This window comes from Paraburkholderia phymatum (genome assembly GCF_038900715.1).
Classification (GTDB): Bacteria; Pseudomonadota; Gammaproteobacteria; order Burkholderiales; family Burkholderiaceae; genus Paraburkholderia; species Paraburkholderia phymatum_A.
The window spans coordinates 56774-114444 of record NZ_JAYMRZ010000029.1 but is presented as its reverse complement, the minus strand read 5'-3'; the positions used below and the strand labels follow the sequence as shown (position 1 = coordinate 114444).

Sequence of the window (57671 nt, the reverse complement as noted above, 5' to 3'; positions counted from 1 at the left end):
TATGGCCAGTGGTCTGGGTCTGGAGCCCGTTACTTACTCTGCGCCAGGAGGCACGACGGCGCAGAAACATCGCGGCGGCCGTTGAAGAGTTCCAGCTGTTACGCGCGCGGCTCACTGGAGCAAGGACACGGTTACGCGGCGCCGCCGAGATCGATCTGCAGATCAAGGGGATTCTGGAGAAGCACCACGTCGCGCGCTACCTGAAGGTCCGTCGTACCGTGCGGGAGGAGCACGCGTACAAGCAGACGAAGCGGGGGCGTCCCGGGCCCGATACCGCTTTACCGCAAGATTACCAGGCGGCGCTTTGACATCGAGTGGACCATCGACGATGAGGCGATCGCTTACGACCACAAAAGCGATGGGATGTACCCACTCATTACCAACGATCGCAGTCTGTCGCCAGCCCAGGTGCTTCAGGCACACAAGGGGCAGCCGATGATCGAAAAGCGCTTCGAGCAGGTCAAGACCGTGCACGAGATCGCGCCCGTGTTCCTGAAGGACGAGGGCAGAATCGAGGCGCTCTTCACCCTGTACTTCCTCGCCCTGCTTGTTCAGGCGCTCATCGAGCGCGAGCTGCGTCTTGCGATGAAGCGTGAGCGTATCGATGAACTTCCGTTATATCCCGAGCAGCGCCAGTGCAAACGTCCGACCACCGAGCAGATCCTACGTCTGTTCAGCCTCGCTGAGCGCCACAAGTTGATCGAGGGCGCACACACTGTACAGGTCTTCGATGTCCCGCTCACGGATTTGCAGCGTCAGGTCCTCTCTCTACTCGGCGTCCCGGAACGCGAATTTCGCTCGCTAGGCTAGCAACGAAATTCGCGCCAAATTGTGTCCTCGACGTGCGGAAAGTAAGGTCTGAGCAAACTCTCTGAACCGATTCAATAACCGGTCGGTGGCTCCGCCGGATACACTGCCATACCGTGCTGAAAGTCATGCTGTCTGCTTGGAGCAGACAAAGGAAAATGCTTCCTCGCCTAGGAAAAACGGATTGACTATTTTTTAATAGTTATGGAGTGCTGATTTTAACGTACCAGCGTCGAAGACTTGGTTATAGCGCCAAGACATTCAATATCCACATACGAAGTGTTTTATAAAACTCGTCAGGGTCGAGGTACGCTATGAAGGCAGGACCGTTATCACTGACCGCGTCGTGCTGAACGGCGAGTCAGCAGAGATAACCCTGCCGCCGCGCTTGTGTTCTCTACTGGAAATCCTCGATGAATTCGATCAACGGAAGTCGTTCACGGCGCAATGTACAGGCATTGATTTTCTGGTGGAACGTGATCGGGAACATGGCTATCTGATCAATTTCAATGTTCGTTCCCGTTCGAAGCACTTTCTGGGGCTTCGGTCAGTCCTCTGTCCGACCGTCGGTCAACGCAAGCTCAATGGGCGTTTTGCTCACGTGCTTAGCGCCTAGGCGTTGATTGGTGCGTGCTTCGAGGCAGGAACATCTGGACCATTGAGCGGGACATCGCTTGTCGAGCCAGCAGTACACTGTGTGGCCTGGCAATCGTGTTGCTTATTCTCGGGCACTGGTGCTTTTCGACCAGGGACATATCGAGGTGCTAGTCGTTTGTGCGCGAACAGATGATTGTGCTCGCAGCCCGTCACGAATCACATGTGTCGTTGCTGAGAAGCAGATGAGTATCCACGGCCGCACCTTCCGGTGCGGCCTTTTTATTGAGCTTGTGCCTGACAATGACGATCAGGAAAATCGGTAGAGCAAAAGGTGACCATTGGTAGATGTCGGGAAACCATCGCGCGAGTAAAGCCTGGAACGGGAGAAACCAGGCGATAATGGCGATAAGGGTAAGCGCCTTGTTCTTCCCGTTGCGAGATATGTCTGCGGCAATAAATGCTATGGCAATTGCAAGCCATGCGAGATCGTAAAAGATGATATAGGGCGAGACCATCAGTGTTGCTGAGGCCAGGGCTGCACACTTTATCTGGTGCGAATAATTTCCCCTCCAGATAATGACGATGCCCCCGAGCGCGAGAGTACCGTATACACATTGAATGAGGTAAGCTTGAGTTGCACTGACTCCTGTAACCCTGAGTACACCGTAAATGCTGGTCATTGCGAACCAGATATCGTTGCTGTTTTGGGTGATCCATGAACTGCCAAATGTTCCCAGTGCATGGTAGAAAGCGGTAAAGGAATTTACCCCGAAGGTCAGCAAGCAGGCCCCAGCGTAAAGTCCGGTAAAAAAAATCGCCGAGAAAAATGCTTTCCACCGCTGCCCGCAAATCAGGGCCACGGGAAAGAGAACGCCCAATTGCGGCTTGATGCTGAGCAGCGCTATTGCCGCTCCCGCGATGATGGGCCGCGTTGGCAGCAGCGAAAGGGCGATGGCTGCGATGGCAGCTGTCAGCAGGGAGTTTTGCCCGAAGCTGATTACGATGAAGATTGCCGGAAATCCAAGCGAATATCGCCAAGTCTGGATGCCGATGGGGCGTGCGATGAGATGCATCGCATAAACATAGAGCAGGATGCTTGCAGTGAGGAAAGTGACCAGGGCGGCATTGAAACTGAGCCAGCCGAGCGGGAGCACGAACGGCAAAAAAGTCGGGGGATAGGGCCACGGAGTGTAGTCCATGTATGGACGCACAGCCAGTTCCAGAGGGCGCATGAATTCTGGAGAATAGATCGCCGCCGCGCCGTGTTCGATCGCGACACGTGCAGCGGACCAGTACACCGCGAAGTCCATGCCTAGTGCGGGGGATTGCGGCTGTTGCAGTACATAGTGGCGAGCAATCAGGATGATCAGGAAGGTAAACTGCAGTCCAAAGCAGAACCAGCTGTACGTCGCATAACGGGTGCCGGTATCAGGCGATTTTTCTTTCAATTTCGACCTCTCCGCCAATATATTATGTGCGCTTCGTTCATGGCATACAGTGTGTCTGTTCATATCCCTGAGCCGGCTTGATGAGGCAGGTTCATCGGCATGATTTCGCCGAAAAGGATCGCGTTGCTACTGCCGCATGTAACGCCGAGAAGACTCCGCGGCGATCGTTTTGAAGAAATTCCCGCAGATCTGGTGGATGACATCATCCGGGTCGATGGCGCGACTTGCAATGGCACAGCTGCCTGCCCCGTTGGCCGTCCGCTGGGATTACACATTCTGTTGATCTGGCTCGCCTGCTCGTCATATCGTTGGAAACGTCATCCTGTGCTGGGCCGAATTCGACTCGAGCGTAACAACCTGAGCCGCGTTCGAAAGTGAAGGATTCCTTCGCAGGCCGAATGCGCGACAGGCGGGCCTGGCGATAAAACCCAGGTCGTCAAGGCGCGTGCTCTCGGTCACAGCGGGCATCAATTGTCGGTTCTGCCAGTCGGCAACCGTGTGTCTCCTCCCTTTCGAACATAGACTACCGCATGGTCGTCTGCATAAATCCGACGCCAGTCGGGTAGCGCATCAATCATATCCGCAACCGCGGTACCGGCATGGAGGATTGCCCATCGTATCTGGTATTTCGTCACTAGCCGCTCAAATGCGGTGCGGTCAGGCGCCGTCGCGGTCAGGTAATCGGAGACGAAATCGTCGCCATACAGGTCGGCGCGCCCATCGATGAAAGGTTTAATCTTCCTGAATATCAGATAGCCCCCGAATCCGTAGCTATTGAAGACGGGTTCACTCAAAATCTGTGCTGGTACATGCGCCAGTGCCGAGATCGGTGACACAGGGTCATCGGTTCGTGCGATCGGGTGCACAACCCGGATTCCGGTCGCGATCACTCCGCAGGCGAATCCGCCAAGAATCCATCGCACCATAGGGCGGCGCTCCGGGGCCGGGTTATCTCCCACGCGGAAAGCACGCCCGAGGGGCTCCGCGAGGAGCACGGCGCCTAACACACCAGTGACCATCTGGTGTCGGCTATGCTGAAGGGCCATGTGAATAAGCCCGAGTAAGATGAAAAGACGAGGTAATGGCAACCGCACACCCCGCGCAAAGCTGACGTACAGCAGCGCAGCCAACACCAGCTCAATTGGCTGAAGATGCTGAAAGTCTGGTGACTTCCACTCCGTAATGGATGCGACACTCATCATGCTCATGAGTTGGACAGGATGCACCAGACCATGCCAGCCGTTCGGATTCAGGAGCGAAACCGCGGTTGCCGAGACGAGAAACAGGCCCCATTGACGGGCGACGCTAACCCGGTCAGCGGTAGTGTCAACTAGGGCTTCAACGCCGATCAACGCCGCAAGGACAAGGCCGAAAATGAAACTTCCATGCAGATTCGCCCAAAGCGTCATGACAGGAAGCAGGAGGAGCGAAGGCGCTGTCCCTCTTCTTTTCGCCTTAACCAAAGTGATTGACCAGAGTACCAGCAGCGGTAGTGCGAGCAGGTGCGGTCGCGTCAAAAGGCTGGGGGCAACACACGCCGCAGCACAGACAACCACGACCAGCACGCCCAATGGATCCAGCCAGCGTGCCAGGTGTCGGGCCAGCAGCGCAAATGTCAAGGCGCTTGCAGCACCATAAAGCGCGACTATCGCGTTCCAGCCACCCGCCTTATACGCGAGGGCCATGAGTACCTCGGACAGCCATTCGTGCGCCACCCACGGCGCACCCGCAAATGTGTAGGAGAATGGATCCGTGTGCGGAATCGCGCGGTGCTGCAGGATCCACGTTCCCGCGCCGATGTGCCAGTATGTGTCTCCGTCTCCCAGGACCGGGCCGAATACGACGATTACGTAGCCGATCAACGCAGCAACCAGCCAGAATGGCGGCCAGGACCAGGAAGCGGCAGCCCTGGCGTGCCGGGCAATGACTTGTTCCAATGTACCTCCCTTCGTTCTATTGACCATGTTGATGCCGGTCGGACAGTACCAACGGGATACTGGCCAGACGTCACGTCATGCGACATCCCTGGTGAGCACCGCAAATAGCGAAACACCAAACGGAAAGAAGCGGCGTGACCGCCAGCGGCATTCTGCCTTGAAGATCCGGTAAAGAGCCGAGTTCATGAGCTGTATGGGGGTCGCATCTTCACTGGATGCGCGCCTTCGGAACACTTTGTCAAAGCATCGTGCGATGACCGCAAGCGGGAAAAGCAGAGTATCGAAGTGGGAAATCACCTCGACTTTATAGCCCGCCGCGCGTGCGCATGCGATCAGAGACGGCTTGCTGTATCGTCGGTGGTGATGCAGAAACACGTCGTGCGCGCTCCATAACCATCGGCAGGCCGGAACGGTCACGAGGACCATTCCGTCCGTTGAAAGGAGCTTCTGCATGCGCTCAGGTGAACCCACATCGTCGGCGATATGTTCGAGACAATCGAAAAAGAAGACCACGTCGAAACGTTGACCATGAAATGGCAGTTCGTCCGGGCATCGTCCTGCGCGAATATCGAAGCGCCGGCCAGTCTTCTGGACGGCCAGATGCCGTGCCGTTTCGTCCATCTCAAGTCCGCAGACGGTGCCAAATTCGGCCAGCATATTGAGATTGCCACCTGTCCCGGAGCCGATTTCGAGTATCCTGGCGTCGGAGCGAAGATTAAGCTTTAACAGCACTGTGCGTAGCACGTCGCGTCGTCCCCGGAACCACCAGTGTTCCTCCTCAGTCGCGGCCATCTGCAGATAAGCGTCGGGAGACATGGTCTGCTCCGTGAAAGTTAACGGCTAACGGCCCGTACGCGCGCTACGACATGCCGGCGGGAAAAATCCGCCCGCTTTTCGTTGAACCTGTCTGGATGACGGCGGCCGACTGGCAAGACACTAATCTTGGTTTTGGCCTGATAGCGACGTCGGACCAGATAGACAGGTCGGCTTTTCGACTCGTAATAGATACGCCCGATGTACTCGCCGATTACGCCGATCCCGATCAGTTCGATGCCGCCCATGAAAAGAACCACAGTGAGAAGCGACGGATAGCCATGGACGCGATTGCCGAAAAGGAGCGTGCTGCCGATGATGTAGGCACCATACGCGAACGCGAGTGTGGCAATCAGCAGACCGATATAGCTCCAGCTTCGCAGCGGCACGGTACTGAAACTCGTGATGCCTTCGAGCGCAAAGTTCCAAAGCTTCCAGCCGGAGAACTTTGAACGGCCGGCAATGCGTGTGTCGCGCCGGTATTCGACGATTACAGTTTGAAACCCGACCCAGGCGAACAGCCCTTTCATGAAGCGCCGTCTTTCAGGGAGTTTCCGCAGCGCATGGATGACCCGGCGGTCCATCAGGCGGAAGTCTCCAACGTTCTCGATCAGTTTCACATCTGAGAGCGCGTTGTGGACGCGATAGTAGGTCGCGGCGGCTGCACGTTTCAGGAACGTGTCGCATGCGCGGTTCGCCCGTTTGGCCGCGACCACTTCCGCACCATTGCGCCAATGCTCGACCATGATTGGAATCAGATCGGGCGGATCTTGCAGATCGGCGTCGATTGGGATCACTGCATCCCCTATTGCTTCATCGATGCCCGCACTCAATGCAGCTTCCTTGCCGAAGTTCCGTGTGAGATCGATCACGCGAATCCGGCTATCCCGGACGTGATGGCTGATCAGTTGACTAAGGGTGCTGTCGCTGCTGCCGTCGTTGACGCAAACGATTTCGAAGCGAATGTTATCGATCGCTTCGAGTACCGGAGTGACGGCGGCAAAAAAGCGCGGAATGGCATCGCTTTCGTTGTAGAACGGTACAACGAGCGAAATGAGCTGCTTGCCGGTCCTGGCAGACATAATGTGATCCCCGTTATAGCTTGTGTTGGTCTTGTGATTTTCTAAACCGGTAATAACACGCCGTGCACCGTGCTATTTTGTTGCTCCCGGTTAGAGCATTACAGCGAGTCATTCTGATACTGATGCAGAGCCTCGCTCGCGGCTCTGAAAAGCCAGATCCGTGCCACCGAAGGCTGAAGTCCCATTTCTGACGGCTCATCTGAAGAAGCAAGGCAAGCCGTTCAAAGCGGATCGAAAAATTGTTTCAACTATGAGAAGGGCTTCGTGTCCTGTCAGACTCTGTTACACGGTTAGCGCGGTGCTATGCGTTACTTTTAGGCGCTGCTCGCCGTCTCAAGAAAGATGCACCTGCGGCGACGGTCAAATCAATGCGGCGCGCCAGTCCGGTCACTCATTTGAAAGTCCAGCAGATGAGGTGAAACATCGTTTTGTTTCACAAATGAAAAATGAATCAGCCGGTTGTGATGTAGTTGTGCTATCTGCGGAAAACACCTGAGCACTTCGATACCCAGGTGCCTGATAGTTAGCCAGTTTAGACGTTTGCGGGGTTGCTCATTCAAGCAAAGCCAATGGCGTCGCGCAAACGTTTTTGCGTTGCTGTCCAATGCGATGTGCTCCGCTCGGAGATGATCGTCTTCTGTCCGAAAATGCCGCTTGTGCGAATACGTCAAACCCGGCGCGAGCGTTGCGGGGCAACCAGACAGACAGCTGCGATCGATACTTAGAAAAGGTATTCCGAGCCCGGGTGGACCGGTGTTCTCACGGATGACCCACGCTGCTCAAATTCGTTTCGCTTTTGAAACGGCGCATCCCGACGTTTCTCCATTCGGTTGGCCTATGCGTGATGCTGTGCTTTGTCGCTTTATCGGTTTATCGCCTTTCGATTCTAGCCTTCCCGTACATGCGATTGATGAGTGTGTTCGTCGAACGAGGGGTTCGGGGAGGCGTTCCGCTGTTCCTTGAACACCCACAGTTTTGCGCTGACGAAGTTGACAGTCATCCCGGCGATTCCACCGATGCCGACGGCAATGAGCGGCAGCAGCGCGTTCTTCGGCAGCAAGAGGATGGCAGCGGTATAGGCCGTGTAATTGATGACGCCGCCGGCTAGCATCACGAAGAAATAATGCCACCACTCGGTCCAGGCCGATTTGTTGCTGTCTTTGACAAACGTGAAGCGCCGGTTCATCTGCCACGTCGCCCACACGGCCGTGAGAAACGAGACTGCGCGGCCGCCGAGATAGCCCGCGCCGATTGCGAGCATGCCGTACAGCAGTCCCGAATCGACGGCAAAGCCAATCGCGCCCGCAATCGCGAATCGCAGCAGCTCACGTTTCATTCGACACTCATTGAATTTGCAAAGGCCAGATGAGGAAGTTTGACAGCAAGCCGTGTCACGAGATGTTTTCAATCAGGCAGGTTTGAACAGGTGCATCGACACCGTAGTGGTAGTAGCCTCACCGACGCAATGACTATGTCAGGTGCCACGCTGATCATAAAGGTTCTGCGGAAGAAGAGCCTGAGCAAAGGAGAACCAGGCGCGCCGGGCAGCCACGCATACTGGTGATGCTCGCCTCGACGAACAGAAATCCCGGTATCTCACGGCCCTCAGATGCTGATATCGACGCCATATGCTCCCCCGCGATATTGTTTTCGCGGTAGTGTATAGCACGTGGATATTGCGGAAAATAGTGATATCGGTTCTTTAGTGCGGTAACTACCGTTATCCGTGGTCGTAGAAAACACCACGGCGATCGTAGCAATAGCGTTCAGGCGTCGCCGACAAACTGGCCGCCCCCTGGTGCGCTATTACCTCGATCAGACACGCCCGCTCCTGAATTCGCACAGAGGGCAGCCCATTCGGAGTATTGGGACGTGGTTCGGGTGGACGGGTGTTGACGCATCTGCGCATGCGTATGTTGCCGGCGGAGCATCAACTGCAGGTTGGGGACGCAACGGGGAACCTGATATTTGGTGACGGTCGCACGGTTGTAATTGTCGCGATGCATGGTGTGAAGCTCGTGGGAACACCCGTGGCGATGCTTGTCATGAAGCTGCCACAGTTTGCGCTATCGATGCTCGCTGCCATGACGGACCGGCTCGTCGCGCGCCATGTGAGGCGTGCGCGCGGTGTCCATAAGTCCCAGCCCGTTTTCGCCACGCAAGGCGTCTGCTGCTGTTCGGCCTGATCCCGCTCGTGGCAACTGTAGGGATCGTTGTGCCCGCACCGTTACTGATTGAAGGACTATTCAGGCCGGTGTCACGTTGCACTTCGGAGCATGGCAAAGTTCTACAAGCAGTACGTGTAAGGGGAGATCCCCGCGTGTGGCCCGTTTTCCAGACGGAAGGTTGCGAATCGCGACAGGTTCGCGCGTCGCGATTCGTTCCTGTTGATGGGGGCTGTGGAGGGTCAATCTGGGGGCGCGTTCGTGCTGCCCGATTCTTCCGTTCCCGGCACCGTATATCAAGACTCCGGACATCGTAGCCTGTTGCAATGGCCTGCTGTCTGCCCTGCCACCACGCAGGCCTCACGTTCGCGACAGCGGCCGTCACCGTCACTATTGTCATCGAGCGAAACCACACAAGGGTGCCCGATGCATCCTGACGACATCCGGGACCCGACAGTCCATGTAAGCCGCGCGTATCGACGGCGCGAAGCGCCGGGATTCGGAAACAGCCGCGAAATCGTGATCTTTCGAACGTTCGCGGTTCAACCGAATTTGCGCACGTGCCGCCCGTTGCGCATTGTCGGCCGAGCCATCGGTTTCTTCCGAATTATCCGTAAGGCGAATCGGCGGACGGTCGAGCGCTGCTGTAACCTCGGGGCGCTCCGGCGTGAGCTCCGACCCAGAGAAGCAATGATTACCTCTCATGTATCGGCCATGTAACAAAATGTGACGGCGATGGCCGAATTGCCCGGCGAGTTTAAAAATTAGGGTATTCATCAGTCTAGATCTAGCCGAATCCGCCATATGGAGGCGCTCCCACGGACCCGGCCGAGCAGTTTATACCGCTCGTTTTAACGGACGCGTATTTTCAGCGGGTTTTTTTGCCCGCAAGTTGATGTTTCGAAGCTGTAACAAATTGTGAACGTTCGGGAGCATAGATTCGTCACAACAAAATCCGCGTATGGGCACAAGCGGCCCCACGACCGTCACGTCGGGGATGTCTTGTGGTGCCTTGAATTACCGTGAAATGCTCCCCATCACGCCCGATTCGACCTGACGGCTTCCTCATACTTTTTCTGTTCGCCTCCTCACATTCGTGTCTGCGTGGACCACGATTGCCCAGCCCTGCAAGTTTTCACTTATGAAACATTTGCCGTCACAGACGCATCAGGCAATTGTTCTTTTAACTAAATGAACTAATCGCGGTAAGGCTTTCGGCACACATGGCACCGTTCTGGCTATATGCCCGCAACGGTGGCGCGACGTAGCTTCAACAAAACGGGCGTCACAGTTTCAGGCACTGCAGAACAACTGACGGGGGGTCCAGTTCTGCGGCGTCGGAAACTTCGGCACGGTCGGGCTTCGGCCATCGATCGTGACGAAGATCAGGGAACTTCGATTACGGGTTTGGCCGTCGTTGAGGTTCCCGAAGCAAGTGGCGTTGGGGAGGGTGAGGGCTGGAGCGCGGTGAATCACGATAATGCGCTCCAGCACCGATCCGGTAGTCCAGGCCAACTCCGGCTGTGAAGTCTGCAGCTTTTTCCAATGCTCGGTCCCGCAGCGGGCATGTTTAGCGTACCTGAGTAAACCAACTTAATTTTTTGAGGAGCTTCAAAATGCAAAAAACTCTCGACCTGATCCGTGCATTTGCCCGCGAAGAAGATGGTGTGACGGCGATCGAATATGGTCTGCTGGCTGCGTTGATCGCGGTGGCGATCATCGCCGGTGCTGGCCTCGTTGGTACGAACCTTAACGGGATGTTCAACGCCATTGCGGGCAAGCTGCCGCAAACGGCCTGAGCAGACGACGCACCGGCGTGAAGGGAGCTGCCTGGCTTCGCACCGGGCAGCTCCATGATCGTCACCGCGAAGGAAGGCGGAAAAAGCAGACGTCTTTTAGGGGGATGGAGATGAAAGCAGAACTCGACCTGGCCCGTGCCTTCGCGCTTGAAGAAGATGGTGTGACGGCGATCGAATATGGCCTGCTCGCGGGCCTGATCGCGATCAGCATCATCGCCGGCGCGACGGCTATCGGCGGAGGACTCAATCAGTTCTTCACCGGCGTCGGCAACTGGTTCAGCGGCATCACGGTGCCCTAAAAAATCAACGCGGCGCGACCCGTCATTGATCGCGGGTCGGTTCAGCTTTGCCACAGAAGAAATGGGGGACCGCTATGAACGCTTTTGAATTTCCGGTCGGCATCTGTCTGCTGCTTTTGCTGGCGGTGGCAGCCGGTTCGGATCTGCATTCGCGTCGCATTCCTAACGTGCTGGTGGTAACGGGACTGACGCTGGCGCTCACGGTGCAGTGTTGGCTGCATGGTGCAGCTCAGGGGTACTCGTCGTGGGGACTCGGTGTACTGACGGGTGGATGCCTGTTTTTTCCACTCTATCTGCTGCGCGGCATGGGGGCGGGCGACGTGAAGCTGATGGCGATGGTGGGCGCGTTCGTCGGGCCGGAGCTGGCGTTCGAGATCGTGCTGGTGACCTGCACTTTGGGTGGCATCTGGGCGCTCGCAGTCGTCGTGTTCAGGGGCGCGTTGAAGTCGGCAGGCGCCAACATGCTGGCCATCCTGCTTTCGAAGGGCGGTCAAGGCGGCGGGCTGTTTGAAAAAGCAAAAGGCACCGCAATGCCTTCCGTCGGGTCGCTGCCTTATGGCGTGGCCATTGCGCTGGGCACGCTGGGCATCATGATTCTGCGCGCCGGAACTGGCATCGTTTGACGAGAAGCGATTCACACAAGAACAGAGCCCACGTCGAAGGGCAAAAGAAGCAGCAAAAAGACACTTCGCGCGATGCGCGGTACCAATCGGGGGTACAACGTGAAAGACCAACAGCACACGGTGCCGCAGGCATCGGCCGACGTGACGCGCCTGCATGACGCAAGCCGTGCACGTACCGACGGGGACGGGACGGGCATGTTGGCTCGCGCGCCGCGCACCATCGCGGAAACGGGCCTCGACCAGAACTTCCTTCTCGAACTCGTCGCGAAGTCGGCATTCGTGATGGGCAAAGTAACGCTGTCGCAACTCGTGCAGCGGCTCAAGCTCGGCGCCATTGTGCTCGACAGCGTCGTGGCGTTCGGCGTGCGGGAGCGGATTCTCGAAATCGTCCGGCGCGGCGCCAGCGACCTTGATGTCGAACTTCAATTGACGGAAGGCGGCCGTCAGCGCGCCGCGGACTTCATGAACCGCTGCCGCTACGTCGGCCCGGCGCCTGTGTCGCTCGCGAGTTACGAAGCCGTCCTCGCGCGGCAATCCGTGCGGCACACGCACGTGACATACGCGCAGGTGCGCGCCGCCTTCGCCGGGCTGACGGTCAGGACATCGTTGCTCGACGACATCGGCGGCGCGGTCAACAGCGGCAAGCCGGTGATCTTCTTCGGCCCGCCGGGAAGCGGAAAAACTTCGCTTGCCGAACGATTGGGCAAGCTGCTGCCGGGGCGCATCGCCGTGCCCTATGCGATCGCCGTCGAAAACGAAGTGATCCAGATTTTCGATCCTCTGATTCACGAAACCGTCAACGTCGCTTCGTCCGACGGGGCGCAGGGGGCGCCCACCGACGCGCGCTGGCAAATCTGCCGGCGGCCCACGGTGGTGTCGGGCGGCGAACTCACGCTCGACATGCTCGAGCTGCGCTACGACGCCGCGAGCGGTTTCTATCAGGCGCCGCCGCACGTGAAGGCCAACGGCGGTCTTTACGTGGTCGACGACCTGGGACGTCAGCGTGTCGAGCCGGCCGAATTGCTCAACCGCTGGATCGTGCCGTTCGACCGTGGCCGCGACATGCTCACCTTGCATACCGGCTTGCGCTTCTCGTTGCCGTTCGATGTCTGGGTTGCGTTCTCGAGCAACTTCTCGCCGGCGGATCTGGGCGATGAGGCATTCTTCCGGCGCCTCGGCTGCAAGCTGTATGTCGGCGCGCTCGACGTCGCCGAATACCGGGCCGTGTACGAACGCCGCTGCGAAGAGCTGCGAGTCGCGTCGGAGGACGACGCCTTCGAATACCTCGTTCATCACCTGCACATGACGTCGGGGCGTCCGTTGCTCGCGTGTTATCCGGGCGATCTTCTGCGCATCGTGCTGGCCAACGCCAGGTATCTGGACCAGCCGCCCATCGCCGACGCGCTGAACCTGCTGCGCGCGTGGAACAGCTATTTCGCGGTCGTCGGCGAGCACGAGACGCCGCCGCAACAGCAGGGCCCTTCGGAGAGGGCCGCAAAAAAATCAGCGGCCGGTTAATGGACCGGTTAAACGGCCGGAAACCCTAGTCAGGAAACAGGTCAGGAATCAGGAGAGTCATCATGAAGAACGTACGTGCCGTAGTGATGTTGCTGGTTGCTGCGATAGCCGGGCTTGGCGCCGTGGCGATGGCATCGCGCTGGCTGGTCGACCGATCGTCCGGCATGACCGCCAAGGTTGCCGTCGCGGCCATGGACATCAATCTCGGACAGCGGCTGAGCCCGGAATTCATCAAGATGGTCGATTGGCCATCGGGCAGCGTGCCGCCCGGCACGTTCAACGATGTCCAGAAGCTCGACGGCCGCGTGATGAAAAACAGTGTGCTACGCGGCGAGCCGATTCTCGACGGTAAGCTCACGCCCGTCGGTACGGTGGGCGGTCTGTCGGCCGTGATCGCTGAGGGGCGCCGCGCGATCACCGTGCGCGTCAACGATGTGATCGGCGTGGCGGGTTTCGCGTTGCCTGGCAACTACGTCGACATCATCGTGAGTACGCAGCAGGACAAGGGCAGCGGCAAGGGATCGGGTAACGATGAAAGCATTTCGAAGATCGTGCTCGAGAAAATCCTGGTGCTGGCCGTCGCTCAGGAAGTCGGGCGCGACGAAACCAAGCCCAAGGTCGTCAATGCCGTCACGCTCGAAGTCACGCCCGATCAGGCAGAGAAGCTCGATCTGGCGCGCAGTGTCGGGACGTTGTCGCTCGTGCTGCGCAACCAGGTCGACACCGCGGAGCTTCCGACACGCGGCGCGACGAAATTCACGCTGCTCGGCACGCCGGCACCAGTGGCTGCCTCGGCACCCGCCGCGCGCCCTGTGGTACGCACGCACTATGCGGCGCGCCCGGCGGCGCCGCGCGATTGCGTAGGCGTCCTCTCGGGCGTGTTGGGCAGCATGGAGTGTTTCTAGGCGCAAGCCGACAGCACGTGGGCGGGGCGCCCGACATCAGGCGCCGGGGACGACTGCACGTTGCGATCGAAAGACATCGGGTAACGGGGGCATCAAAAATGAAGACGAAACAGGGATTCTCGAGCGGCCGCCAGACGCGCCACCGCTCACTGGGCAGCACGGCGCTCGTTGCGGCGCTTTGCTTTGGCCTCGTCGCCGCGCAGACCAGCGAGGCGCAAGAGGCGATCGAAAACCCGATTCTCGCGGCGAAGCGCAGCCCGAATCCGCCGTTGCCCGCCATGCGCGGCGCGGCGCCGATGATGGTCGCGATGGCGCCCGGCGCGGGCGGCGCGGCGGCGGTAAGCGGGCCGATCCCGTTGCGCGGCCCGAGCTGCACAGGGGAGATCCGCGATGAAACCAACGTCACCGTGCCCGTCGGCAAATCGGTTCTCGTGCCGCTTTCCGAGCCCGCGCGCAATCGCACGCTGGGCAACCCGGTCGTCGCGCAGGCGGCGCTGGTGTCGCCTCGCACGCTTTACGTCGTCGGCATGACGGTCGGCACCACTAACATGATCGTGCAGGGCAAGAGCGGGGCCTGCGCGATGATCAACGTGATCGTCAATGTCGACGCCGAGGGTCTGCAGCAGGCGCTTCGGCAGCTGATGCCGGAAGAGCGCGGCATCCGCGTATCGACAGCAGCCGGCAATCTGGTGATGGCCGGGCGCGTGTCGAGCGGCCCCGCTGCGCAACAGGCGATGCAGATCGCCCAGGCCTTCGCGGACTCGCAACCCACGCAGCAACAGCAGGCGGCCTCGGCGAATTCGGGCAACGGCACGGCGAGCGTGAGCCAGCAGAGTGCGAGCACCAGCAAGTCGGCCACGGTGATCAACATGATGGTCGTCGATACGCCGCAGCAGGTGATGCTCGAAGTCAAGGTGGCGGAGGTATCGAAGTCGCTGATCAACCAGTTGGGCGCGGCCGTGAACATTCAGGGCGGCTTCGGCTCGTGGACGGGTGCGCTGGTGAGCAACCTGCTCGCGGGCGTGACGAGTGCGTTTGCCGTCAGCAAGGCCAACAACCGTCCGTTCAATCTCGCCGTCGATGCGCAGAAGACCGACAACCTGGTCAAGATTCTTGCCGAACCGAATCTCGTGACGATCAGCGGCCAGGAAGCGACGTTCCTGTCTGGCGGCAAGATCTTCATTCCGATTCCGCAGAGCAGCGGCAACGGCGTGTCGAGCATCACGCTGCAGGAGGAAGAGTTCGGCGTGGGGCTGCGGTTCACGCCGACGGTGCTGGCGAATGGGCGGATCAGCCTGAAGGTGGCGCCCGAAGTGTCCGAGCTGTCGCCAACGGGTGTGACGGTCTCGTCTTCCGGCACGAGCGGAGTTTCCATCCTGCCGCTCATCAACACGCGCCGCGCATCGACGGTCGTGCAGATGAACGATGGCGAGTCGTTTGCGATCGGCGGCCTGTTGAGCAACAACATCACGGGCGCGCTGAAAGCCGTTCCCGGTCTTGGCGAAGTGCCTGTTCTCGGCGCGTTGCTGCGTAGCACATCGTTCCAGCAGGACATGACGGAACTCGTGTTCATCGTCACGCCGCACCTCGTGAAGCCGATGCAGACCGCGAACTATCCGCTGCCGACGGACAGCTTCTCGCAGACGAACGAAGCCGACGTGTATGCGACGGGCAACATGGAAGGCCGTCACGGCAGGACGACCGTGGCACCCGTAGGCACGCCGCCCAACGCACAGCCGACGCAGCTTCCCGCACCGGCACCCGCACCTCAGGCGCCCGCTGCGCCCGAGGTGATGGCAGTGCCGCCGCACGACGCACAGGTCACTTCCGTGTTGCCTGCGCAACCCGGCACGCGGGGCACGGCAGGGCCGTCGCCGTCGCCGGAAAAGCCGACGTCCGCGCCGCCGTCGGCACAGACGACCGACAACGAAGCCGCTCGCATTGCGCGCATCGAAGCCACCGCGAGCAGGCTCGCCGCAGGCGGCGGCCAGCAGGACGTCGCGAGCGCAGGTGCGTCAAGCCGTGCGCTGGACCATTGATGTGATGCAAAGGGGAATCTCATGAAACTCGAACTCGTCAATCTCGCGCGCCGTGCAGCCCTTGTCTTGCCCGTGTGCGCCGCGCTGAACGGATGCATGTCCAGCACGCCGATCTGGGATGCGCACTTTGGCCAGGCGCTCAAGGCCGTCACCCAGGCGCAGATCATCGACCCGGACGCCGGCCACCATGCGAACGCCAAGCAGGACATGGACGGCAAGTCCGCCGTGACGGCCATGGACAGCTACGACAAGGCCTTCCGAGCTTCCACGACGCCGGCGAATGCATTCGTTATCGGCGTAGGCAGCGGCAACGCCGGCGGTGGTCAGTAACGGAAACAGGCACGAGAGGGCGTCATGCATGGCGTCAATCAAACGGGTGGATACGGTGCCGCGCGCGTACCGCGCATCAGGTACGCGCGCGGCGCTGTGAGCAAGGCAGGAAGTAGCATGAAAATCGTAGAACTAATCAATACCACGCCAGACACGTCGACTGTGGCCATTTCGAGGGTTGCGGTGAACACCTTGATGTCTTTTATGCTGCTTCCGTTGCCTATGCCACCGACCATACTGCGCGAAAGCCTCAACATGGGCGGTACCAATCCAACCCGTGGCTAGACCATCGCTCATGACAGGAAGAATGAAATGATCGACATTCTCACGATTTCATCCGATCCGGCGCACGCGAACGCGATCGCACGGGTCATCGAGGCGGGCGATTCCCACCATCGCGTCAGGACCTCGACGGCGGGCTTGCTCGATCTCGGCACGAACAAGGAAGCTTTCGATGGCGTCGACCTGCTGATATTCGACAGTGCGCAACCGACACAACAGGACTTCGATGCGCTGCTGGCCATTGCGACGAATCATGCCGAGCTGACATGCATGCTGCTGACGCCGTCACCGTCCGCGGACCTGCTCATTCGCGCGATGCGCGCGGGCGTGCGGGATGTCCAGCCGTGGCCGGCCGATCCTAACGACCTGCGGCATGCCGTCGACCGCATCGCCCGCAAGACGAACCGCACGCGACGCGAGGGGCGGATCATTTCATTCGTGTCCTGCAAGGGTGGAAGCGGCACGTCCTTTCTGGCGGCGAACCTTGCGTTCGCAGCATCGACGGCGGGTAAGCGCTCGCTGTTGATCGATCTGAACCCGCAGTTCGGCGAATCGGCGTTCCTCGTGTCCGAAATCACGCCGCCCGCTACGCTCGCCGATGTCAGCACGCAAATCGAGCGGCTCGATCCCGCCTTCCTCGAAGCATGCCTGACGCGAGTCAGCGACGCGTTCGATGTCCTCGCCGGCGCTCCCGACCCGGCGCGCGCGAAGGAGATCAAGCCCGAGCATCTGCAGCGCATTCTGAATCTCGCGCGCCCTCAATACGATCTGGTCATTTTCGATGTCGGACAGAGCATCAGCAATGTGTCGATCGTCGCGCTGGATCAGAGCGAATGCATCTTCCCCGTGCTGCAACTGAGCCTGCCGTATCTGAGGGCCGGCCGCACGCTGCTGGAGATCTTCCGCTCGCTTGGCTATCGCGGCGACAAGCTCCGCGTATTGGTCAACCGCTATGAAAAGAAGGGCCCGGTGGGGCTGCCGGAACTGGAGAAAGCGCTGGGCTTGCGCGTGGCGAGCGTGATTCCCGAAGACAAGGCGTCCGTGTCCGCGTCGATCAACCAGGGTGTGCCGATTCTGCGGCTTGCCAAATCGAGTGGCGTTTCGAAAGGACTGAGGGAACTGGTGTGCAGCCTCTCGTCTCCGCCAGCGAGTGCGCGGAGCAGCAGCGGCATGCTGCAGAAGTTCTTTAGCCGGCCGGCGCTGAGCAGAGCCTGAGCGATGCGCGGCGCGATACGAGGCGCGATACAAGGAGAACCAGAATGGACAACGTGAAAACATTGCGTGAGCAGTTTTCCCAGCACGCTGACGCACCGGCACATGACTACGCTTCGCAGCGCACAAAAATGGCGCAAAAAGCCTATCAGGAGCTCAAGAGGAACGTCCATCAGGCGATCATTGATCGCGTCGAACTGGAAAAGCTGCAGCGTCTGTCAAACGAGCAGATCCAGAATGAGCTCGCGCAACTTGTCGAACGCATCGTCGAAGAAGACAACGTTCCCATCAACGAGGTTGAGCGGCGGCATCTCATACGCGACGTGCGCGACGAAATGCTCGGCTTCGGGCCGCTTGAACCGCTGCTGGCCGATCCAACCGTTTCGGACATTCTCGTCAACACGTACAGTCAGATTTACGTCGAACGGCGCGGAAAGCTCGAACTGACCGACGTGACGTTCTACGACGACGCGCATCTGATGAAAGTGATCGAGAAGATCGTGTCGCGTGTTGGCCGCCGCGTCGATGAATCGAACCCGATGGTCGATGCACGTCTGCCGGACGGCTCCCGCATGAACGCAATCATTCCGCCATCCGCCGTTGACGGCCCCTTGATGTCCATTCGCCGGTTCGCCGTCAATCCGCTGAGCGTGAAAGACCTGATCGAGTATCAAAGCGTCACGCCACCCATGATGCAGGTGCTCGAAGCGCTGTCCGCCGCGAAGGTGAACGTGCTAATTTCTGGCGGCACCGGCAGCGGCAAGACGACCATGCTCAACCTGTTGTCGGGTTTCATTCCATCCGACGAGCGGATCGTCACGATCGAAGATGCGGCCGAGCTTCAACTGCGCCAGGAGCACGTGCTGCGGCTCGAAACGCGTCCGCCCAACATTGAAGGCAAAGGCGAGATTACCCAGCGCTCCCTGGTGCGCAATGCACTGCGGATGCGGCCCGACCGGATCATCCTCGGCGAAGTGCGCGGCGCGGAGGCGCTCGACATGCTGCAGGCGATGAACACCGGTCACGAAGGTTCGCTCGCGACCATCCACGCCAATACGCCTCGCGATGCGCTGACGCGACTCGAAAACATGATCGGCATGGCTGGACTGAATCTGCCGCAGAAGTCCGCACGCCACCAGATCAGCTCGGCAATCGGTGTCATCGTCCAGGCCGCGCGTCTGACGGATGGGCGCCGCAAGATCACGAGCATCTCGGAGATTACCGGGATGGAAGGTGACATCATCAACATGCAGGAGATCTTCACGTTCAGGCGCTCCGGAGTCGACAAGAACGGGAAGGTGTGCGGGCATTTCTGCGCAACGGGCGTGCGGCCGAAATTCTCCGATCGCCTGCAGGCATTTGGCGTGGCTGTGCCCGATTCGCTGTACGACCCGTCGAGGCAATACCCGGTATAGGCGCCGTTCAATGGAAGCACGAAACAACAACGAACGGAAGGCGGCTACGGCTGCGTTACTGCGAGGCGTCCGGACATGAACTTTCAGTTTTATGGATTCGTCATCCTGGTGTTCTTCTCGATCGTTCTGCTGATCGAAGCGGGCTATCTGTGGTGGCGCAGCCGCCACAGCAGCGAGGCCAAGCGCGTCGAAAGCCGGATCCGCATGATGTCTGCCGGCGGACACGGCAATGACCAGACGATGTCCATTCTCAAGCAGCGTGAGTTGAGCGCATCGCCGCTGTTGACACGAATGCTGCTGTGGGTGCCGCGCATCCAGGTGGTGGACCGCTGGCTGGTTCAGTCCGGTCTGAACTGGTCGATCGGAAAACTCTTTGCGTACACCGTGGTTCCGCCATTCGTGGTGTGTGTCATGGGCTTTTTGTTCTATGTTCCGCCGCTGGCGCTCATAGCCGTAATGCTGGTCGCCGGTATGTACGCCCCGTTCAAGGTCAGTCGCGCCAAGAGCAAGCGGATGAAGGCGATCGAGGAGCAGTTGCCCGAGGCGGCCGACATGATCGGCCGGTCGCTGCGGGCCGGGCATTCGTTCTCGACGGCGCTCGGCATGGTGGGCGATGAAATGCCCGAGCCGATCGGCAGCGAGTTTCGCACGACGTTCGATCAGATCAATTTCGGCGTGTCGCTCAATGATGCACTGGGCGGGCTCGCCAACCGCATACCGATCAACGACCTGCGCTATTTCGTGATCGCCATCCTGATTCAGCGGGAGAGCGGCGGCAACCTGGCCGAAATTCTCGGCAACATCAGCCAGATCATTCGCGCCCGGCTGGCGCTGCTCGGCAAGGTCAGGGTGCTCTCGGCCGAAGGGCGGCTGTCCGCGTGGGTGCTGGGTCTCCTGCCGTTTGTGGTGGCGTTCCTGATCTCCTTAATGAATCCTGGCTTCCTTCGGGTGCTGTGGACGGACCCGATCGGCAACAAGCTGGTCGGCGGGGCGCTCGTCATGATGATGTTCGGCGTGGTCTGGATGCGCAAGATCATCCGTATCCACGTCTAAGGTAGCGTGTCATTTTCATTCTTTGAGGATGGGTCGATCCCATGCCCGCCATGAAAACAGAACAACTCTTGTTGCTGACCGCCGTGTTTGCGATCGTCGCCCTTGTCTCATTCGGCGTGATGACACTGCTGATGCCGAACTCGATCAATCGCCGCCTCGGCAGCCTTACCAGCAACGAGCGCCCTTCGACCGAAGGTGTGGATGGCGAAGAGGCTCAATGGGTAAAGAAGCTTGCGGAAGCGTCGAAGCCGATTGCGAAACTCGCGATTCCGAAAGATGGTTGGGAGGGATCGGCGCTGCGCATGAAATTCATGCACGCCGGGTGGCGCAACGAGTCGGCTCCTGGGGTCTACTTTGCCGCCAAGACCCTCCTCGTGTTCGGGCTGCCCCTTGTCTGTGTCGTGACGGCCGGCCCGTATCTGTCGAACGAAAAGAGCGAGCTGCTTCTGGTGCTGCTGCTCGTGCTTGCAGGCATCGGCTACTACCTCCCAAATTTCGCGCTCGCCCGCCGGGTGCGTCAGCGCCAGCAGACCATCTTCGAGGACTTTCCTGATGCATTGGATCTGCTCACGGTGTGCGTGGAGGCTGGCCTCGGGCTGGACGCGGCGCTAATGAAAGTGGCCGATGAAATGCACGTCAAGAGCCGGACACTGAGCGACGAGTTGCAGCTTCTTGTGCTGGAGCTCAGAGCGGGCATGGGCAAGGAGTCGGCGCTCAAGAACCTGGCACTACGCACGGGTGTCCAGGAAATAGACGTGCTGGTCGCAATGCTGATTCAGGCCGAGCGCTTCGGCACCAGCCTGGGCGACTCGTTACGTGTGCATTCTGACAATCTCCGGCTCAAGCGACGGCTCAAGGCGGAAGAGGCCGCCGGAAAGATTGCCGTGAAGCTGCTGTTTCCACTTATGTTCTGCATATTTCCGACGCTGATGCTGGTATTGCTTGGTCCGGCGTTCATTCAGATCGTTCGCGTGCTGCTGCCGACGATGGTTATCGACACAGGCGGTGCAATGCCGCTGCAGTGATTGGCTGGAGGAACCATGCAACGTATCCCTGAAGAACGCGTTGATGTTGTCAGGCTCCGGTTCATACTGGGCGTCAAGCTGGCGGCCTTCAACCAGTTTGTGGCGACGCAACTCGGACTGAGCGTCACCGACCTGGAATGCCTTGAAGTCGCCTATTACGACGAGGTGCAACCCGTTACGCCCGGCCGGCTGTCAAAACGGATGGGGCTGTCGCCTGGCAGTATCACGATTTCCCTGAAGAACCTCGAAAAGGCCGGGATGATCAAGCGTGAGACAGATCCGACGGACGGGCGGCGCATACTGTTGCGCTTTATCGCAGGTCGGCGGTCGTCGATCGATGGATATTTCGAAGCCGTCAATCGCGAAATCACCCATCTTGATGAAACACTGGATAGTGTGGAGTTGGAAAGTGTAAGGAAATACGTCACCCGCTTGATGAAGATCCTTGATGATTTCATGGCTGAAAATCGGATCCAGTGAGCAGGCGCTGCGAGACACTGGGGCGTCAGTGGTGGAAGGTATGTGGACTCACAGAAGTACGGAAATATGGTTGCACGTGGTCCATCAGCAAGCTCCATGGAGCGGCTGGCGGGGTGAAACGAATCGGGAATGAATCGCGGGGAAGCCATGATAACAACTATCAATGAGAAGACACTGCCTGCGGCGATTGCCGTTGAAGGGCAGGCGAATATAGCGCGTGACGCGTCGCCACATCTGCGTAAAGCATTGTTGGAAATCTCAGCGCGAACCTGTTCCGCAACATTGTTAGGCCTGTTTGCATTCAGCGCGATCATGCATTGGCGCACCGACCCAGGACGTATCACGCTGCTGTTGCTGGTCGTGGCGGAGTGTCTCACAGTCGGCCTCTCGCTCTTTGCCAGGATTCCTTTCCGACGCGACTGGACGCCATTCGCGTTTATATGTTCGGTAGGTGGCAGCTATTACTTTCTCGCTGTCCAGCTTGAGCCGGGTGTGAAGCTTGTGCCGGAGACCGTTGGTGCAGCGCTCCAGGCCGTGGGAATCTGCTGGCAGATATTTGCGAAGGCCTCTTTGCGAGGTTCGTTCGGCATTCTGCCGGCGAACCGCGGTGTTGTTTCGAACGGTGCCTACCGGTTTATGCGCCATCCAATGTACTTTGGATATTTTACTACTGATATCGGATTTCTAGTCGTAAATTTCGGAATGCAAAATATTATAGTTTTCGCGATGCAGTTCGCGTTGCAGGCCGGAAGAATTGTACGTGAAGAACGGCTGCTTTCGGCCGACGCACTGTATCGCGCCTATAAGAAGAAGGTGCGTTTCCGGGTGGTTCCGGGTCTTTTCTAAATTGAGTGGAGCTCTTGCGCGGGTTGCCGCTGGTCAGATCTGTAACGGTGATATTGAATTAATCTGCTTGCATCGGTTTTAACGGGGAGAATTACAATGGCAACGCTTCAAGAACATCGGTATTACCCTCCTATCTACCCCCAAAAAAAAGAGAGTGGAGTGGCAGCGGTGGAATTTGCCATTGTGCTGCCGGTCCTGCTACTGATTATCTTCGGTATCGTAGAGTTGGGGGTTGCCCTTTACGACAAGGCGGTGATTACCAATGCCAGTCGTGAAGGTGCTCGGGCAGGGGTCGTGTTGAAGAATCCGAAGCTTACCGCGACAGACATTCAGACAGTCGTGTTGAACTATACATCGAGCTATCTGCTCACATTTGCCAAGACGAACAACACGCCGGTGGTGACATCCACGGGCGCGGGTGGAACCTTCGGTCAGCCGCTGTCAGTGTCAGTCTCCTACACGTACAACGGACTGGGTCTCGGTTATATGCTCTCCGCCATCACCGGTCCGATCACGCTGTCTGCCAACACAGTGATGAACAACGAGTAAGGAGGCATCATGCGAATGGGGCTCAGAAAGAAGCAGAAAGGTGCAGTGGCCATTATGGTTGCACTGTGCATGGTTTTCCTGCTTGGAATCGCGGCATTGGCGATCGACATTGGCAACCTGCTGGTCGCGCGCAACGAACTTCAAAATGCTGCAGATGCAGCGGCCATGGCGGGTGCGGGTTGCCTTTATCGGCGCACCGAGTGCAACAACACCACGGTTACCGAACCGGATTGGACGGATTCGGAGACGACGGCGTCGAATTTTGCGACGACCAATTCGAGTATTGTCACGTCCAGTAAACCAACACCCACGAACCTCGTTCAAGGCGCGGTCGTGAATGTGGTGTCTACAGCATCCGGGTATTGGAATGTCACGGGTTCACCAAGCGGTCTGCAAAACCCGGGTATCACGCCGGGTGTCAACGACATGCCGGCTGTTCAGGTGACCGTCGTCAAAGATCCGTCCAATGCCAATGGCGGGATACCGACGTATTTGGCGGGGGTCATTGGGGTCAACGTCATGAAGGCGGCGGCGACAGCGACCGCTGTTGTATCGAGGCCGGGCTACGTTGGTCCACACGGGTTGTTTCCGATGGCGATGCCCTTGTGCATGTATCAGCAATTCTGGAGCACCGTCAACAATGCTCCAATCTTGTACCCGAACGGGCCGACACTCGATAGCACACAAAAAGAAACGCAGACCAATGGTCAGCCGTATGTTTTTGATATGGGCTCGACCTACCATGTGACATCGACCTGTGATGCCGGCCAGTGGACCTCCTTTAATCTGGCGACTAACGGATGCAGCTCGTCGCAAAGCGACAGTTGTATCGACGGCATGATTACCACTGGTAATGCCGCACCTCTGAGTATTGGGGATTCCACGTGGATCAAAAGCGGCACGGCGAACAACCTGTTCAACGATACGAACGCCTGTAGCGCAGCTGGTAATCATGGTTGCGAATGGGAGATCGTGCCGGTCGTCGACTCAGTAGCAACGAGTGGCACAGGTGCCTACCACACGATTCTAGCGTTCGCGTGTTTGCACATCCTGAAAGCTGGCAACGGTAGCACTCCATACGTGACTGTGCAGATGAGTGCTGACCAGAGCAAATGTACCACGGCCAATTCGGGCGGGACCGGGCCGAATTACGGGGCGATCACGCCGCCTCGGCTGGTGCAGTAAAGGATCTCGAGTGTATAACGTGAGACGCTCAGGTTCGTGGAATTCTTGCCGTTATCACATACGTGCTATTCGAGCTTGACGGTTGGAGTGTCGCGGGCTGTTTCCCGTGCGGTAGCCGCATGAATTCCTTGTACCCAGCACTCGAACGTCCCGTGCGCTCCGGGAGAACGGTGAGAAAGAGGGCGAGAGTGTTCCGGGCAAGCGGCACTACCGCCTACCTGAAAAAATGACGGCATGCCCGAAAATGCAGCGGTGCTGGGGAATCGCGTGTCAACGCGCACATAAGCGGCAAGCGATAGCCGACGAGCGTTGCTTACTTTTTTCAAAATGCCGACGGCGAGGCATTCGCGAGGCTGGAAACCGGCGGCCATCGGAAATGCCATCAAATAGGCGCAAAGGGCTTTGCAGAATGGCTGTAGCACAGAGTTCTACCCCCAATATGGACGCGCGCCGAGCGAGAATGCACTGTCAAACGCCGGTCTGTTAATCGCTGGTCCATCGCTGCACGTCGAGTAATGGCCCGCACGCATTAGCGTGCCTGTGGCGCAAGTTGCCAATATGTGACGGGCTGGAAATCGAGCGCAATGCGCCGAAGTTCGTGCGGGACGCATTCGACGCATTGCAGGCACTATCGATTTTCCTGGCGGCACCGTGCGCTTCTGGCCTTAGTAGAACCTTTAACAAAATGATGCACGGGGGCTGTTAACTCGCAGCGATTGATGTTAAGGAAGGTCTGCAGAAGTCGTTTTCGTAGCGGTGATCTTCCACACGCATCGCAGTCTGAACGGCGACGACATTCCTTGTGCGGAAATCTCCCGGTACGGTCACCGGTCAGGGGCTGTGCCGGTGAGACAAGTGGCCACACCGACCTTATCTTAGACCGTGTTATGAACTTTGAAGTACTGGTACTGCATGCACGAGCATAAGCATGGCGAAGACCACGAAATGAAGCCCGGCAAGGGTTTCAGGTAATCGCTCATAGTCTCGCGCGAGGCGGCGAAAGCGGTTGAGCCAGCCAAAGCTGCGCTCGACTACCCATCGCCGGGGCAGCAGCACGAAACCTTTCTTTGCTTCCTGCAGTTTGATGACCTGCAGATCAATGCCTTCATTGCTGGCGGCCTGCGCAGCGTCTTCACCTGTGTATCCTTGATCCGCGAAGGCCACCTTGACCGTTTCTCCCGTGATTTCCTGCACCTGTCGCGCGAGCTCTGCCACCTGCGCACGCTCCTGCTCGTTAGCGGGCGTTACGTGCACTGCGAGCAAATGTCCCAGCGTGTCGACTGCAATATGGACCTTGCTGCCACGCTTGCGCTTGTAGCCGTCATAGCCCGCGCGCGGACCGCTCTCGCAGGTGGACTGCATTGTCCGGCCATCCAGAATCACGGCGCTGGGCTGGCCCTGCCGTCCTTGCGCCACACGGATGATCGAGCGCAAGTCGCAGACCATGTTCTCAAAGCAGCCCGCCTGCAGCCAGCGCTGGGTCTGCTGGTACACCAGCTCCCACGCAGGAAAGTTGTTGGGCATCATTCTCCATGGCGCACCAGCACGCACGATCCAGCGCAACGCGTTAAACATTTCTCGCAGTTCGTACTTGCGCTGCGGTGCTGCTTCATCCATCAACGTCAGATACGGCGCCGCGAAGCTCCACTCTTCGTCGGACACGTCTGTCGGGTAGGGTTTGCGTTTCTCTCTTGTCATCCCTCCAGGGTACCAGGTTCTACAAAAAATTCCTAACACGGTCTAAGCGTTTCGCAAAGCTCTGCGCGCCATCCACAAATTGCTCAAAGCGAACAACGTGGTGATCTGGGCAGTGTTTTTCATCAAACCGCGATAGCGGGTCTTCGCATAGCCGAACTGCCGCTTGATGACGCGAAACGGATGCTCAACCTTGGCACGGATACCGGCCTTGAGCCGCTCGATCTGATCGTATATCGCGTCCAGAGGATCACTCAGGTCCAGTAGTCTGCGCTTGCCCGGTCTCATCGCAACATGCCAACGAGCTGCGTCTGCTTCACAATGCTTTTCGATTCCCTGATACCCGGCGTCAGCATAGACATCCGTCTCTTTGCCGTGCAGCAACGCCTGGGCAACGGTGGTGTCGTGCACGTTGGCCGCCGTTCCAATGACTGTATGAACCAGTCCGGAGTCTGCGTCGACGCCGATGTGCGTTTTCATTCCGAAATACCAGTTGCCGCCTTTCTGCGTCGAGTGCATTTCCGGATCCCGGGTGCCGGAACCGTTCTTTGTCGAACTGGGTGCGGCAATCAGGGTGGCGTCGACTGCGGATCCAGCCTTTAGCATCAAGCCCTTCTCCGTCAGGATCTCATTGACCAGTGCGAGCATTTGCGCGGCCAGTCCATGTGTTTCAAGCAGATGTCGGAACCGGAGAATCGTGCTTTCATCCGGCAAACGCACCATGCCGCCGTCGAGACCCGCGAACTCGCGATACAGCGGCACGTCGTACAGCGCCTCTTCCATTGCAGGGTCCGAGAGACCGAGCCACTGCTGCATAAAATGAATTTGCAGCATCGTCGCGATCGGGAAAGGCGGCCGTCCGGTTTTGCCTGCCGGATAGTGCGGCTCGATCAGCGCAATCAGCTTCGACCAAGGCACGACACGCCGCATCTCATCGAGAAATTCCCGCTTGCGCGTGCGCTTGGTTGACAGATCCAGGCCAAGACCCAACTGCGACATTACTCTTCTCCTCAACTAATTCGCGATGCTTCCAGGATAGCTGAACGGGGCGTCAATGCCAGGACTTTTGCAGACCTTCCTTAACATTGCCCGCGGCGGTTTACAAGCGAATCATGCGTCGCTAACTAAATGCTGCGCATGAGATGTGGGGAAACCTTAGCCAAAGAACCTCCCGAGCGACTTTCACTGCAAACGGCTCAAGCACGGCTAAAGCACCATCAGCTGATACCGGTCTCGCCAGACTGCACAAGACCTTCGCAGATATCATTTCGTTGGTCCATCCCCCTGCTGAGACGAGGGCGCTGAACTGCAACACGGCAGTCTCTTCCAAGCTTCCCTACATCGAACCTCAAATATGAGCCTGCGACAGCCGAACCACGCGGAAGTCTGCGCCCTTTCGAGCTGGGGCAAAGTTCGAACCCCTATCCGCTCTATGCAGAGCGGCATTCGCCTTTTCCGCGTTCTCTTACCCGCTTCCCCAACAGCTTCCCTCGCAGGTCGCCTGCCACGGATTCGAGGTTCTGAACCTTTGGCGGAGAATCGGGCTTACCACGTTCCCATTCTTGCCGACCCGACTTTTCCCAGGTCTATCCGTTTAGCGTCTGTCTATTCCCCGGCAGCGCTTATGACGACGTGCTCCTTCTGATCACAGAAGCAACCGGCTGCACACCTTTTGGTCAGGGCCTGTCGGCCGCTTTGGTCCTTCTGCGATAACGAGGTTTATCAACAATTCACTTACGTTGCGCATGCGGAACTTGCCTGGCACCTCACACCGCACGGCGGCTGGCAGTGTCGACCGTCCCCGTCACCGAGGTGAGCCGTCAATCGAGAGGGACGTTTCTCCAAAGCTTCATACCTAGCCGTTACCAGTTGAGCATGTCCGGATAGAAGGCAGCTGTCGGTCTTACAACAGGTTGCAATTCCGAACGCCTTGCTTCGGCGCTTGGGATGCGACAAGACAAGAACGAGCTTTGCTGCCCTCACTACTTAATGTTCGACAAGCTATGGGCAGCAACACGTGTCGCACGATCAGCATTGCCTTAGCGTCAAGCGCGTCCACCGGGGCGTCGGACAAAGGCGTAAGCAATGGCGGAGAAGTGGCCGCGCTGCGCCGCAAATGCCGGGAGGTTCAATTCGAGATTCAGGCCATGATAGGACAGCGACACACAGATTGATGCCCAGCGTGCTCGCTATGCAGCGATCGTCGAGGAATGCGTCGCGTTGACGTATCTCCATCGTCAGGACGACCGGCACTGCTGGCGCATCAGGGCAAGGCACACGCGACGAAATCAGCTTGACGTCTGCGAAACACAGCTTCTCGTAAGCGGCTGGCGTCGCTACGTTCACGGTCAGTCGCGACGAATGCGATGCAATGGTGAACCGCATTGAAGAAGATGCACGACGGTCGAAAATCGTGCGCTCGATGACTTGACGCCGATTTTCGCGACCGGGCGCCATAGCCATTCAATCGCATGGGAGGGCTCGTGCTTATTTTTCTTGAAGTGAGATGTGGACATTGCCTAAAGGAAATGTCATTCATTTAGATACTGATATGACTTTCGCGGTCAAGTACCGCAAGGTTCTGTTCTGAGCGTTTTTCGCTTTTCGTTGAATCTGCTGGGGGCGGCGCAGCCTGTAATGTCGACGGTGGATCCGGCTGATATCCGTGGGTTGGTTACCACATTACAGGGTTCCGTCTTGTGAACCTGCCGCGCTCTATGTCCGAGAGTCTGCCCTGGAGGGTGTCTCGTATCTAGGTTTTTTGAGTTGCAAACTGGCGCTTGACGGGTCGAGCGGGCTTGCCACCGTGGTCCGGGGGCTATGTTCCGGGCATCGTGCGCACATTGTCAGGAGCGAACGCGCTATGATGACGACGCCCGAAAAATAGCCCGCTTGCGGGCTTTGTCGTTTTGTTGTCAGATCGGCTATTCGTTATCGAATGCAATCGACACAAGCAGTAGCAGGACGGACGACCAGACGAACAGATCTCCGAACACATTGGACGTTCCGAATCCAGCGCCGGCCATTGCGCTCGACAGCCAGAAAGTGAGCGCGCTCATCATGCGCACACCATGATGAGGGTTGCATTGCGTCGCTTTGCTTCTCCTGCTGTTTTCTTCGCGTCGCTGTACATCATCGAGTAGGCAAAAAATAGTTGTCAGTCTCCGCCTTGCGCGTAAACGCGAATGCCCAGTTTCCCCGTCCGCGCGGGGGCGTGTCCGTGCGCTAGCTCATACACTCATACAGCGTCGTACCGAAAATGAAGTTCATGATGTTCCCCGTGTGTGAATGCTGTTATTTCGTTGCTTGTGCTGCTGTCTGTGCGGTAGCGTTGCTCCTGTCCGTAATGCCCGTGCCGAAAAAACTGCCCCGGCGTGGGCCGCAAGACTATGGGCTCAAGCGGTTGTTGGTTGGGCTCAGGAAGGGAGGTGGCTCTCGGGCCTAACCTGCACGGAGCAGAACAAGAGCGGCGCGCAGCGGTATGCCGCGGAGCACGGCATCATCGTCGTCGCGCCAGATATGAGCCCGCGCGAAGGCGTCGCCGACGATACAGCCTACGACCTCGGCCAAGGCGCTGACTTCTACGCCAACGCCACGCAGCAGCCGTAGGCCGCACATTTCCACATGTACGACTTCGGGGTGGACGAACTTCCGGAACTTGTCGAAAGTGCGTTTCCGGCCAGGGGGGCATGCGCAATTACGGGCCATTCGATGGGTGGGCGTTCAGGGGACATTTCCTCGGCGCAGCTGTCCTTCTCGGAACGGTCGCAAGGGAGTGGCGCAAAGGAACCGAGCTTGAAGCATCGGGCTGGATGGTGCTGGTCGTGTTCGCCGGGCTCGGTGCGCTTGACGGTTTTATCGGGTTAGGGCGAGCGCTGCTCGCAGCCTGATTCCGCACGGGAGTCCTCGTGGCCTTCGACCCTACGTGGTGCCCGTCCTACGAGAGAGAGGTGTCGTCTCCTCCTGGCGCGATTGCCAAAGAGACGTGGTACCGGCAGCACCGAAGGCTTGCGCTGTCCTCATCCTCAGCGCCCAGTTCCTTGCGATGGCGTTGGCGCAAATGCACCTCACCATGGCGTCCATTCCAGAAAGGAAGCTCGGTGACGAGACGCGCCCCGCGTGGTGAGCACTGCCCCGGATGGGCTTTCATGAAGCCGTTGCAGCTCACCGGAAACGAGCGAGGGCGGCAAAGACTTGCTCAACGATTTCTGATGGGCAATGAAGTCGGTTTCGTTCTTGAACAGCTTTCCTGTGCTCTCGCACTTCATCCATACGATAACTCGCACACATTTGTCCTTACCTGAGTGAGGTATTTTCACGACACGATACGTGAAGGGAAGTCGCGGATAAGAAGGCTTGCTAAACCGGGATTCCCCCCTGATTTCAACGTTTTCGCGGACCTCACCATGCCCGTACCGAGCGAATGCTTGCCAGCCTTGCTGCCGCCGCCATGTGTTTCGCATTGGACGCCGCCACGAAAGGCTTTTTCCGGAACTATCTTGTGCCAGGCGGTGATGTGCACACGCTCGTGCCGCATGTTCTGTGGGTACAGCGCAAATTCAACATTCAGGGCGCACAGGGGTTACTTGCGAATTTTCCTTTGCTTGTTAGACAGTTGCTGGAAGCGCTGGCGCTGGTTTGCCGTCCTGTTGACGGACGGGTACTTCGTCGCGCGAGCGTCTGCACCCCGCTGAAGCTGGCTCGTCTTCGGCGTTTGAGATCGCTCAGGCCAGGCAAGCGTGGGCGTCGGCCGGGAAGTGGCCGGCTGGATCACTGGCAGGCCGTGAGAATCCGCAAGCTGATCATCGAACGGATGCCGGATCAGCTGGCGTTGCCGTTCTACCTATGGACCCGCGAATCGGTGGCGCAGCTCATCGAGCGGGAGTATGGCATCAAGGTGTCTGCGTGGACGGTCGGTCGATACCTGAAGGCGTGGGGCATGAGTGCCCAGAAGCCGGTACGGCGAGCATATGAGAGAAACGATGCGAGCATCGCGCGCTGTCTGAACGAAGACTATCCGCAGATCGCGAAAGAGGCGAAGCAGGAGAAGGCGACGATCTACTGGGGCGACGGAATGGGGTTGCGTAGTGATCACATCAGCGGCACGAGCTTCGCACTCAAAGAGCAAACGTCAGTGGTGCGCGCGACGGGACAACGCTTCGGCTGCAACATGATCTCGGCCATCACCAACCGCGGGGCATTGAACTTCATGGTCTTCGAGGGCAAGTTCAGGAACGCCACGTTCATCGAATTCCTGAAGCGCATGCTCAAACAGGCCGCGCACAAGATCTATCTGATTATCGACGGCCATCCCGTGCATCGGTCCGGAGCAGTCAGGCGATTCGTCGCCGATCATGCTCAACGTCTGCGTCTGGTTCAACAGCCGGGATATTGCCCTGAGCTCAATCCTGACGAGCTGCTCAACCAGGACGTGAAGACTAATGTGCTAGGCAAGAGTCGACCCACCAGCAAGGCGGAGATGATCGACGGCGTTCGCCGTCATCTGCATCGTCGGCAAATGGAGCCTCACGTGATCCGCAACCTGTTCAAGGAAAAGCACGTCCGGTATGCCGCGTAAGCAATTACGCACTATTTGATGCACTCATCAGTATCTGGGCCTTTCATCGCGCGGACCGAGCGAGCGCTGCACTGCCTGCGCGGCCGTGAGCGGCGTCCTGCAAGGCGGGCGTTTCACATCTGCCAGGAACCCCCGTGGTCGAAGTGCGGCTGACCCATGTCTCTTTTCGATGTCGAACGGTTGCGTGGTAGTGGTTGCGTACAGCCTCTCCATGGTTTGTAGGACGACAGGCACACGATTTATGCGATGGATCTCGAGGAAGACGAGGGTTTGTTGAAGCAGGTCGTTTCTCCCCGCGGCGCCTTCCTGCCAGCCTCGCAGAGGCATCTTTGGCTACACAGGATGTTCCATTACTGGAGCTTCCAATGGCCCAAATCCCCGCTCCACAAGAACTGCAGCACTTCGTAGACGACAATACAAAGCCGTCTGCCCCGCATCATCTCATTCCTCAAACCACCGACGAGCTGAAAGAAATCTATCGCGACCCGGGCGCGGATTTTCTGGAAGCGTATAAACCATACATCCTCGATGGCAAAACCATTATCGCGTCGCCGCTCAAGGTCTACGGTCCCGAAACGAATGACCTCGCGTTGCAACTTCGGAAGAAGGGCGTGTCGCAAGTTATCCTGGCAGGCATGGCGGCGAATCTCTGTATCGAGTCACACTTGCGCGAGCTGATCGAACAAGGATTCGAAGTAGCGGTGGTGCGCGATGCTACGGCAGGCCCGCGGTTGCCGGATGGTGACGGCTATCTGGCCGCGATCATCAACTATCGCTATCTCGCGCACGCGCTCCTGACCACCGAGCAGACGGTTCGGGAACTCACGCGCTGACGTAGGGCGTCGATGAGGGCATTCATTGCATGCACCGGATCGCGTAATCAATGCGGCGGCGATGTCGCGACCGGATTCGGTGCACGGCCATCTCGCCTGCGACGACTGCACGCGCTGGCGCGGCAAACCGGGTTTGCTGCGCCGGTTCTGGTTTTTCGCGCGCGTACCGATGCAGCAATCGCGTATCACTGAACCGCTACGGCTTGCCTGGCGCCGCATCCTTCCGCTTCAATGGCTTCATCCAACCGGTATCAATCCGTTTTAGCGCTTCTCGCACGGTTAGCGGAGATAACGTCCGCATGTTGATGCGTACGAACTCGCGCACGGATGTGTCATCCCATCTGGCGTAGTCGCGCAACGCCCAGCCGATGGCCTTGCGAATGAAAAACTCCTTCTCGCCAGCCAATTGCTTCGCGTAGCAGAACAGTCGCTGACTGTCGGTGTTCAGCCGCCATCCACGCTGATGCAGCATGGCCGCGCGGCGAACCCAGAAGTTTGCGTCCTGTACCCATTCGTCCATCGACGCGTGCCCCTTGCCCGAGCCACGGTCGCTCGCGAGCAGCACGGCACCGATCACCGAGGTCAATCCGTCAACCGTTTCCCACCACGATTCCTGTTCGAGCAATTCGCGCAGTGTCGAGATATCGTCGGTCGATAGCAAACGATGGTGTCGCATGAGCAGATCGATGGCCGTGTAGCAGTACTCGCGCTCTGCCTTGTGCCATAGCAATCGGGCCGCGTCGAGCAGCGCATGCGACGACTGCCACTGTTGCGCGATCAGTGCCTTCACGGCAGCGCGCCGCACCGGCGCAGGCAGTCCGAGAAACACGTAGCGGTTCAACATGTACCGCTCCATCTTCGCGGCCTGTTCCGGATTTGCGAGCGGCCGTAATGCCGCTTCGATGGCATCCGCGAATTGCTGTGGTGCCGTGCTCACGCGCGCCTCGTTCTGCTTGCAGCATTCATACGACGGACGCTATCACCCCCGCCCGGCGCAAAGTCTCACGTCATCTGCCCATACGCGGCGCGCGCCTTGCCGCGTATCCCCCGTTCCTGTTGGGTCAACCCTACTGCAAGTGTAGGGAGGTGCCCCATCCCGCCGTCCAGTGCCCATCTGCAAAATCCAGATACGGGAAGGTGCGGCGATGCACCTGGTCCCGCGATCGCAGAGCCCGACGGCAGCGCGCCCCCGGCGCTGACCGACTCCTCAGCGGAGGTCCTATGTTCAGTACCCTCGCATATCGCAACGGCGTGGCGGCGCTGTTGCTACTGTTGTTCGCGTTGCCGTCCTTCGCGCAATCTTTCCGCGTGCAATGTCCGCTCACCACCACACTGCATCCGAATGTGCTGCCGGCCGGCGCGGGCGAACCTGCCTACACGGGCCCGTCCTTCACGGGACCGACCTCTCAGCCGACGAATGTCGTGAACGGCGCGATCAAATGCCAGCAGATCTCGGGCGGCGACGGCTATGCGACGATGGCCGACGGCACGCAGACCTATCTGTTCGCATTCGGCCCGTTGTCGGGTCTCGCCGATATCAAGAAGGGATTGCCGGGCACCGAATTCGCGTCGGTGTTCAACGTAATCGGCACGGCCGCCGATCCCAACTACAACGGCGCGATCGGCCTCGTGCCCGATCCGGACTCGACGCCGCCGGGACAGCTGACGGGCCACGTCGATCCGCGCCAGATCATGGACGTGGGCGTGATGAACGGCAACATGCCCGCGCCGACGATGGCCATCGACGAGGACGACGAGTTCTTCCTCACGCTGACCAACGTCGGGATGATCATGCGGCCCGACCTGTTCGAGCAGCATACGGTGCACTTCCACGGCTATCCGAATGCGTCGTCGTTCTACGACGGCGTGCCGGACGCGTCGGTCGCGATCAATATCGGCGCGAGCTTCACGTACTACTATCTGGCGCCCGACGCCGGCACCTACTTCTGGCACTGCCACATCACGCCGCCTGAGCATTTGCAGATGGGCATGGTCGGGCAGATCTTCGTGAGGCCGCGCCAGAACCGCGTGGCGGGCGGCGCGAAGCTCTACGACGCGCTGATGCAGCAGCAAAATGATCCGCGCACCGCGTGCGGCAACGACATTCTCTGCTCGACGCCGCTGCCGCCGCAGAACGGCTACATGCACGCGAATAACAAGAGCGGCACGCCGACGCTCTACGCGTATAACGACGGCGACGGCACGACGGCCTATGACGTCGAGTACCCGCTGCAGATTCATGGCTTCGATCCGAACTTCCACTTCGTGGGCATGACGTTCAATCCGGAGCCGTTCACCGACGAGAAGGACAAGTACTTCCTGCTCAACGGCCGCAGCTATCCCGACACCATCGCGGAAGGTCCGATCCAGACGCCCGTCGCCGACGGCTCGCAGCACTTCTCGCAGCCGCTGCCCGCGCTCATCAACATTCCTGCGGGCGGGAAGGCGCTCTTGCGAATCTCGGACCTCGACACGAGCGAATTCCAGACGCTCGCCTCGCTGGGGATTCCGATGCACGTGATCGGTGTCAACGCGCGCCTGCTGCGCGACCTCGCGGGCAACGACATGACCTATATGACCAACTCGATCACGCTCGGCGGCGGGGAGTCGATCGACGTGATTCTCGACGCGAGCGACACGACGCGCTACGCGGCGGGCTCCGTCTTCTATCTGTACACGCCGAACCTCGATCACCTGTCGAACGATGCCGAGAACTTCGGCGGATTGATGACCGAGGTCCACATCTGTCAATCGGTGGACCCGACCACGAAGTCCTGCAACTAGGAGATGAGCCGTGGGCAACATCATCGACAACCTATCGCGCGCAAGACACGCGCGCCGCGGCCCGGCGCTGCGGTTCACGCTCGCCCACGCGCTCTTCTGCGCGGCCTTCGTCATGCTGCTGTACTGTCTGAATGCGCACGCGGCCGCGCCGGGCATCACGGGCACGAGCTTCGATCTCAGCGCCGAGGCCAACCGCATCAGCCAGCCTGACGGAACGAGCGTCTACGCGTGGGGCTACGGCTGCCGCACCGCGCCGTCGGGCTTTTCTCCCGCCGGCATTCCCGGCGCGACCTGCCCTAGCATGCAGGTGCCGGGGCCGACGCTGATCGTGAAGCAGGGCGACGTCGTCACCGTCACGCTGACGAACAATCTGCCCGAAGCAGCGGGCAACACGTCGATCCTGTTTCCCGGCTTCCAGGTCTGCGCCGCCGCGCTCGCCACGGACGGCACCTGTCCGACGACGCTCACGGGCGTGCCCGGCCTGCTCACGCGCGAGGCGACGCACGGCAACAGCGTGACCTACAGCTTCGTCGCCTCGACGCCGGGCACGCACGCGTACTACAGCGGCACGCAGGGCGATCTGCAGGTGGAGATGGGCCTGTCGGGCGCGATCATCGTGCTGCCGACGTCGGCGCCCGGCGCGCTCGCCGTGCCGGCGGGCTGCCGCGCGGTGCAGGGGTCGCTGCCCGACGGCCAGCCCGACTACCGCAATGCCGCTGCCGCGTACAACCTTCCGTCGGCCTGCTACGACCGCGAGTACCTGTTCCAGTTCTCGGAGATGGACCTGCGCATCCACACGCAGGCCGAGCAGGAAGCGAGCAAGCAGTGCTCGCAGCCGACGGGCTGCATGTCCGTCGAGACCGAGCCCTATCACCCCGCGTATTTCATGATCAACGGCCGCTCGATGCCCGACGACATGGACCCGAACTACGCGCAGCAGTATCCGCATCAGCCGTACAACGGCAACCCGCACATGCATCCGGGCGAACTCGTGCTGTTGCGCGTGATCGGCTCGGGCCGCTGGCAGCATCCGTTCCACGAGCACGGCAATCACGTGCGCGTGCTCGCGCGCGACGGCAATCTGCTGCTGAGCAAGACGGATGCGACAAAGCTCGCGGGGCCGCTGCTCTTCACGACGACCACGACGCCCGGCCTCGCATTGGACGGCATCTTCTACTGGACGGGCAAGGGGCTGAACTGGGACGTCTACGGCCATACGGCGGGCGACGGCAGCGTCTGCATTCCCGATGCGAACGGCTACTACACCGTCAACAGCAATCCGCCCGCGCCGCCCAATGCGCCGAACTACTACGAGTGGTGCGCCGATCACGACAAGCCGCTCGAAGCGCATCCGTTCGGCAATGTCGGCAGCGGCGGCCCCGTGACGTTGCCCGATGCGCGCGTGCTGACGAACGGCCCGTGGTACGGCGGCAGCCCGTATCTCGGCCCCGATGCGACGATCCGCGCGACGTCGTTCACGGGCACGACGCCGCCGAGCGGCACGATCGCGAATCCGCCGACTTCCGAAGCGGGATTCGCCTACATGTGGCATTCGCACAATGAGCGCGAGATCACCACGAACAACATCTTCCCTGGCGGAATGATGATGATGATGCTCGTCGATCCGCAGGCGTTCACGATCAACGAAGGCAATTAGAGAGACGGGGAGAATCGCGATGAGATCCAGCGATTTCAACAGAACGCTTGCCGGCCTCGTGAAGTGTGCCGTGGCGGCAGCGCTGATGACGGCAAGCGCGATGGTCTGCGCGCAAAGCGTGACCCTCACTGCAAAGTCCCAGACGATTGCGCTTCCCGATGGGCAGGTCGTGCCGATGTGGGGCTATACCTGCTCGATGCCGGCCGCTTCGCCCGCAACCTGCGCGGCGACGAATCCGGGCGCGGGCGCGAACTGGTCGCCCGTCGTGATCACGACGCCGCCCGGCTCGCTCACGATCAACCTCGTGAACGCTCTGCCCGGCAAGGTGCCGACTTCGCTTGTGATCGTCGGCCAGTTGGGCGGCGGTCTCGGCGCCACGCCCACGAGGACCGCGAGCCCCGATCACCCGACGCAGACGGCGACGACCTGGCCCATTGCCGGCACCGGCAGCGGAGCGAGCTTCACGCCGCCCGCGCAAGCGCCGCGCGTGCAGTCGTTCGCGACTGAAGTGAAGCAGTCGCCTACGGCTGTCGGCAGTGCGACGGCGCTCACCTGGAACAATCTGCGCCCCGGCACCTATCTGATCGAATCGGGCACGCACCCGTCGATCCAGGGGCCGATGGGTCTCTATGGCGTGCTCGTCGTCACGACGCCGCCCACGGCGGGCTCGTCCCAGGGGACGGCCTATCCGAACATCAAATACGATGCGGACCTGCCGCTCGTGCTGAGCGAGATCGACCCCGTGCAGAACCAGGCCGTGGCGACGGCCGTCGCCACGCCGGGCTTCAGCGAGACGCGCGTGTGGTCCGGGCTGTCGGGCGGCTGCGGCAATCCCGCGTCGTCGACTTACGGCACGTGCTATCCGCCTGCCGTGAACTACGATCCGCGCTACTACCTGATCAACGGCGTCGCGTTCGACCGGTCGAATGCCAACGGCTCCGCGTTTCCCGTCACGGCGCCCGCATCGACCAGCACGACGACAGGCCAGATCCTGCTGCGCTTCGTGAACGCGGGCCTGCGCATGCACGTGCCGTCCGTCGTCGGCGCGCAAACGGGCACGCCGCCCGCGTCCGGCTTCTCGCTCATCGCGGAAGACGGCAACGTGCTGCCGGGCAACGCACGCGTGCAGAGCGCGGTGTTCATGCCCGCCGGCAAGACCTACGACATCATGATGAACTCGCCCGCGACGGGCGCGCTGGCGCTGCCTGTATTCGACCGGCAGCTGAGCCTGTCGACCAACAATCAGCGCGACGGCGGCATGCAGGGCTATATCAGCGTAAACGGCGGCGCGGTGCCGACCTCGGCGGCGGGCAATGCGAACGCGAAGGCGAACCCGGATTCGTACTATCTCGTTGCGGGCAATACGCTGACCGTCTCCGACCCCGGCAAGGGCCTGATCGCAAACGACGTGGGCGTCTACGGCGTGCAGATCAAGACGCAGCCGGCGGGCGGCACGCTGACGCTGAATCCCAACGGCACGTTCACCTATGTGCCGAACACGAACACGACATCGGACAGCTTCGTCTATCAGGCCAACGGCAACCCCGCATTGACGGCCACCGTGATGCTCAACGCGTGCTCAGGGAGCCAGAGCTGCCAGTCGGGCCCGCCCACCGCATCGGATGACGCGTTCAGCAGCAATATCGCGTCGCAGCTGCATGTCGGCGCGCCGGGCGTGCTTGGCAACGACCACGATCCGTCGGGGCTGCCGCTCACGGCGGCCATCGCCGGTGGCGTGACGGGCGGCACGGTGACGCTGAACAAGGACGGCTCGTTCAACGTCGCGCCCAATTCGCCACCCGTCGGCAATGCGACGGCGACGGTCACGTTCCACTACAACGCCGTCAATTCGCAGAAAACGGCGAGCACAAACGCGGCGACCGTCACCGTGACCTTCAGGGGCGGCAGTGGTCTCGTCGTCGCGGTCAAGGACGCGAAGGTGGGCACGCCGATCAACGACTACCGCTGGATCATCGAGGAAGACCGCACGTTCCAGATCGATCCCGCCTGCCAGGTGAACTCGTCGACGACGCGGCCCGCGTCATGCCCGCCGCTGCCCGTGCCGAGCCTCGGCACGAGCTTCCACACGAGCTATATGCCCGTCGTCGCGGCGGGATGCGTCGGCGCGGTGTCGTGCGAGTCGGGGCAGACCGTGCTCGATCCGGAGGACAACCAGCACAAGGCCGCCGTGTGCGACGTCGGCAACGGCGTGTGCCGCACGGATGCCGCCCAGCAGACGCCTGTCGATCCATCGCAGGTCGCGCTCGATCCGACGAAACACTACTACCTGTCGATCCTGCCAGGCGACGCCGGCAACACGTTCACGGCTGGCGCGGGCGCGCCGCAGCCCGTCGATCCGAAGAATACCGACGGCCCGCAGCGGCCCTTCGATATCGCGAAGGATTGTCCGTCGGGTCCGGGCGGCCCGGACTTCGCGCCCGGCACGGGCACCTGCGGACACGCAATGGGCGGCGCGCAGATCGCGCCCGCGCAGCATGCCGTCAACGTGCTGTTGCAGCAGACGCCGTTGCAGACCGCGAAGATTTCCGTGTTCGTGTTCGAAGACGATGCGCCCGTGAACGGCGAAGTCGACGTGAGCGGCGGCACCGACGCATTCGGCACCGCGCGCGAGCCAGGCCTCGGCGGCTTCGAAATCAAGCTCTTCGACGACGCGGGCGGCACGGGCGATTCGACGGGCCAGATGACCTACGACATGTTCAACATGCCGCTGTCGAATTCGCTGCAAGGCACGATCGATCCGAGCACGGGCCTCGACGCCTGCCCGATCACGAAGGCCGCGAGCGACGGTCTCGTCGGCATGATCCCGACTTGCCCGAAGTTCGAATCGGACGGCAAGACGATGTCGCCGCTCGTGGGCCAGGCGATCATCGCGAACCTGATGCCGGGACGCTATGGCGTCGTCGCGACGCCGGCTGCCGATCGCATCGCGAAAGGCGAGGAGTGGCTGCAGACCAATACGCTCGACGGCCAGAAGGCGCATGACGCGTTCATCAAGGTGGGCGGCCCCGCGTACTTCCAGGAGTTCGGACCGGCGGGCTTCCACGTGACGATCGGCTTTGCGAATCCGAAGATCATCAACGCGCGGCTGCCGGGTATCTGCAACGGCGTGGCGTGCAACAACGGCATCAAGGGCAAGATCACGAATCTGCACTACAGCCGTCCGCCCAACGAAAACCTCTACAGCAGCGGCTCGCGCGATTCGCTGGGCTTCACGCAGTGCTATGTGAGCGTCGGCGATCCCGATCTCGAAGACGTCGCGTTCACGAAGTGCAACGCGGACGGCACGTTCAGCATCAACGGCCTGCCGGACGGTCTGTTCCGCATCACCGTGTTCGACCAGTGGAACGACCAGATCGTCGACGGTCTCGCGACTGCCGTGCAACTGAAGGGCGGACAGGTGCAGAACGTCGGCGACCTGCCCGTGCTGCAATGGCATACGAACCTCTATACGCGCACCTTCATCGATACGAACGGCGATGGCGTTTCGCAGGACAGCGAGCCCGGCCTCGCGCTCGTGCCGACCAACATCCGCTTCCGCGACGGCAGCTATTCGAACTTCAACAACACGGACCTGAACGGCTACGCGTCGTTCAACGAAGTGTTCCCGCTCTTCAACTGGTACGTCGCCGAGGCCGACACGACGCGCTACAAGCAGACGGGCGTGCATGTCGTCTACGACTCGGGCGGACCGCCCGACGGCACGCCTGGCGGCGGCAGCTCGTCGATTGCGGCGAACTTCGCGAACACGCAGGAATCGTCGACGTCGCATCTGCCGTCCGACCTGCGCGTGCCTGGCGCGATCTACTGCAACGACGCGGACTGCAACGACCGCTCGGGCACGAGCCCGTCGACGGGCCGCATCGATCCGCCGTGGGTCACGACGATGGGCTGGCAGGGCTTCTCGGGCCAGAACTCGTTCATCGAGTTCGGTAAGGCGCCGTTCGGCGAGAACGAGAACGGCGGCATTCATGGCGAAGTGATCTACGCGTCGACGCGTCCGTTCGACGATCCCGCGCTGCTGCTGCATACGAGCTGGACGCCCAACGTGCCGAACGTGACCGTCAATCTGTACGCGGAGGGCACGGCGCCCGACGGCACGCAGAGCCTGACGCTGGTCGACACGACGAAGACGAGCAGCTGGGACGACTGGGCACAGGGCTTCCGTTCGGACGGCAGGCCGAACATGAACTGCCCGGGCCAGGAAACCACCGATCCGTTCTTCTTCACGCTGACGGACAGCCCGCAATGGCTCGATCCGCAAAAGCGCCCGCTGCCTGCGCATTCGCAGTTCAAGTGCTACGACGGCATGCATGCGTTCAACCAGTTGCAGCCCGCGCCGTATGACGGGATGTACCAGTTCCCGAGCGTGACGGGACGCGACGTGTCGAAAGGCACGCCGACGGGCTCGAACTGCACGATCTGCAGCAAGCAGGCCGATGGCTCGTTCATGCTGCCTCCGGGCAAGTATGTGGTCGAGATCATCGTTCCGCCGGGCTATGAGCTCGTGAAGGAGGAAGACAAGAACATCCTGATCGGCGACAACTACATCGCGCCCGTCACGCAGCAGTTCGGCGGGCTGGGCAACATCTTCATCCTGCCCGACCAGGCGGCCGTGAACTCGGCGTACAACCGCAACAACCCGCAGAACCCGACCACCGATCTCGGCTCGTCGCCGCGTCACGAAGGCGACACGGGCAGCGTCGAGACGTTCTGGCCGTGCGTCGGCGCGCTGCGCGTCGTGCCGGATTTCATCAGCCTGTTCCCCGGCTCGCAGGAAGTCGCGCCGTTCGCGGGCGCATCGCGGCACCTGTGCGACCGCAAGGAAGTCGTGCTGACGAACCAGATGTCGGTGCTCGCGAAGTTCTGGGTGTTCAGCTCGACGCACGTGGCCGCGCACTACACGGGCTTCATGCTCGACGACTTCTCGTCGGAGTTCGATCCGTACTCGCCGCAGTTCGGCGAGAAGTTCGCGGTGCCGAACGTGCCCGTGTCGCTGAAGGACTTCGCGGGCAACGAAGTGAGCCGCGTGTATTCGGACCAGTGGGGCATCTTCAACGGGATGAACTACTCGACGTGGGAAGTGAATCCGCCGAACCCGACGGGCTACGCGCCGACGATGATGGTCGCCTGCATGAACGATCCCGACATGCCGGACCCCGCGCATCCGGGGCAGACGATCCGCGATCCGCTGTTCAACCCCGCGTACAGCCAGTTCTGCTACGAGATACCGTTCATGCCGGGACAGACGCAATACATGGATACGCCCGTCGTGCCCGTGTCCGCGTTCGCGGACGGCTACAACCCGCCCGATTGCGCGTACCCGGATGCGACGCCCGCGATCTCGTCGGTGACGGGTGACACGAGCAACGGCGGCGCGGGTCCGTGGGTGAGCGCGGCCAACCATACGCTGACGATCAAGGCGCTCGGCGACCAGCAGGTGCTGAACCACGCGTATGGCGGTCCCGCTGCCACCACGGCGCCGTACAACCAGAAGTTCGTCACGCGGCACTATGGCTTCGGCGCGCAGCAGGGCTCCGGGTCGGTGACGATCGGCGGCGTGAATGCGCCGGTGGCTTCGTGGTCGGATACGCAGATCGTCGTCAGGGTGCCGTCGCTGTCGGCGAACCAGTCGAGCTGCACGATCCAGCAGCGCGGCATCAACACGCAGACGCGCTGCGGCGAACTGGTCATCACGTCGGGCAACGGCAAGAAGTCGATCGATACCGTGACGGTGACGATCGGCGGCAAGGCGCCGACCTACGTCGGCGGCGAGAACGGTACCAGCAACGCGTTGCAGATGGCCATCGACAAGGCGACGCCGGGCGATCTCATCATCGTCGGTCCAGGCAACTACAACGAGATGCTGCTGATGTGGAAGCCGGTGCGCCTGCAAGGCGTGGGCGCGCCCAGCGTGGTCGTGAACGCGAACACGCATCCGTCGGGCAAGGTCGATCCGTGGCGCAGACAGGTCGACTGCCTGTTCGGCGTCGCGCTCAACGGCAGCCCGATCACGTCGAGCAATCCGTATGATCCGTCGGGAACGTACGCGTGCTCGACTGCGATGCGACGCCAGGTCGATGCGATTCCGCTCGAGCCGACGGTCGGCTGGGACAACACGCTCAACGGCAATCTCGGCGAGCTGCTGATGGAGCCGACGCTGATGGGCGCGTACGAAGGCGCGGGCATCACCGTGCTCGCGAAGGGCGTGCGCGACGTGCGCGTCGGCGGCCAGCTGCAGCCCGATCCGAACTGCACGGCGAACGGCGTCTGCGTGCCGCTCACGGCCAGCAACACGGATTGCAACACGTATTCGAGCAACTTCCTGTGCAATCCGTCGCGTGTGGACGGCATCACGTTCACGAACAGCTCGCAGGGCGGCGGCGGCATCTTCCTGCACGGCTGGAACCACTATACGGAGGTGTCGAACAACCGTGTCTTCAGCAATGCGGGCACGCTGACGGGCGGGATCACGATCGGCCAGGTCGAGGTGCCCGACGGCACGATCGCCAACGATGGCTTCACGCAGGAGCCGTTCGCGTACAACACGCATGTCAACGTCCACCACAACTCGGTGACGTCGAATGCATCGTATGGCGACGAGATCAACTCGACGACGCCTTCGTCTGCTGCGGGCGTCACGTTCTGCTCGGGCGCGGACAACTATCACTTCAACTACAACTGGGTCTGCGGCAACATGAGCAGCGGCGACGGCGGCGGTGTCGCGCACTTCGGCTTCAGCTACAACGGCGACCTGTCGCATAACTGGATCCTGTTCAACCAGAGCAACAACCCGACACTGCCGACTTACGGCGGCGGCGTGATCGCTCAGGGCGTGCCGCCCGACGGCACGTTCTGCGAGAACAACCCCGTCGATATCGACTGCGCGCCGCAGCTCTCGGACGGCGTCGGGCCGGGGCTCGTGATCGACGGCAACCTGATCGTCGGCAACACGGCCGAAAGCGGCAAGGGCGGCGGCCTGCGGCTGCAGAGCATCAACGGCACGGACGTGCAGCGCAGCCCGCGCAACCGCAACCGCTGGTACGAGGTGAACGTGATCAACAACATCATCGCGAACAACGTGGCGGGCTGGTCGGGCGGCGGCGTGTCGGTGCAGGACGCCGTGCGGGTGAACTTCATCAACAACACGGTGATGTCGAACGACTCGACGGCTTCCGCCGGCGTGCTGTTCAACACGGCGCTGGCTTCGCAGGCGAACATCCCGCCGCCGAACTGCACGACGGTCGGCTCGGAAACGACGTGCAGCCCGATCACCACGTCGACGATGCAGCCGTCCGGCCTCGAAACCGCGAAGCACACGCAGAACTTCCTGACGGCGTTCTCGGCGGGCAACGCGGGCTGTCCGGCCGGGCAGGACTGCAGCCACTTCTCGTTCCCTGTGCTGAACAACGACGTGTTCTGGAGGAACCGCACGTTCTACATCACCGTGGGCGGGCTGAATCCGAACATCCCGGGCTTGCAGAACACCGTCACGCTGAACCCGACGCTGAACCAGGCGGGACATCAGACCGGCTACTGCGATCCGAATGCCGTGTACTGGGATATCGGGACCTATGGCGATACGAAGCCGGCGGATCACTCGTCGGGTATGACGCTCACGCCGCAGTATTCGATCCTCACGGACGCAAGCGACTATCCGAACGCGCACAACAGCGGAGCGGACCCGAACGTCGTGAGCATGTACTGCAACGGCGCGCGCGTGCCGCCCGAAGGCGGAGGCAACGGCTTCGCGGTGCCGCCCGGCATTGCCGACACCGTGCTGCCCAATCCGCTGTTCGGCCTGCTGCCGTCGGCGACGCCGGATGAAGGCAACCAGTGGATCAACATGTCATACGGGCCGCTGTCGCTCTTCAACATGACGCTGGGTTCGGGCAGCACGGGCTATGGCGTGCCGCTCGGCAACTACTCGATCAAGACGGGGTCGCCCGCCGTCAACGCGGGCACGAACGCCGGTGCGCCGAATCACGACTTCTTCGGCACCCAGCGTCCGCAGAGCGGCGGCTACGACATCGGCGCGGTGGAGCTGCCGCGCACGGGGCTCTTTGCCGGCGGCAACCTGCCGTTCGCGCCGGGCGCGCTGCTCGACCTGCTCAACCAGGTCCTGGGTAGCGGCGCGGCGGGAACGGGCGGTCCGCAGGCGAACGCGACCACGGGAGTCGTGCAATGAGACGCGCGGCGAGAACGGCCGCGGCCGCGTGCCTCTGCTGTGCCGCATTGCCGGCGATGCCGGCGGCGGCGCAGCAGACGCAGCCGGTACAGGCGGCGCCGCAGCGGGTGCAGCCCGTCGCGATGCATGGCGGCGGCCAGCACGCTTCGCACGCGTCGAAGTACGTGCCGATGAAGCTGCCGGGTCACGCGCGCGCTTTCTATCAATCGGTGCGCGGGATCGACAACATGAGCGTGCGGCGCACGGCGTCGGGCAATCTGCTGCGCTTCAGCTATCGCGTGACGGACCCGGCGCTCGCGAAGCTGCTCGGCGACAAGGGCACGACGCCTTATCTGTACGGCGAGGCCAATCATGTGCTGCTCGAAGTGCCCGTGATGGACAACATCGGCCAGTTGCGTCAGACGGGCACGCTCGAGGTCGGCCAGGAATACTGGATGGTGTTTTCGAACAAGGGCAATGTGGTTAAAGCGGGGGACCGCGTCCACGTGCTGATCGGCTCGTTTCATATAGACGGGCTGGTCGTCGAATAGCGCACGCACGTTGCACATGCGGCACGACATTGAGGAGATCGACATGACTCGGGGCATTCTGATGGCGGTTTGCACGACGGGCGCGATAGCGGCGAGCGCGATCTCGCACGTTGCGCTGGCGGCGGGTGGCGGCGGCATGAGCGCGGCGCAGGTCGTCGAGCGCAACGTGGCCGCGCGCGGCGGATTGCAGGCGTGGCGCGCGGTCAGCACAATGACGATGAGCGGACAGATCGACGTCGGCGGCAAGAAGCCCGTCAAGCTGCCGTTCGTCATGACGATGAAGCGGCCTCACAAGAGCCGCTTCGAGCTGAACTTCGACAACCAGATCGCGTTCCAGGTCTACGACGGGATGCAGGGCTGGAAGGTGCGGCCGTTCCTCGGCCGCAATGTCGCCGAGCCGTATTCGGCGGCTGAAGCGAAATCGGCGGCGGAGACGGCGGACCTCGACGGCCCGTTGATCGACTATGCAGCGAAGGGCAGCCAGGTCGCGTTGCAGGGCATGGAAACGGTCGAAGGGCACCGTGCATACAAGCTTCTGCTGACGACGAAGGATCATGCGCAACGGCACGTGTGGATCGACGCGTCGAGCTATCTCGAACTGAAGATCGATGGCGATCCGCGCAAGCTCGACGGCCGGATGCATGCCGTTGCCGTCTACTACCGCGACTACCGTCGCGATAACGGACTGATGGTGCCGCATCTGCTGGAGACGCAGGTGACGGGCGTGAAGCAGAAGCATCAGATGACGATCGAGCGTGTCACCGTGAACCAGCCCGCCGACGATGCGCTCTTCGCGAAGCCGCAGTTGCCCGCGCAACCGCAGTCCGCGCCTGCGAAGGTCGCGGGCAGATGATGTCGCGCGTTCGAGGGGGCACGATCATGAAACGCTTCACGCCATGGCTGCTGGCGGGCTGTGTGTCCGCGCTCGCATGGGCGCAGATGCCCGCCGCCGAACTGCCGCTCACGGTCGACGAGATCATCGCTAAGAACGCGGCCGCGCGCGGCGGCGACGAAGCCTGGCGCAAGGTCCGCACGATGATCTGGATGGGACATGTCGAAAGCGCCAATGCGCCGAATCCGAACGCGCCGTTCATGCTGGCGCTGCGGCGGCCGAACAGCACGCGCTTCGAGATCACGGCGATGAGCCAGCGGATCGTGCGCATATTCGACGGCAAGGAAGGCTGGAAGATACGGCCGTCGTCGGGCGGCGCGCCGGACGTGCAGCCTTATACGCCAGCGGAGATCCGCTACGCGCGCGACGAACAGGTGATCGACGGGCCGTTGCTCGATCACACGGCGAAGGGCATTGCGGTGGCGCTCGACGGCATGGATGCCGTCGAAGGGAAGAACGCTTATCGGCTTGCCGTGACCTTGCCTTCGGGCGCGCATCGGCATGTGTGGGTCGATGCCGCATCGTTTCTCGACATCAAATACGATCGCGAAGCACCGGGCCTGTCGCGCACGCCCGTCACGATCGAAGTGACGTATCGCGACTATCGCGTAGTGGACGGCTTGCAGGTGCCGTTCGTGATCGAAAGCGGCGTGACGGGCGCGGCGAAAAAAGACAGGCTCGTGCTAGAGCGGATCTCGGTGAATCCGCCGCTCGAAGACGCGATGTTCATCAAGCCCGCGTTGCCGGGGCGGCGCGCATCGGTGGCCGTGGGCGTGAGCGGCATGCCGGCGCTGCGTCCCGTGCCTTAGCCATGGCGAGCGGTCTCTTCGCGAGGGCGGATGCGTTGCCGCTGCGCGCGCTGCGCCTGTTGCGCCTGCTGCATTTACTGCTATCGATCGCGCTCGCCGCCGGCCTGCTGATGTGCGCGCATCACGCTCGAAGCGCGCCGCCCGTCGACGTCGGCGAGGCGATCTTTCGTGACGGCATCGCCGGCGATGGCCAACCCGTCGAGGCGACGCATCAGGGGCAAGTCGCGATGCGGGGCGCGACGGCGGCGTGCGTGAACTGCCATCGGCGCAGCGGGCTCGGCTCGAAGGAAGGCAACACGACGATCCCGCCGATCGCCGCGCAGTATCTGTTTCATCCGCCTGCGCAGAGCCCGGACGAACTGACGATACCGTTCATCGACGGCATGCGCACCAGCCGCGAGCCCTATACGGAAGCGACGCTCGCGCGCGCGATCCGCGAGGGCATCGATTCCGAAGGCAAGCCGCTCGGTTATCTGATGCCGCAATTCGCGCTCAATGACGCGGACATGCATGCGCTGATCGATTACCTGAAGACGCTCGACAGACGCAGAGCGCCCGGTGTGACGGACACCGTGCTGCACTTCGCGACGATCGTCACGCCCGACGCCGATCCTGTGAAGCGTCGCGGAATGCTCGATGTCCTCGAACACTATTTCGCCGACAAGAACGCGGCGCCGCTGGGCGCGACACCTGCGTTGCGTTCGTCGCGCAAGATGATGTTCATGGTCAACCGACGCTGGGAACTGCACGTGTGGGAACTGCATGGCGCGCCGGACACATGGCAGGCGCAGTTGCGCGAGCATCTCGCGCGGCAGCCGGTGTTCGCCGTGCTGTCGGGCCTGGGCGGCAGGAACTGGGCGCCCGTTCACGACTTCTGCGAGCGGGAACAGGTGCCGTGTCTGTTTCCGAATGTCGAAGTGCCCGTCGAAAGCGAGCACGATTTCTACTCGATGTATTTCTCGCGCGGCGTGCTGCTCGAAGCGGAACTGATCGCGAAGGGGATGCGCGAGCCGACGGGCTCCGCATCCGGGCGTCCCGTCAAGACAGTGCTCCAGATCTATCGGGCGGGCGACAGCGGCGAGGCGGCGGCCCAGGCGCTCGCGGCGGATCTCAGGAAGCAGGGCGTGGCCGTCGAGAATCGCGCGCTATCTGCCAACGCGCGCGTCACGACGGCGCTGCACGGCGCGGCGCATGCGGACGCGCTCGTGCTATGGCTCAGGCCACCCGACATCGCCGCGCTCGGCGATGCGCCGCCCGCTTCGACGGCCGTGTATCTGTCCGGCCTGATGGGCGGTCTGGACCGCGCGCCGTTGCCTTCGCGCTGGCGAGACAGCGTGCGTGTCGCGTATCCCGTCGATCTGCCGCAAGGCCGGCGTGTGCGTGTCGACTATGCATTCGGCTGGTTCGCGATACGGCACATTCCCGTCGTCGATGAACGCGTGCAGGCGGACACCTATCTCGCGTGCGGGCTGCTCGCGGAAACGTTGAGCCATATGGTCGATGCGTTCGTGCGGGACTATCTCGTCGAGCGCATCGACGACATGCTGGAGCATCGCATTCTCACCGGCTACTATCCGCGCCTGACGCTCGCACCTGGCCAGCGCTTCGCGTCGAAGGGCGGCTATATCGTGCGCTTTGCGCAAGCCGGCCCGCTGCGTGTCGTCGCGGATAGCGACTGGATCGTGCCATAGCTGTGTCGCGTTGCATGCCGCCGTTGCGGTTTGCGATCAACTGCTGGCGGGCAGCATCCGCCGGTATTTTTCGAGCACGCGCGGCACGTAGGCGCGCGTTTCGGGAATCAACGGAATCCGATAACCGGCGCGTATCACCGCGTTTTCTCCGGCGTTGTACGCGGCGAGCGCCAGCTCCATGTCGTCCTTGAACAGATCGAGCAGGAAGCGCAGATAGCGTGCGCCCGCGAGCACGTTGTCGCGCGGGTTGAACATGTCGCCATCGGAGAAGCGGCGCGCGGTATCGGGCATCAGCTGCATGAGGCCCAACGCACCTTTATCGGAAACGGCGCGCGGGTTGTAGCGCGATTCCACGTCGATCACCGCGCGCAACAGTTCGGGCTGCACGTGAAAGGTCTCGCTGGCCTCGGCGATCACCATTTCGAACTGTGCATTGTCGACGCGAGCGGATGGCGTATTGCCCCGCTCTTTCGCACGGCTCGCGGATGCAGGCGCGGCGACGATCAGCGACATGCCTGCCTTGCCGGGCGTATCCGTCAGCACGACGGCCCCGGTTTTGTCGACCTTGCCGAAGATGTCGGCATTCGCATGCTGCGCGAGCGCGAAGAACACAACCGCGAGTACGACGGATGGCGCGGACGCCGGATGAGCTGGTCGTGTCGCTGCATGCCCGCGCATGATCGTTCTCCGCTGGTGCTCTGATTGTGTTGTGCGGTCCAGCGGGCAGCAATGGGGCGAGTCCCCCGTTTTCGGGCGCGCAAGCGGAGGGCTTTCACCCACTGTACAGAAACGTTACAGGTGGGCCAGGTTTGACGGAACGCGTGCTTTGGCTGCGTATCGGCGGGTGGATGCAAGCATGGAAAGCAAATCAGGCGGCTCGAACCGGCGTGGGTGGAATCTGCCAGGCGACCCGCGCTTTGGCGTCGGTTCTCTCTTTTCGTCGCTTATTACGGAGCGGTGAATTCGACAGGAACGAATCAGAAATGAAACGTTTTCGGGCGCAATTTTTACCGGAACTTGACGTTTCTTAAACAGGCTGACACCCGGACTGGCCGCGCGAAGTTGGCAAGAAGCTTGCTGTTTCTTGGCCAAACGCGGGCCAGGACTGAGCTTGGGCACGCGTTGTCAGGTAAGCGAAATATATGCGTAATGCTAAAGAAAGTAACAATAGAAAGAAGAAGAATTTTGTGCTCGCTGCTCAAGCCCGCACACTTCGGAAACGAGGAGCCGAACGTGAATATCAAACATCGGGTGATCATTGCAGAGGATCACGACCTGCTGCGTAATGGACTGCGTTCGATGCTATCGGCGCAGGGCGAATACGAAGTGATCGGCGAAGCGCGCGACGGGAAGGAAGCGTGTCAGCTCGCCATGACGCTTGCGCCCGACCTGATCCTGATGGATCTGTCGATGCGCGGCATGAACGGCATCGACGCGACGGCGGCCATCAAACGGCGCTCGCCGCTCGTGCGCATCATCGCGTTGACGGTGCATCAGAGCGAAGAGTACGTGCGCGAAGCGTTGCGCGCGGGTGTCGACGGATACGTGCTGAAGGACGTGTCTTTCGATGAATTGCTCTTCGCGATGCGTACCGTGATGCACGGCAAGAAGCATTTGAGCGCCGACGTCTATGGCTTCATGGTCGACTCGTTCGTGACGGGGCGCGAGATCGCGTCGCCGAAGAAAGCGTGGGACCTGTTGACGGCGCGCGAGCGCAGCGTGTTGAAGCTGATTGCGGAAGGGCGGACCAACAGGCAGGTGGGCCAGTATCTGAATCTGAGTCCGAAGACGATCGAGAAGTACCGCGCGAGCGTGATGCACAAACTCGCTATCGAGAACGTCACGGAACTGGTGCTCGCGGCGATCAGCATGGGACTGCTGACGTCGCTCGCCTCGAAATGCGCGGAGCCGGAAACGGAAGACAAGTTGTATCGCCTGCCCGTTGCCGGCGCGCAAGCCGACGACGAAACGGGCGATGCGCAAAACGGCGCGATGCCGCGCCTGAGCGGCACGGCGGCGGGCTAGTGCTGTCCGCTTGCCGCACGTCGAGCAACGCTGCGGGCAACGCTTGCAGAAGCAACTGAAGCAGAAGCAACTGAAGCAGAAGCAACTGAAGCAGAAGCAACTGAAGCAGAAGCAACTGAAGCAGAAGCAACTGAAAACGCAGCGCTAAACACGCCAGCGCGCGGACACTTCGGTGCCGCCGTCATCGCACGCGCTCATCGTGAATGCGCCGCCTTGCGCTTCCACGCGATGCTGCATGCCGATCAGGCCGAGCCCATTCGAACTGGCGTCGTCAGCGCGAAGCGGATGTGCGTCGTAGCCTGCGCCGTCGTCGCGTATCGACAGAAGCAGATGCGCGGCGTCGCGCTGCAATTCGATGCGGATCTCCGATGCGGCGGCATGCTTGACGATGTTGTTGAGCGCTTCCTGAACGATGCGGAAGATATCCGCCTTCAGATGCTCGGGGATTGCACTGTCCTCGACATTGCACGACAGCACGACGCGCAATGTCTCGACGCTTTGCTCGACGCGCCGGCAAAGCGTGCTCAGCGCAGCGGGCAGCCCCAGGCGCTCTAGTGCGAGCGGCCGCAGTTCGCCGCATATCTGCCGCATTTCGCCGATCGTGTCGCGTATCTGCAGCACTGCTGAATCGAGCAGATGCGCGGCATCGTCGGCCTGGCCGCGCCGCAGACGCATGCGCGCATCTTCGACCATCAGCTTGATCAGCGTCAGCGCCTGGCCCATGCCGTCGTGAAGCTCGGCGGCAAGGCGTTCGCGTTCGCGCTGCTGGCCGCGCGTGAGCCAGATCGACCGGCTGTATGCATCCTTCTGTGCCGCTTCATGCGGCGTCGTTTCGCCATATGCGGGCAGCGGCTCGACGAACAGCAGCAGACGCAGCGGCGCATCGGCATCGCCGGAGGCAAACGTCTGCTGATACACATGCAAGGGCATGCGATGGCCGGTTCGGCCTGCAAGCGTCACGTCGAACGAACGGAATGAGCGAGTTGAGCCGAGGCGCTCGTTTGCATCGACGGCGTATAGCTGCTCTTCGACGTCCGCGCGGTCCTCGTCGTGCGCGATGTCAGCGAGGCGCTTGCCGGCGAGTTCGGCGCCCGAGTAGCCGAGCAGCGCCGCCGCGCTGCGATTCATGCTGACGATCGCGCCGCCCGATGTCGTCACGGCGAGCGCCGCACCGCGCGCATCGCTGACGTGAGCCGCTTGCGGCTCCGTGTCGCGCATGGCCTTGCCCAGCTTGCGCATCGCGTCGATCAGATCGCGCAGCCTCACGGGCGGTTCAGGCGGCGTAATGGCATCCATGGGCGCTCCCGGCTCGTTGACCCGAAAAACTCTGAAGCCGCTCGGGGATTGTAGGCTGCGAGCCGCACGCGCCGCAACGGGTCAGGTGCTGCGATACGTACGGGGAATACCGTACCTCGCGCGGCGGGTCATCCCGCAGGTGGAAGTCCCCTACCGTGCTTTGGGTAGCTTCATCCAATGACGCTGCCGATCCGTTTGACGAGACTGAACGAGCAAGGGCGAATTGCGCGCCGGGCCCTGGTTCGCAGCCCGTTGCTTCGTGAAGAGGAGGTTGCGATGAACACCCACACGCTCGTAATCGGCGCGCTCGTCCTGACGGGCGCGGGACTGGCCGCGCAAGCCGCGGTGAGCGCCGACGCGCAACAGACACCCACGGCCGACGCGCAGATGGAGGCACAACATCACGACGCCTCGATGAACATGGACGAGGACAAGGCCGACGATGCCGTCGCAAATGCCGTCGCAAACAGACGCGAGAACACGGTGCAGGACAGCGCGTCGAAAAATGCCGCAATGGAAGGCATGACGGCAAAAGAGCGGGTGATGAAAGAGGCGGCGTCGGCAGGCATGAAAGCACAGGACACCGCGACGGAAGAAGCCGCGGCCCCCGCTCACGCGATGCCCGCCGACATGCCGATGGACGACATGCCGATGCCCGCCGCGCACGACGCAACGGCGCCCGCCGACGCGTTGCCCACTCACGACGACCAGTCGAAAGACAAGCTTCACTCGATGACGGGCGAACACGAGATGCACGCGCATCATCACGACATGGCGCCCGGCACGACGCGCACGACGGCCGACTACGCGCTGCCGCCCGTGACGCTCGTGCGCGACGACGGCAAGGCCGTGTCGCTCGTCGACGAACTGAACGACGGCCGCCCCGTCGTGCTGACTTTCATCTACACGTCATGCACGACGATCTGCCCGATGATCAGCCAGACCCTGGAGCAATTGCAGAGCGAACTGGGCAGCGAGCGCGACAAGGTCCACATCGTGTCGATCTCCATCGATCCCGAAGAGGACACGCCCGCACGGCTGAAGGCCTACGCGGAGCGCTTCGGCGCGGGTCCGCAATGGCAGTACTACACGGGCACGGTGGAAGCGAGCATCGCGGCACAGCGCGCGTTCAACGTCTATCGCGGCGACAAGATGAACCACACAGCCGTTGCATTTTTCCGCGCCGCGCCGGGCAAGCCATGGCTGCGGCTCGACGGCCTTGCGACACCCGATGAGCTGTTGAGCGCGTATCACGAGGTCGTCGGCAGCAACGGATCGTGAACCCGCCGTTCGGAGGTGCAACGTGGAGAAGATCCACCGTGTGCTGATTGCCGAAGACCAGCCGCTGCTGCGCGGCGGACTGTGCTCGATGGTCCGCGCGCTGCCGCAATACAGCGTCGCCGGCGAGGCGAGGGACGGCGTCGAGGCGTGCAGTCTCGCCATGTCGCTGCTCCCCGATCTGATCCTGATGGATCTGTCGATGCCCGGCAGGAGCGGCGTCGAAGCGATCTCGCAGATCAAGCGGCAGGCGCCGCAGATACGGATCATCGCGCTGACCATCCACGCGAGCGACATGCACATGCGCGAAGCGCTGGCGGCGGGCGTCGACGGCTATGTGCTCAAGGACACATCGTTCGACGAGCTCGTCGAAGCGATGCGCGTCGTCATGCTCGGCCTGCCCAACGCGACCCTCGACGAATACGGCGCGCGGCACGGCGAGCCGCGCGGCGTCGCGTCGAACGTGCAGCACGCGCAGACCTGGAGCGCGCTGACCTGCCGCGAGCGCACCGTGCTGCGCCTCGTCGCGGAAGGCTGCACCAATCGCGAAGTGGGCGAGCAGCTGCGCCTGAGCCCCAAGACCATCGAGAAACATCGCGCGAGCCTGATGCGCAAGCTCGGCGTATCGAATGCGACGGGACTCGTGCGCGTGGCGTTCGAACTCGGCGTGCTCGCGCTGCCCGAAGAAGCGGGCAATGGGTTGAACTACTTCATTTGAGCTGCGAAAAACTGGAGGGTCTTTACCCATCCGTTTGCACGAGTCTCCCTACTTAGCGCGCATGCGGACGTGAACAAGAATGCACTCAGGCGTCCTGGCCGCGCGAGCGCGGCAGTCATAGGGAGGACAACAACGTGAGCGACATCCGGTTCATGTCCCCATGCGGCAAACCCGGCGCTGCGCATGCACGAAACGCGACACGGGCCGCACAGGCCGCACGGGCCGCGCGCGAGGGCGGCTTCACGCTGCTCGAACTTCTCGTGGTCATGGTCATCATCGGTCTTCTGGCGGGCCTCGTCGCTCCGCGTTATTTCGAGCAGATCGGCAAGTCGAATACGAAAATCGCGCGCGCGCAGATCGAATCGCTCGGCAAGGCGCTCGATCAATACCGGCTCGATGTGGGCGCCTATCCGACCACGGAAGAAGGCTTGCAGGCGCTGATGGCGAAGCCGCAGGACGCGCCGCACTGGAGCGGCCCCTATCTGCAGAAGGCCGTGCCGCCCGACCCGTGGGACCGTCCCTACCAGTACCGCGCGCCCGGCGAGCACGGCGACTACGACCTGTATTCGTATGGCAAGGACGGCCAGCCGGGAGGCGCGGGTGAGAACTCGGACGTGATGTCCTGGTAATCCCGGTGAGGCGTACCTGAGCAGGGCGATGCGAGGAGAAGCGACGTGAAGTACGTGCTGCGAGTCTTCGATACGAGCGGGGCGGTGCAGACAGTGCGCGTCGAAAGCGATTCGACGGCGGCTGCGGCGGCGCTCGCGCGCGCACGAGGATTGAGAGTCGTGTCGGTGCGCGGCGAACGCAGCGGCGCGCCGTTGCGCATGCGCGCGCCGGCACTCGTGCGCGGCAAGTTCAACGTCGAACTGTTCGCGCGCGAGCTCGCGGCGCTGCTGTCGGCGGGCGTGGGTGTCGTCGATGCGTTGCGCACGCTCGCGAGCAACGAGCGGCGCGAAAGCTCGGCGGGCGTCTATCGCGGATTGCTGCGGCGTCTCGAAGAAGGACAGTCGTTGTCGGCGGCGCTCGAACAGGCGAGCGACGTGTTTCCCGTCGTGCTCGTCGCATGCGTGAAGGCGAGCGAGCAGACGGGCGGTCTCGCCGACAGTCTCACGCGCTATTCGCGCAACAGCGCGATGCTGCACGAGCTGCGCTCGCGCGTGGTGTCGGCGGCGATCTATCCGACGGTGCTGCTGGTGGTGGGCGCTATTGTCGTGCTCTTTCTGCTGGGCTTCGTCGTGCCGCGTTTCGCGACGCTGCTCGAACATAGCGGACGCGAGCTACCGCTTCTTTCGCAACTGCTGATCGCGTGGGGCAGCCTGGTTCACGCGCATGACAAGACGCTTGCGATCGCGCTTGCCGTATTGACGATCGCGGGCGCCATCGTCCTGCGCCGTCCGTCCACGCGAGACTGGATCGCCGATCGCATGCTCGCGTTGCCCGGCATCGGCCAGTACTTCCGCGTGTTTCGCCAGTCGCAGTTCTTTCGCACGACGGCGATGCTCGTCGACGGCGGCATTCCCGCCGTGCGTGCATTCGATCTCGCGAGAGGACTCGTCGGCCGTTCCGATCAGGCGGCGCTCGGCCGCGCGCTCGATCAGGTGCGCAACGGCGCGAAGATTTCCGACGCGTTCCAGCAGGCGTCGCTGGCCGACGCGATCACGTATCGGCTCCTGACCGTCGCGGAGAAGACGGGCGGCCTCGGCCCCGTGCTCGACCGGATCGCCGCGTTTCAGGAGGCGCAGGTTGCACGCGCAATCGATCTGATCTCGCGGTTGATCGAGCCCGCGATGATGATCTTCATCGGCGTCGTGATCGGCGGCATCGTCGTGCTGATGTACATGCCGATCTTCGAAATCGCGTCGAGCGTTCAATAGCAGGCGAGGACGTCATGGACACGGCGAGCATCGCGAACGGAATCGACGGCACGGGCAGCGTCGATCTGCGCAACGCTTTGCGCGTGCTCGCCGAACGGCACGGTTCCGGCCTGCGCGCGCTCGAAGACCTGCTGTCGCAAACATCGGCGAGCCCGGACGAAGTGCTCGCGCGACTCGCCGCGCAATGTCACATGCAGCCCATCGCGATGCAAACGCTGAACGGCATGCAGCCGGACTTCGACATCGTGCCGTTCGTCGAGGCGACGACGCGCCTGTGCATCTGCTTTCGCGATTCCGCAGCAGGCGATCCCGTCGCAGGCGATTCCGAAATGGCACGGGGCCTGCTGTTCGTGATCGCCGATCCGCTCGACCGGCGCACGCGCGGCAGCATCGAGCAGCGCATGCGCGCGCGGCCCACGGTGCCTTATCGATGGGCGCTCGCGAGCGTCGGCGATATCACCGCGTGGCTCGCGGTGCGCGAGAAAGACGTGCGCGCGATGGACTCGCTCGCGCTCGACCAGACGAGCCAGCATGCCGCCGACTCCGCGTCGCTCGCGTTGACGCTGCAAGGCATCAGCAGCGACGACAGCGCCGTCGTGCGCCTGCTCAACTCGACGATCTACGACGCGCTGAAGATGATGGCGAGCGACATTCACCTCGAATGTCGCGCCAACGGGCTGATGATCAAATGCCGCGTCGACGGCGTGCTGACGGTGGTCGGCCGCGTCGAAGGGAGAGACGTCGCGGATCAGGTGCTGTCGCGCGTGAAGGTGATCTCCGAACTCGATATCGCCGAGCGGCGCGTGCCGCAGGACGGGCGCTTCAAGGCCGTCTACGCGGGCCGCGAAATCGACTTCCGCGTGTCGATCATGCCGAACCAGTTCGGCGAGGACGCGGTGCTGCGCATTCTGGACCGTTATCAGCTTTCGCAGGCATCGGGCGGGCTCACGCTCGAAGCGCTGGGATTTCAGCAGGACGACACGCGCTTCATGCGCACCGTCGCGGCGATGCCCTACGGCATGTTGCTCGTCACAGGGCCGACGGGCAGCGGCAAGACCACGACGCTCTACGCGATCCTCACGGAGATCAACGACGGCCTCGAAAAAATCGTGACCATCGAGGACCCCGTCGAATACCAGTTGGGGGACATCCTGCAGATTCCCGTCAACGAGGCGAAAGGGCTGACCTTTGCGCGCGGCCTTCGCTCGATTCTGCGGCACGATCCCGACAAGATCATGGTCGGCGAAATCCGCGATCCCGAGACAGCGCAGATCGCGGTGCAAGCCGCGTTGACGGGCCACCAGGTCTTCACGACCGTACACGCGAACAACGTGTTCGACGTGATCGGCCGCTTCACGAACATGGACGTCGATCCGTACAGCTTCGTGTCGGC

At 61.3% G+C, this 57671-nt stretch carries 43 protein-coding genes and 2 pseudogenes (2 of these 45 running past the window's edge); 35 read left to right on the top strand and 10 right to left on the bottom strand.

Annotated elements, in window-relative coordinates:
• The 3 genes from VSR68_RS36540 to VSR68_RS36530 form a co-directional block, all read left to right on the top strand.
• Window positions 1–308, top strand: the 3' end of a protein-coding gene (locus VSR68_RS36540; protein WP_342944392.1) for an IS1634 family transposase. The gene continues 913 nt to the left of window position 1, outside the view; only the last 308 of its 1221 coding nucleotides appear in the window; its start codon lies off the left edge, out of view; the stop codon is at window positions 306–308.
• On the top strand, window positions 271–810 hold the full coding sequence (locus VSR68_RS36535) for an IS1634 family transposase (RefSeq protein WP_428983669.1): 540 nt from the start codon (window positions 271–273) through the stop codon (window positions 808–810). Before VSR68_RS36540 ends, VSR68_RS36535 begins: the two co-directional genes overlap by 38 nt.
• A gap of 343 nt (window positions 811–1153) precedes the next feature.
• A complete protein-coding gene (locus VSR68_RS36530) occupies window positions 1154–1423 on the top strand; it encodes a hypothetical protein (RefSeq protein WP_342944390.1) in 270 nt (89 codons plus the stop codon).
• Between the two features lie 190 nt (window positions 1424–1613).
• Here VSR68_RS36530 and VSR68_RS36525 read toward each other — a convergent pair whose 3' ends face one another.
• From VSR68_RS36525 to VSR68_RS36505, 5 genes are all read right to left on the bottom strand, one after another.
• Complete coding sequence (locus tag VSR68_RS36525) at window positions 1614–2852, bottom strand: glycosyltransferase family 87 protein (protein WP_342944389.1); 1239 nt, start codon at window positions 2850–2852, stop codon at window positions 1614–1616.
• Between the two features lie 467 nt (window positions 2853–3319).
• Window positions 3320–4789, bottom strand: a complete 1470-nt coding sequence (locus tag VSR68_RS36520; protein WP_342944388.1) for a hypothetical protein — start codon at window positions 4787–4789, stop codon at window positions 3320–3322.
• 75 nt (window positions 4790–4864) lie between these two features.
• Window positions 4865–5605, bottom strand: coding sequence for a class I SAM-dependent methyltransferase (locus VSR68_RS36515; protein ID WP_342944387.1), 741 nt, complete (start codon window positions 5603–5605; stop codon window positions 4865–4867).
• A 17-nt stretch (window positions 5606–5622) separates the two neighbouring features.
• Window positions 5623–6684 (bottom strand): glycosyltransferase family 2 protein, encoded by a 1062-nt coding sequence (locus VSR68_RS36510; RefSeq protein WP_342944386.1) that lies wholly within the window; start codon window positions 6682–6684, stop codon window positions 5623–5625.
• Between the two features lie 886 nt (window positions 6685–7570).
• Entirely contained in the window at window positions 7571–8020 is a 450-nt protein-coding gene (locus tag VSR68_RS36505) for a GtrA family protein (RefSeq protein ID WP_342944385.1), read from the bottom strand.
• A 2445-nt stretch (window positions 8021–10465) separates the two neighbouring features.
• On the opposite strand from VSR68_RS36505, the gene VSR68_RS36500 reads away from it, so the two are divergent.
• The 16 genes from VSR68_RS36500 (at window position 10466) to VSR68_RS36425 (ending at window position 24409) form a co-directional block, all read left to right on the top strand.
• Entirely contained in the window at window positions 10466–10648 is a 183-nt protein-coding gene (locus VSR68_RS36500) for a Flp family type IVb pilin (RefSeq protein WP_342944384.1), read from the top strand.
• Window positions 10649–10758: 110 nt separating this feature from the next.
• Window positions 10759–10947 (top strand): Flp family type IVb pilin, encoded by a 189-nt coding sequence (locus VSR68_RS36495; protein WP_342944383.1) that lies wholly within the window; start codon window positions 10759–10761, stop codon window positions 10945–10947.
• Between the two features lie 74 nt (window positions 10948–11021).
• Entirely contained in the window at window positions 11022–11570 is a 549-nt protein-coding gene (locus tag VSR68_RS36490) for an A24 family peptidase (RefSeq protein WP_342944382.1), read from the top strand.
• 99 nt (window positions 11571–11669) lie between these two features.
• A complete protein-coding gene (locus VSR68_RS36485) occupies window positions 11670–13088 on the top strand; it encodes an ATP-binding protein (protein WP_342944381.1) in 1419 nt (472 codons plus the stop codon).
• A gap of 62 nt (window positions 13089–13150) precedes the next feature.
• Window positions 13151–13993, top strand: coding sequence for a Flp pilus assembly protein CpaB (gene cpaB / locus VSR68_RS36480; protein ID WP_342944380.1), 843 nt, complete (start codon window positions 13151–13153; stop codon window positions 13991–13993).
• Between the two features lie 98 nt (window positions 13994–14091).
• Complete coding sequence (locus tag VSR68_RS36475) at window positions 14092–16032, top strand: type II and III secretion system protein family protein (protein WP_342944379.1); 1941 nt, start codon at window positions 14092–14094, stop codon at window positions 16030–16032.
• A gap of 21 nt (window positions 16033–16053) precedes the next feature.
• A complete protein-coding gene (locus VSR68_RS36470) occupies window positions 16054–16362 on the top strand; it encodes a hypothetical protein (RefSeq protein ID WP_342944378.1) in 309 nt (102 codons plus the stop codon).
• Window positions 16363–16479: 117 nt separating this feature from the next.
• Window positions 16480–16647, top strand: a complete 168-nt coding sequence (locus VSR68_RS36465; RefSeq protein ID WP_342944377.1) for a hypothetical protein — start codon at window positions 16480–16482, stop codon at window positions 16645–16647.
• A gap of 27 nt (window positions 16648–16674) precedes the next feature.
• Entirely contained in the window at window positions 16675–17859 is a 1185-nt protein-coding gene (locus VSR68_RS36460) for an AAA family ATPase (protein ID WP_342944376.1), read from the top strand.
• A gap of 44 nt (window positions 17860–17903) precedes the next feature.
• On the top strand, window positions 17904–19271 hold the full coding sequence (locus VSR68_RS36455) for a CpaF family protein (RefSeq protein ID WP_428983667.1): 1368 nt from the start codon (window positions 17904–17906) through the stop codon (window positions 19269–19271).
• Window positions 19272–19346: 75 nt separating this feature from the next.
• The gene (locus VSR68_RS36450) at window positions 19347–20324 is read left to right on the top strand and encodes a type II secretion system F family protein (RefSeq protein ID WP_342944375.1); all 978 of its coding nucleotides are present in this window, start codon (window positions 19347–19349) and stop codon (window positions 20322–20324) included.
• A 41-nt stretch (window positions 20325–20365) separates the two neighbouring features.
• Window positions 20366–21349: a type II secretion system F family protein gene (locus VSR68_RS36445; RefSeq protein WP_342944374.1), complete on the top strand. Its 984-nt coding sequence runs from the start codon at window positions 20366–20368 to the stop codon at window positions 21347–21349.
• Between the two features lie 15 nt (window positions 21350–21364).
• Window positions 21365–21829 (top strand): MarR family winged helix-turn-helix transcriptional regulator, encoded by a 465-nt coding sequence (locus tag VSR68_RS36440; protein ID WP_342944373.1) that lies wholly within the window; start codon window positions 21365–21367, stop codon window positions 21827–21829.
• Window positions 21830–21958: 129 nt separating this feature from the next.
• A complete protein-coding gene (locus tag VSR68_RS36435) occupies window positions 21959–22675 on the top strand; it encodes a methyltransferase family protein (RefSeq protein WP_342944372.1) in 717 nt (238 codons plus the stop codon).
• A gap of 96 nt (window positions 22676–22771) precedes the next feature.
• The gene (locus tag VSR68_RS36430) at window positions 22772–23224 is read left to right on the top strand and encodes a TadE/TadG family type IV pilus assembly protein (protein ID WP_342944371.1); all 453 of its coding nucleotides are present in this window, start codon (window positions 22772–22774) and stop codon (window positions 23222–23224) included.
• Window positions 23225–23233: 9 nt separating this feature from the next.
• Window positions 23234–24409 (top strand): TadE/TadG family type IV pilus assembly protein, encoded by a 1176-nt coding sequence (locus VSR68_RS36425; RefSeq protein WP_342944370.1) that lies wholly within the window; start codon window positions 23234–23236, stop codon window positions 24407–24409.
• A gap of 885 nt (window positions 24410–25294) precedes the next feature.
• Here VSR68_RS36425 and VSR68_RS36420 read toward each other — a convergent pair.
• Both VSR68_RS36420 and VSR68_RS36415 read right to left on the bottom strand, forming a co-directional pair.
• Window positions 25295–26107, bottom strand: coding sequence for an IS5 family transposase (locus VSR68_RS36420; protein ID WP_342944369.1), 813 nt, complete (start codon window positions 26105–26107; stop codon window positions 25295–25297).
• Between the two features lie 42 nt (window positions 26108–26149).
• A complete protein-coding gene (locus VSR68_RS36415; protein WP_342944368.1) occupies window positions 26150–27103 on the bottom strand; it encodes an IS5 family transposase in 954 nt (317 codons plus the stop codon).
• Window positions 27104–29518: 2415 nt separating this feature from the next.
• Between VSR68_RS36415 and VSR68_RS36410 the strand changes: the two are divergent.
• The 3 genes and pseudogenes from VSR68_RS36410 to VSR68_RS36400 form a co-directional block, all read left to right on the top strand.
• Window positions 29519–29824: pseudogene (locus VSR68_RS36410) on the top strand (alpha/beta hydrolase-fold protein); the annotation flags it as partial.
• Between the two features lie 703 nt (window positions 29825–30527).
• Entirely contained in the window at window positions 30528–31682 is a 1155-nt protein-coding gene (locus tag VSR68_RS36405) for an IS630 family transposase (RefSeq protein WP_342944367.1), read from the top strand.
• A gap of 485 nt (window positions 31683–32167) precedes the next feature.
• Window positions 32168–32515, top strand: a pseudogene (locus VSR68_RS36400) (isochorismatase family protein); the annotation flags it as partial.
• 196 nt (window positions 32516–32711) lie between these two features.
• Here VSR68_RS36400 and VSR68_RS36395 read toward each other — a convergent pair.
• Window positions 32712–33452, bottom strand: a complete 741-nt coding sequence (locus tag VSR68_RS36395) for a DNA alkylation repair protein (protein WP_342944366.1) — start codon at window positions 33450–33452, stop codon at window positions 32712–32714.
• A 284-nt stretch (window positions 33453–33736) separates the two neighbouring features.
• Between VSR68_RS36395 and VSR68_RS36390 the strand changes: the two genes are divergently transcribed.
• The 7 genes from VSR68_RS36390 to VSR68_RS36360 all read left to right on the top strand — a co-directional run bounded on the left by VSR68_RS36390 (window position 33737) and on the right by VSR68_RS36360 (window position 49084).
• Entirely contained in the window at window positions 33737–35299 is a 1563-nt protein-coding gene (locus VSR68_RS36390; RefSeq protein ID WP_342944365.1) for a multicopper oxidase family protein, read from the top strand.
• Between the two features lie 112 nt (window positions 35300–35411).
• Entirely contained in the window at window positions 35412–36956 is a 1545-nt protein-coding gene (locus VSR68_RS36385; protein WP_342944399.1) for a multicopper oxidase family protein, read from the top strand.
• 19 nt (window positions 36957–36975) lie between these two features.
• A complete protein-coding gene (locus tag VSR68_RS36380; RefSeq protein ID WP_342944364.1) occupies window positions 36976–45162 on the top strand; it encodes a choice-of-anchor Q domain-containing protein in 8187 nt (2728 codons plus the stop codon).
• Entirely contained in the window at window positions 45159–45692 is a 534-nt protein-coding gene (locus VSR68_RS36375; RefSeq protein ID WP_342944363.1) for a hypothetical protein, read from the top strand. Before VSR68_RS36380 ends, VSR68_RS36375 begins: the two co-directional genes overlap by 4 nt.
• Window positions 45693–45735: 43 nt before the next feature.
• The gene (locus VSR68_RS36370; RefSeq protein WP_342944362.1) at window positions 45736–46545 is read left to right on the top strand and encodes an outer membrane lipoprotein-sorting protein; all 810 of its coding nucleotides are present in this window, start codon (window positions 45736–45738) and stop codon (window positions 46543–46545) included.
• Between the two features lie 26 nt (window positions 46546–46571).
• The gene (locus tag VSR68_RS36365; protein ID WP_342944361.1) at window positions 46572–47393 is read left to right on the top strand and encodes a hypothetical protein; all 822 of its coding nucleotides are present in this window, start codon (window positions 46572–46574) and stop codon (window positions 47391–47393) included.
• 2 nt (window positions 47394–47395) lie between these two features.
• Entirely contained in the window at window positions 47396–49084 is a 1689-nt protein-coding gene (locus VSR68_RS36360) for a c-type cytochrome (protein WP_428983666.1), read from the top strand.
• Window positions 49085–49120: 36 nt separating this feature from the next.
• Here the strand turns inward: VSR68_RS36360 and VSR68_RS36355 are convergent, their stop codons facing one another.
• Window positions 49121–49762 (bottom strand): lytic transglycosylase domain-containing protein, encoded by a 642-nt coding sequence (locus VSR68_RS36355; protein WP_342944360.1) that lies wholly within the window; start codon window positions 49760–49762, stop codon window positions 49121–49123.
• A gap of 555 nt (window positions 49763–50317) precedes the next feature.
• Here VSR68_RS36355 and VSR68_RS36350 point away from each other — a divergent pair.
• Window positions 50318–51109 (top strand): response regulator transcription factor, encoded by a 792-nt coding sequence (locus VSR68_RS36350; RefSeq protein WP_342944359.1) that lies wholly within the window; start codon window positions 50318–50320, stop codon window positions 51107–51109.
• A gap of 144 nt (window positions 51110–51253) precedes the next feature.
• Here the strand turns inward: VSR68_RS36350 and VSR68_RS36345 are convergent, their stop codons facing one another.
• Window positions 51254–52405 carry an ATP-binding protein gene (locus tag VSR68_RS36345; protein WP_342944358.1) on the bottom strand — a complete coding sequence of 384 codons (1152 nt, stop codon included), beginning with the start codon at window positions 52403–52405 and terminating at the stop codon, window positions 51254–51256.
• A 618-nt stretch (window positions 52406–53023) separates the two neighbouring features.
• On the opposite strand from VSR68_RS36345, the gene VSR68_RS36340 reads away from it, so the two are divergent.
• The 5 genes from VSR68_RS36340 to VSR68_RS36320 all read left to right on the top strand — a co-directional run.
• Window positions 53024–53686: an SCO family protein gene (locus VSR68_RS36340; RefSeq protein ID WP_428983668.1), complete on the top strand. Its 663-nt coding sequence runs from the start codon at window positions 53024–53026 to the stop codon at window positions 53684–53686.
• 22 nt (window positions 53687–53708) lie between these two features.
• The gene (locus VSR68_RS36335; protein ID WP_342944357.1) at window positions 53709–54401 is read left to right on the top strand and encodes a response regulator transcription factor; all 693 of its coding nucleotides are present in this window, start codon (window positions 53709–53711) and stop codon (window positions 54399–54401) included.
• Window positions 54402–54535: 134 nt separating this feature from the next.
• On the top strand, window positions 54536–55030 hold the full coding sequence (gene gspG / locus VSR68_RS36330) for a type II secretion system major pseudopilin GspG (protein WP_342944356.1): 495 nt from the start codon (window positions 54536–54538) through the stop codon (window positions 55028–55030).
• A gap of 45 nt (window positions 55031–55075) precedes the next feature.
• On the top strand, window positions 55076–56278 hold the full coding sequence (locus VSR68_RS36325) for a type II secretion system F family protein (protein WP_342944355.1): 1203 nt from the start codon (window positions 55076–55078) through the stop codon (window positions 56276–56278).
• Window positions 56279–56292: 14 nt separating this feature from the next.
• A protein-coding gene (locus VSR68_RS36320; protein WP_342944354.1) for a GspE/PulE family protein crosses the window boundary here: on the top strand, window positions 56293–57671 show its 5' portion. Its footprint extends 373 nt past the window's final position; the window shows 1379 of its 1752 coding nt (coding positions 1–1379); the start codon lies at window positions 56293–56295; its stop codon lies off the right edge, out of view.

What these genes read in the sequence shown, in the direction of transcription:
- VSR68_RS36500 (WP_342944384.1), top strand. Translation starts at nt 10,466, where the DNA reads ATGCAAAAAACTCTCGACCTGATCCGTGCATTTGCCCGCGAAGAAGAT.
- VSR68_RS36355 (WP_342944360.1), bottom strand. Translation starts at nt 49,762, where the DNA reads ATGCGCGGGCATGCAGCGACACGACCAGCTCATCCGGCGTCCGCGCCA.
- VSR68_RS36425 (WP_342944370.1), top strand. Translation starts at nt 23,234, where the DNA reads ATGCGAATGGGGCTCAGAAAGAAGCAGAAAGGTGCAGTGGCCATTATG.
- VSR68_RS36365 (WP_342944361.1), top strand. Translation starts at nt 46,572, where the DNA reads ATGAAACGCTTCACGCCATGGCTGCTGGCGGGCTGTGTGTCCGCGCTC.
- VSR68_RS36460 (WP_342944376.1), top strand. Translation starts at nt 16,675, where the DNA reads ATGATCGACATTCTCACGATTTCATCCGATCCGGCGCACGCGAACGCG.
- VSR68_RS36440 (WP_342944373.1), top strand. Translation starts at nt 21,365, where the DNA reads ATGCAACGTATCCCTGAAGAACGCGTTGATGTTGTCAGGCTCCGGTTC.
- VSR68_RS36445 (WP_342944374.1), top strand. Translation starts at nt 20,366, where the DNA reads ATGCCCGCCATGAAAACAGAACAACTCTTGTTGCTGACCGCCGTGTTT.
- VSR68_RS36415 (WP_342944368.1), bottom strand. Translation starts at nt 27,103, where the DNA reads ATGTCGCAGTTGGGTCTTGGCCTGGATCTGTCAACCAAGCGCACGCGC.
- VSR68_RS36490 (WP_342944382.1), top strand. Translation starts at nt 11,022, where the DNA reads ATGAACGCTTTTGAATTTCCGGTCGGCATCTGTCTGCTGCTTTTGCTG.
- VSR68_RS36390 (WP_342944365.1), top strand. Translation starts at nt 33,737, where the DNA reads ATGTTCAGTACCCTCGCATATCGCAACGGCGTGGCGGCGCTGTTGCTA.
- VSR68_RS36495 (WP_342944383.1), top strand. Translation starts at nt 10,759, where the DNA reads ATGAAAGCAGAACTCGACCTGGCCCGTGCCTTCGCGCTTGAAGAAGAT.
- VSR68_RS36370 (WP_342944362.1), top strand. Translation starts at nt 45,736, where the DNA reads ATGACTCGGGGCATTCTGATGGCGGTTTGCACGACGGGCGCGATAGCG.
- VSR68_RS36465 (WP_342944377.1), top strand. Translation starts at nt 16,480, where the DNA reads ATGAAAATCGTAGAACTAATCAATACCACGCCAGACACGTCGACTGTG.
- VSR68_RS36360 (WP_428983666.1), top strand. Translation starts at nt 47,396, where the DNA reads ATGGCGAGCGGTCTCTTCGCGAGGGCGGATGCGTTGCCGCTGCGCGCG.
- VSR68_RS36340 (WP_428983668.1), top strand. Translation starts at nt 53,024, where the DNA reads ATGCCCGCCGACATGCCGATGGACGACATGCCGATGCCCGCCGCGCAC.
- VSR68_RS36510 (WP_342944386.1), bottom strand. Translation starts at nt 6,684, where the DNA reads ATGTCTGCCAGGACCGGCAAGCAGCTCATTTCGCTCGTTGTACCGTTC.
- VSR68_RS36455 (WP_428983667.1), top strand. Translation starts at nt 17,904, where the DNA reads ATGGACAACGTGAAAACATTGCGTGAGCAGTTTTCCCAGCACGCTGAC.
- cpaB (WP_342944380.1), top strand. Translation starts at nt 13,151, where the DNA reads ATGAAGAACGTACGTGCCGTAGTGATGTTGCTGGTTGCTGCGATAGCC.
- VSR68_RS36385 (WP_342944399.1), top strand. Translation starts at nt 35,412, where the DNA reads ATGCTGCTGTACTGTCTGAATGCGCACGCGGCCGCGCCGGGCATCACG.
- VSR68_RS36405 (WP_342944367.1), top strand. Translation starts at nt 30,528, where the DNA reads ATGCTTGCCAGCCTTGCTGCCGCCGCCATGTGTTTCGCATTGGACGCC.
- VSR68_RS36475 (WP_342944379.1), top strand. Translation starts at nt 14,092, where the DNA reads ATGAAGACGAAACAGGGATTCTCGAGCGGCCGCCAGACGCGCCACCGC.
- VSR68_RS36420 (WP_342944369.1), bottom strand. Translation starts at nt 26,107, where the DNA reads ATGACAAGAGAGAAACGCAAACCCTACCCGACAGACGTGTCCGACGAA.
- VSR68_RS36435 (WP_342944372.1), top strand. Translation starts at nt 21,959, where the DNA reads ATGAATCGCGGGGAAGCCATGATAACAACTATCAATGAGAAGACACTG.
- VSR68_RS36375 (WP_342944363.1), top strand. Translation starts at nt 45,159, where the DNA reads ATGAGACGCGCGGCGAGAACGGCCGCGGCCGCGTGCCTCTGCTGTGCC.
- VSR68_RS36505 (WP_342944385.1), bottom strand. Translation starts at nt 8,020, where the DNA reads ATGAAACGTGAGCTGCTGCGATTCGCGATTGCGGGCGCGATTGGCTTT.
- VSR68_RS36345 (WP_342944358.1), bottom strand. Translation starts at nt 52,405, where the DNA reads ATGGATGCCATTACGCCGCCTGAACCGCCCGTGAGGCTGCGCGATCTG.
- VSR68_RS36380 (WP_342944364.1), top strand. Translation starts at nt 36,976, where the DNA reads ATGAGATCCAGCGATTTCAACAGAACGCTTGCCGGCCTCGTGAAGTGT.
- VSR68_RS36470 (WP_342944378.1), top strand. Translation starts at nt 16,054, where the DNA reads ATGAAACTCGAACTCGTCAATCTCGCGCGCCGTGCAGCCCTTGTCTTG.
- VSR68_RS36450 (WP_342944375.1), top strand. Translation starts at nt 19,347, where the DNA reads ATGAACTTTCAGTTTTATGGATTCGTCATCCTGGTGTTCTTCTCGATC.
- VSR68_RS36430 (WP_342944371.1), top strand. Translation starts at nt 22,772, where the DNA reads ATGGCAACGCTTCAAGAACATCGGTATTACCCTCCTATCTACCCCCAA.
- VSR68_RS36515 (WP_342944387.1), bottom strand. Translation starts at nt 5,605, where the DNA reads ATGTCTCCCGACGCTTATCTGCAGATGGCCGCGACTGAGGAGGAACAC.